Annotated in this window: 55 protein-coding genes and 1 riboswitch; of the genes, 12 read left to right on the plus strand and 43 right to left on the minus strand. The window is 72.8% G+C overall.

Annotation, left to right across the window (positions count from 1 at the left end; all coding sequences use genetic code 11):
* Window positions 1-203: 203 nt before the first annotated feature.
* Window positions 204-548 carry an RNA polymerase-binding protein RbpA gene (locus ACIPWA_RS09345; RefSeq protein ID WP_030151331.1) on the minus strand — a complete coding sequence of 115 codons (345 nt, stop codon included), beginning with the start codon at window positions 546-548 and terminating at the stop codon, window positions 204-206.
* 470 nt (window positions 549-1,018) lie between these two features.
* Here ACIPWA_RS09345 and ACIPWA_RS09350 point away from each other — a divergent pair, with 470 nt between their 5' ends.
* Both ACIPWA_RS09350 and ACIPWA_RS09355 read left to right on the plus strand, forming a co-directional pair.
* Window positions 1,019-2,104 carry a tyrosine-type recombinase/integrase gene (locus ACIPWA_RS09350; protein ID WP_056651909.1) on the plus strand — a complete coding sequence of 362 codons (1,086 nt, stop codon included), beginning with the start codon at window positions 1,019-1,021 and terminating at the stop codon, window positions 2,102-2,104.
* 417 nt (window positions 2,105-2,521) lie between these two features.
* Window positions 2,522-2,809 (plus strand): DUF1905 domain-containing protein, encoded by a 288-nt coding sequence (locus ACIPWA_RS09355; protein ID WP_400289693.1) that lies wholly within the window; start codon window positions 2,522-2,524, stop codon window positions 2,807-2,809.
* A gap of 91 nt (window positions 2,810-2,900) precedes the next feature.
* Here the strand turns inward: ACIPWA_RS09355 and ACIPWA_RS09360 are convergent, their stop codons facing one another.
* A complete protein-coding gene (locus tag ACIPWA_RS09360) occupies window positions 2,901-3,854 on the minus strand; it encodes a patatin-like phospholipase family protein (protein ID WP_400289695.1) in 954 nt (317 codons plus the stop codon).
* A gap of 490 nt (window positions 3,855-4,344) precedes the next feature.
* On the opposite strand from ACIPWA_RS09360, the gene ACIPWA_RS09365 reads away from it, so the two are divergent.
* From ACIPWA_RS09365 to ACIPWA_RS09385, 5 genes are all read left to right on the plus strand, one after another.
* Entirely contained in the window at window positions 4,345-4,794 is a 450-nt protein-coding gene (locus ACIPWA_RS09365) for an iron chaperone (RefSeq protein WP_322788304.1), read from the plus strand.
* Between the two features lie 159 nt (window positions 4,795-4,953).
* Window positions 4,954-5,280, plus strand: coding sequence for a hypothetical protein (locus ACIPWA_RS09370; RefSeq protein WP_400289697.1), 327 nt, complete (start codon window positions 4,954-4,956; stop codon window positions 5,278-5,280).
* Window positions 5,281-5,672: 392 nt separating this feature from the next.
* The gene (locus ACIPWA_RS09375; protein WP_400289699.1) at window positions 5,673-5,888 is read left to right on the plus strand and encodes a hypothetical protein; all 216 of its coding nucleotides are present in this window, start codon (window positions 5,673-5,675) and stop codon (window positions 5,886-5,888) included.
* Between the two features lie 200 nt (window positions 5,889-6,088).
* On the plus strand, window positions 6,089-7,237 hold the full coding sequence (locus tag ACIPWA_RS09380; RefSeq protein WP_400289701.1) for a tyrosine-type recombinase/integrase: 1,149 nt from the start codon (window positions 6,089-6,091) through the stop codon (window positions 7,235-7,237).
* A 127-nt stretch (window positions 7,238-7,364) separates the two neighbouring features.
* On the plus strand, window positions 7,365-8,573 hold the full coding sequence (locus tag ACIPWA_RS09385; protein WP_056763853.1) for a phospholipase D-like domain-containing protein: 1,209 nt from the start codon (window positions 7,365-7,367) through the stop codon (window positions 8,571-8,573).
* 16 nt (window positions 8,574-8,589) lie between these two features.
* Here ACIPWA_RS09385 and ACIPWA_RS09390 read toward each other — a convergent pair whose 3' ends face one another.
* The 11 genes from ACIPWA_RS09390 to ACIPWA_RS09440 all read right to left on the minus strand — a co-directional run bounded on the left by ACIPWA_RS09390 (window position 8,590) and on the right by ACIPWA_RS09440 (window position 19,447).
* Window positions 8,590-8,742, minus strand: a complete 153-nt coding sequence (locus ACIPWA_RS09390) for a hypothetical protein (protein ID WP_157257649.1) — start codon at window positions 8,740-8,742, stop codon at window positions 8,590-8,592.
* The gene (locus tag ACIPWA_RS09395) at window positions 8,739-9,419 is read right to left on the minus strand and encodes an MBL fold metallo-hydrolase (protein ID WP_068626567.1); all 681 of its coding nucleotides are present in this window, start codon (window positions 9,417-9,419) and stop codon (window positions 8,739-8,741) included. The genes ACIPWA_RS09390 and ACIPWA_RS09395 overlap by 4 nt, the downstream gene beginning before the upstream one ends.
* Window positions 9,420-9,626: 207 nt before the next feature.
* On the minus strand, window positions 9,627-13,025 hold the full coding sequence (locus tag ACIPWA_RS09400; protein WP_400289702.1) for a pyruvate carboxylase: 3,399 nt from the start codon (window positions 13,023-13,025) through the stop codon (window positions 9,627-9,629).
* 265 nt (window positions 13,026-13,290) lie between these two features.
* Window positions 13,291-13,884: a MerR family transcriptional regulator gene (locus ACIPWA_RS09405; protein WP_056651927.1), complete on the minus strand. Its 594-nt coding sequence runs from the start codon at window positions 13,882-13,884 to the stop codon at window positions 13,291-13,293.
* 207 nt (window positions 13,885-14,091) lie between these two features.
* A complete protein-coding gene (locus ACIPWA_RS09410) occupies window positions 14,092-14,604 on the minus strand; it encodes a bifunctional nuclease family protein (protein WP_068626599.1) in 513 nt (170 codons plus the stop codon).
* 131 nt (window positions 14,605-14,735) lie between these two features.
* Window positions 14,736-15,404 carry a transcriptional regulator FtsR gene (gene ftsR, locus ACIPWA_RS09415; protein ID WP_400289705.1) on the minus strand — a complete coding sequence of 223 codons (669 nt, stop codon included), beginning with the start codon at window positions 15,402-15,404 and terminating at the stop codon, window positions 14,736-14,738.
* A 137-nt stretch (window positions 15,405-15,541) separates the two neighbouring features.
* Window positions 15,542-16,033 (minus strand): FHA domain-containing protein, encoded by a 492-nt coding sequence (locus tag ACIPWA_RS09420; protein WP_400289708.1) that lies wholly within the window; start codon window positions 16,031-16,033, stop codon window positions 15,542-15,544.
* A 183-nt stretch (window positions 16,034-16,216) separates the two neighbouring features.
* Entirely contained in the window at window positions 16,217-17,575 is a 1,359-nt protein-coding gene (locus ACIPWA_RS09425; protein ID WP_400289710.1) for a DUF881 domain-containing protein, read from the minus strand.
* A gap of 8 nt (window positions 17,576-17,583) precedes the next feature.
* On the minus strand, window positions 17,584-17,916 hold the full coding sequence (locus ACIPWA_RS09430; protein WP_056651935.1) for a small basic family protein: 333 nt from the start codon (window positions 17,914-17,916) through the stop codon (window positions 17,584-17,586).
* Entirely contained in the window at window positions 17,913-18,845 is a 933-nt protein-coding gene (locus ACIPWA_RS09435) for a DUF881 domain-containing protein (RefSeq protein WP_400289713.1), read from the minus strand. The genes ACIPWA_RS09430 and ACIPWA_RS09435 overlap by 4 nt, the downstream gene beginning before the upstream one ends.
* The gene (locus tag ACIPWA_RS09440) at window positions 18,842-19,447 is read right to left on the minus strand and encodes a cardiolipin synthase ClsA (RefSeq protein ID WP_068626560.1); all 606 of its coding nucleotides are present in this window, start codon (window positions 19,445-19,447) and stop codon (window positions 18,842-18,844) included. The genes ACIPWA_RS09435 and ACIPWA_RS09440 overlap by 4 nt, the downstream gene beginning before the upstream one ends.
* A 472-nt stretch (window positions 19,448-19,919) precedes the next feature.
* On the opposite strand from ACIPWA_RS09440, the gene ACIPWA_RS09445 reads away from it, so the two are divergent.
* The gene (locus ACIPWA_RS09445) at window positions 19,920-21,830 is read left to right on the plus strand and encodes a DEAD/DEAH box helicase (protein ID WP_400289715.1); all 1,911 of its coding nucleotides are present in this window, start codon (window positions 19,920-19,922) and stop codon (window positions 21,828-21,830) included.
* 152 nt (window positions 21,831-21,982) lie between these two features.
* On the opposite strand, the gene ACIPWA_RS09450 is transcribed toward ACIPWA_RS09445, so the two are convergent.
* Window positions 21,983-22,462, minus strand: a complete 480-nt coding sequence (locus ACIPWA_RS09450) for a PH domain-containing protein (RefSeq protein WP_400289717.1) — start codon at window positions 22,460-22,462, stop codon at window positions 21,983-21,985.
* Between the two features lie 109 nt (window positions 22,463-22,571).
* Between ACIPWA_RS09450 and ACIPWA_RS09455 the strand changes: the two genes are divergently transcribed.
* On the plus strand, window positions 22,572-23,105 hold the full coding sequence (locus ACIPWA_RS09455; protein ID WP_400289718.1) for a GNAT family N-acetyltransferase: 534 nt from the start codon (window positions 22,572-22,574) through the stop codon (window positions 23,103-23,105).
* A gap of 169 nt (window positions 23,106-23,274) precedes the next feature.
* On the opposite strand, the gene hisG is transcribed toward ACIPWA_RS09455, so the two are convergent.
* From hisG to ACIPWA_RS09600, 29 genes are all read right to left on the minus strand, one after another.
* A complete protein-coding gene (hisG, locus tag ACIPWA_RS09460) occupies window positions 23,275-24,129 on the minus strand; it encodes an ATP phosphoribosyltransferase (RefSeq protein WP_068626554.1) in 855 nt (284 codons plus the stop codon).
* Between the two features lie 193 nt (window positions 24,130-24,322).
* Entirely contained in the window at window positions 24,323-24,586 is a 264-nt protein-coding gene (locus ACIPWA_RS09465; RefSeq protein WP_056651951.1) for a phosphoribosyl-ATP diphosphatase, read from the minus strand.
* A gap of 154 nt (window positions 24,587-24,740) precedes the next feature.
* Window positions 24,741-25,208: a 6,7-dimethyl-8-ribityllumazine synthase gene (gene ribH, locus ACIPWA_RS09470; protein WP_068626553.1), complete on the minus strand. Its 468-nt coding sequence runs from the start codon at window positions 25,206-25,208 to the stop codon at window positions 24,741-24,743.
* Window positions 25,205-26,650, minus strand: a complete 1,446-nt coding sequence (ribB, locus tag ACIPWA_RS09475) for a 3,4-dihydroxy-2-butanone-4-phosphate synthase (protein WP_400289720.1) — start codon at window positions 26,648-26,650, stop codon at window positions 25,205-25,207. Before ribB ends, ribH begins: the two co-directional genes overlap by 4 nt.
* Window positions 26,647-27,342 carry a riboflavin synthase gene (locus tag ACIPWA_RS09480; RefSeq protein WP_400289721.1) on the minus strand — a complete coding sequence of 232 codons (696 nt, stop codon included), beginning with the start codon at window positions 27,340-27,342 and terminating at the stop codon, window positions 26,647-26,649. Before ACIPWA_RS09480 ends, ribB begins: the two co-directional genes overlap by 4 nt.
* Window positions 27,342-28,619, minus strand: a complete 1,278-nt coding sequence (gene ribD, locus ACIPWA_RS09485) for a bifunctional diaminohydroxyphosphoribosylaminopyrimidine deaminase/5-amino-6-(5-phosphoribosylamino)uracil reductase RibD (protein ID WP_400289723.1) — start codon at window positions 28,617-28,619, stop codon at window positions 27,342-27,344. The genes ACIPWA_RS09480 and ribD overlap by 1 nt, the downstream gene beginning before the upstream one ends.
* A gap of 112 nt (window positions 28,620-28,731) precedes the next feature.
* A riboswitch (FMN riboswitch) is annotated at window positions 28,732-28,857 on the minus strand.
* Between the two features lie 152 nt (window positions 28,858-29,009).
* Window positions 29,010-29,672, minus strand: coding sequence for a ribulose-phosphate 3-epimerase (gene rpe / locus ACIPWA_RS09490; protein ID WP_400289725.1), 663 nt, complete (start codon window positions 29,670-29,672; stop codon window positions 29,010-29,012).
* A 97-nt stretch (window positions 29,673-29,769) separates the two neighbouring features.
* Window positions 29,770-31,389, minus strand: coding sequence for an RsmB/NOP family class I SAM-dependent RNA methyltransferase (locus tag ACIPWA_RS09495; protein WP_400289726.1), 1,620 nt, complete (start codon window positions 31,387-31,389; stop codon window positions 29,770-29,772).
* Window positions 31,386-32,339: a methionyl-tRNA formyltransferase gene (fmt, locus tag ACIPWA_RS09500; protein WP_400289728.1), complete on the minus strand. Its 954-nt coding sequence runs from the start codon at window positions 32,337-32,339 to the stop codon at window positions 31,386-31,388. Before fmt ends, ACIPWA_RS09495 begins: the two co-directional genes overlap by 4 nt.
* Before the next feature lie 121 nt (window positions 32,340-32,460).
* Window positions 32,461-33,132: an HAD family hydrolase gene (locus tag ACIPWA_RS09505; RefSeq protein WP_400289729.1), complete on the minus strand. Its 672-nt coding sequence runs from the start codon at window positions 33,130-33,132 to the stop codon at window positions 32,461-32,463.
* Complete coding sequence (locus tag ACIPWA_RS09510; RefSeq protein ID WP_400289731.1) at window positions 33,129-35,477, minus strand: primosomal protein N'; 2,349 nt, start codon at window positions 35,475-35,477, stop codon at window positions 33,129-33,131. Before ACIPWA_RS09510 ends, ACIPWA_RS09505 begins: the two co-directional genes overlap by 4 nt.
* A 51-nt stretch (window positions 35,478-35,528) precedes the next feature.
* Window positions 35,529-36,737: a methionine adenosyltransferase gene (gene metK / locus ACIPWA_RS09515; RefSeq protein ID WP_400289733.1), complete on the minus strand. Its 1,209-nt coding sequence runs from the start codon at window positions 36,735-36,737 to the stop codon at window positions 35,529-35,531.
* Window positions 36,738-36,802: 65 nt separating this feature from the next.
* Window positions 36,803-38,038, minus strand: a complete 1,236-nt coding sequence (coaBC, locus tag ACIPWA_RS09520; RefSeq protein ID WP_400289736.1) for a bifunctional phosphopantothenoylcysteine decarboxylase/phosphopantothenate--cysteine ligase CoaBC — start codon at window positions 38,036-38,038, stop codon at window positions 36,803-36,805.
* A gap of 67 nt (window positions 38,039-38,105) precedes the next feature.
* Window positions 38,106-38,378, minus strand: coding sequence for a DNA-directed RNA polymerase subunit omega (gene rpoZ / locus ACIPWA_RS09525; RefSeq protein ID WP_056651983.1), 273 nt, complete (start codon window positions 38,376-38,378; stop codon window positions 38,106-38,108).
* 228 nt (window positions 38,379-38,606) lie between these two features.
* Complete coding sequence (gene gmk, locus ACIPWA_RS09530; RefSeq protein WP_139107725.1) at window positions 38,607-39,221, minus strand: guanylate kinase; 615 nt, start codon at window positions 39,219-39,221, stop codon at window positions 38,607-38,609.
* 1 nt (window position 39,222) lies between these two features.
* Window positions 39,223-39,534, minus strand: a complete 312-nt coding sequence (gene mihF, locus ACIPWA_RS09535; protein ID WP_056651986.1) for an integration host factor, actinobacterial type — start codon at window positions 39,532-39,534, stop codon at window positions 39,223-39,225.
* A gap of 127 nt (window positions 39,535-39,661) precedes the next feature.
* The gene (locus tag ACIPWA_RS09540; protein ID WP_400289739.1) at window positions 39,662-40,540 is read right to left on the minus strand and encodes a tyrosine-protein phosphatase; all 879 of its coding nucleotides are present in this window, start codon (window positions 40,538-40,540) and stop codon (window positions 39,662-39,664) included.
* Window positions 40,541-40,645: 105 nt separating this feature from the next.
* Window positions 40,646-41,533 carry an orotidine-5'-phosphate decarboxylase gene (pyrF, locus tag ACIPWA_RS09545; RefSeq protein ID WP_400289741.1) on the minus strand — a complete coding sequence of 296 codons (888 nt, stop codon included), beginning with the start codon at window positions 41,531-41,533 and terminating at the stop codon, window positions 40,646-40,648.
* Complete coding sequence (gene carB, locus ACIPWA_RS09550; RefSeq protein WP_068625193.1) at window positions 41,530-44,877, minus strand: carbamoyl-phosphate synthase large subunit; 3,348 nt, start codon at window positions 44,875-44,877, stop codon at window positions 41,530-41,532. Before carB ends, pyrF begins: the two co-directional genes overlap by 4 nt.
* A 3-nt stretch (window positions 44,878-44,880) precedes the next feature.
* Window positions 44,881-46,140: a glutamine-hydrolyzing carbamoyl-phosphate synthase small subunit gene (gene carA / locus ACIPWA_RS09555; protein WP_056651997.1), complete on the minus strand. Its 1,260-nt coding sequence runs from the start codon at window positions 46,138-46,140 to the stop codon at window positions 44,881-44,883.
* Window positions 46,137-46,700, minus strand: coding sequence for a PH-like domain-containing protein (locus ACIPWA_RS09560; protein WP_231907732.1), 564 nt, complete (start codon window positions 46,698-46,700; stop codon window positions 46,137-46,139). Before ACIPWA_RS09560 ends, carA begins: the two co-directional genes overlap by 4 nt.
* The gene (locus ACIPWA_RS09565; protein WP_400289744.1) at window positions 46,697-48,043 is read right to left on the minus strand and encodes a dihydroorotase; all 1,347 of its coding nucleotides are present in this window, start codon (window positions 48,041-48,043) and stop codon (window positions 46,697-46,699) included. Before ACIPWA_RS09565 ends, ACIPWA_RS09560 begins: the two co-directional genes overlap by 4 nt.
* Entirely contained in the window at window positions 48,040-49,053 is a 1,014-nt protein-coding gene (locus tag ACIPWA_RS09570) for an aspartate carbamoyltransferase catalytic subunit (protein ID WP_068625191.1), read from the minus strand. Before ACIPWA_RS09570 ends, ACIPWA_RS09565 begins: the two co-directional genes overlap by 4 nt.
* Entirely contained in the window at window positions 49,050-49,712 is a 663-nt protein-coding gene (gene pyrR, locus ACIPWA_RS09575) for a bifunctional pyr operon transcriptional regulator/uracil phosphoribosyltransferase PyrR (RefSeq protein WP_068625190.1), read from the minus strand. The genes ACIPWA_RS09570 and pyrR overlap by 4 nt, the downstream gene beginning before the upstream one ends.
* 292 nt (window positions 49,713-50,004) lie before the next feature.
* Window positions 50,005-50,421, minus strand: a complete 417-nt coding sequence (gene nusB, locus ACIPWA_RS09580; RefSeq protein ID WP_056652009.1) for a transcription antitermination factor NusB — start codon at window positions 50,419-50,421, stop codon at window positions 50,005-50,007.
* A gap of 1 nt (window position 50,422) precedes the next feature.
* A complete protein-coding gene (efp, locus tag ACIPWA_RS09585; RefSeq protein ID WP_056652011.1) occupies window positions 50,423-50,986 on the minus strand; it encodes an elongation factor P in 564 nt (187 codons plus the stop codon).
* 196 nt (window positions 50,987-51,182) lie between these two features.
* A complete protein-coding gene (locus ACIPWA_RS09590; RefSeq protein WP_400289747.1) occupies window positions 51,183-51,791 on the minus strand; it encodes a hypothetical protein in 609 nt (202 codons plus the stop codon).
* Complete coding sequence (locus ACIPWA_RS09595; RefSeq protein ID WP_400289749.1) at window positions 51,788-52,402, minus strand: hypothetical protein; 615 nt, start codon at window positions 52,400-52,402, stop codon at window positions 51,788-51,790. The genes ACIPWA_RS09590 and ACIPWA_RS09595 overlap by 4 nt, the downstream gene beginning before the upstream one ends.
* An 88-nt stretch (window positions 52,403-52,490) precedes the next feature.
* Window positions 52,491-52,937: a type II 3-dehydroquinate dehydratase gene (locus ACIPWA_RS09600; protein WP_056652020.1), complete on the minus strand. Its 447-nt coding sequence runs from the start codon at window positions 52,935-52,937 to the stop codon at window positions 52,491-52,493.
* A gap of 102 nt (window positions 52,938-53,039) precedes the next feature.
* On the opposite strand from ACIPWA_RS09600, the gene ACIPWA_RS09605 reads away from it, so the two are divergent.
* From ACIPWA_RS09605 to ACIPWA_RS09615, 3 genes are read left to right on the plus strand one after another with little or no spacing between them, the layout of a single operon-like run.
* A complete protein-coding gene (locus ACIPWA_RS09605) occupies window positions 53,040-54,503 on the plus strand; it encodes an MFS transporter (protein ID WP_400289751.1) in 1,464 nt (487 codons plus the stop codon).
* Window positions 54,504-54,530: 27 nt separating this feature from the next.
* Window positions 54,531-55,736, plus strand: a complete 1,206-nt coding sequence (locus tag ACIPWA_RS09610) for an alpha/beta hydrolase (protein WP_400289752.1) — start codon at window positions 54,531-54,533, stop codon at window positions 55,734-55,736.
* The gene (locus ACIPWA_RS09615) at window positions 55,733-56,557 is read left to right on the plus strand and encodes a glycerophosphodiester phosphodiesterase family protein (RefSeq protein WP_400289754.1); all 825 of its coding nucleotides are present in this window, start codon (window positions 55,733-55,735) and stop codon (window positions 56,555-56,557) included. The genes ACIPWA_RS09610 and ACIPWA_RS09615 overlap by 4 nt, the downstream gene beginning before the upstream one ends.
* The last annotated feature ends 40 nt before the right edge of the window (window positions 56,558-56,597 follow it).

Consider the following 56,597-nt stretch of genomic DNA (forward strand, 5'->3'; position numbering starts at 1 on the left):
CGCGCGCGGGGAGCCGGTGGGGGGGGGGCCCGGGGCCGCCCCGGCTTGGTCCCGGCCCCCCCCCCCGGGGAAACCCCCCCTTTTTTCACTGGGGGGCCCGGGGCCCCCCCCGGGCCCACCTCTGACAACACGGCGCACGCCGGACGATGGAACGACGAAGGGCCCGGAACTCCTCGGAGTTCCGGGCCCTTCGAGGCAGTCGATCAGGCGCTGCGACGCAGCTTGCCGGCACGCAGGAGGCCGAGGCGCTCGTCGAGCAGTTCCTCGAGCTCCTTGATGGTGCGACGCTCCAGCAGCATGTCCCAGTGGGTGCGGGCAGGCTTGCCGGCCTTGGGCTCGGGGCGCTCTGCGTCACGCAGGAGGGCCTCCTCGCCACAACGACACTCCCAGACCGCCGGCACCTCGGCCTCGGTCGAGAACGGCAGGATGATCGTGTGCCCGTTGGGGCAGTCGTAGTGAGCCTGGAAGCGGGGGGCGAAGTCGACGCCCGCGTCGGACTCCATGCTCTTCGCGCCGATGCTCATTCCACGTAGGGACCGGTCGGCCATGGTGTCCTCCAAGGGGTAGCGGCAGGGTTGTCTATGGGGGTCAACGTCCGGCCGGCTGCGAGTGTTCCGGTCGGACGTGAAGGTCCGGTGAAGCAGGAGGCGCGCCGAACCCACCCGTCGAGGCTGCCCAGCAGACCGTGCGCATCGGGTGGGACACGCACTCCCGCGAGACCACCGACCAGGTTTCCGGTTTTCGAGGGCGGGCGCAACTTCAAGCGCCGAATCGGGGTGTGACGTTGCTCCGGCGAGGCCACGCCCAGGACGGCTCACAGGTGCGCGACACCTTGCCCTGGCTGAGAGATGGGCGAGGGATCCTCCTCGACGCCAGGCCTTGACCGGTGCGCCGAGGTGATGCGGGCGCGCCACCCGGGGATCACGGCTGGCCTGTCCGGATAGTCGTCAATGCCACGATCGCGGTACGGTTCGTCGTGTGAGGCACCAGGGAGACGGCGAGCGGCGGGCGGTCGATCATGGCGACCGTTGAGGCCTACGAGACGACCGCCGGACGGCGGTACATGGTTCGCTACCGCACCCCCGAACGTAAGCAGACCAAGAAGCGGGGCTTCAAGACCAAGCGGAGCGCCGAGGCCTTCGCGTCCTCGCTCGAGGTCTCGATGCTGCGCGGCGAGTTCATCGACCCCGCGGCGGCCCGGTCGACGGTCCTCGAGCTCGGGGGAGCGTGGCTCCAGCGCCAGACGCACCTCAAGCCGTCGACCGCCCGAGCGATCGAGAGCTCGTGGCGCCTCCACGTCACGCCCCGGTGGGGGAGCGTCCCGGTCGCCGAGATCCGGCGCACCGCTGTCCAGGCGTGGGTCTCCGAGCTGAGCGCTGCCTACAGCCCCACGACGGTCGCGCGCGCCCACGGCGCCCTGGCGTCCTTGCTCGACGACGCGGTCGACGACCGCAGGATCCTGACGAACCCCGCCCGCGGCGTGAACCTGCCGCGCAAGGTCCGGCGCGAGCACACCTACCTCGACCACCAGCAGGTCGCGGCGCTGGCCGCGGCCGCCGGACGGCACGAGACCCTGGTCCTGGTCTTCGCGTACTGCGGGCTGCGCTGGGGCGAGGCCGCGGGCCTGCGCGTCAGGGACCTCGACATGCTCCGGCACCGGCTGCGCGTCAACCAGAACGCGGTCGAGGTCGGCTCGGACATCGTGATCGGCACCCCCAAGACGCACGAGCGACGCTCGGTCCCGTTCCCGGCGTTCCTGTCCATGCGCCTCGCCGCGGCGTGCGAGGGCAAGGGGCGCGACGACGTCGTCTTCCACGGCGACCGCGGCGACTACCTCAAGCGCTCGAAGTCCGGCACCGGATGGTTCTGGCGCGCGGCTCGCGACGCGGGCATCGACGACCACCTGACCCCGCACGACCTGCGCCACACCGCGGCGAGCCTCGCCGTGTCGGCCGGGGCGAACGTCAAGGCGGTCCAGCGCATGCTTGGACACGCCTCCGCGAGCATGACGCTCGACGTCTATGCGGACCTCTTCGACAACGATCTCGACGGCGTCGCGGTCGCCCTGGAGTCCGCGAGACTGCGCGCAGTCTCGCCTGGCTAGTGCCCGTGGTGTGCCCACGGGGCGCGCGACACTCTGCGGGTGGCCCGTAGAAAGGGCGGAATATCAACGATTCTGCCGGGAAGAGCGTCCCGCGCCCCGTGGGTATAGAACTCACGGGGTATGCGCATCCAGGGGCAAAACGGGCATCGCTCTTCGAACGGCGAACTGCGCAGATCACACCGGAGGCAGATCTGGCGCCGACGCTCTCAGGGCTTCCTGACGAAGTCTGTCGACATCAAGATATCTCGGTGGTTCTTCGCTGCAGCAGCACGCGGGTCGGGGCGGCCGGCGTGCAGGCGGTGCAGTCCGCGGCGACCTGCGGCGTGTGCCGAGCAGCCCGTCCTTGCCGCTCGATAGTGTCGAGCATCAGGGCGCTGCTGGAGGAGCGGTGCTGACGATCGACGAAGGAGTCACCCGGTGAGCAGCTCTCCAGGTCCGATGGACGTCTCGTTCTCCGCTCCGATCGGGGTGACCGTGCGGGGCGACGTGTGGTCGTGCGTCGAGGTTCCCGACTCGGTCGAGCTGTTGGCAACCGGCAAGGCCGTGAGAGTGGTCGCGACGGTGGACGGCCACGACCTGACGGCCGGGCTGATGCCGACCGGGTCAGGTGGCCACATGCTCTCGATCAGCGCCAAGCTGCGCAAGAAGCTCGGGAAAGACATCGGAGATACCGTCACCGTTCACCTGACCGAACGATTGACGTGAGCCTCGGAGTGTTTCTCCCTTTTCCCGTCGGTCGCGCGGCGCGGTTGCATGCCACGCGACCGACGGGAAAAGGGCAAGAGCCCTCGGGGATTCAGCGCCAGAAGGCGATCAGCGCGTCGGCCAGAACCATTCCTTGGGCATGTCCGGCTCGAGCGGCCAGGGGGCGCAGAGACACGTCCATCGCGTTCGCGCCGAACAGGTGCTCGGAAGCGCTGTCCGGGAAGATCGTCTCCACCTCGCTGCCCAGCGCCCGGAGCTCGTCCACCTGTGCGGCGAGCTGCAGACCCCAAGCCGGCGGCGTGAACGACCGCCCGCCGAACGGTGAGAGCACCAGCACCCGCGTGTACCCGGCGGCAAGGTCGGCGTTCTCGTTGCGCCGATAGCCGCCGTCGATGTAGCGACGGTCGCCGATCCTGTAGGGCAGACCGCTCGAACAGCTCGCGGCCACGGCGTCCGCCAGGTCGACCCCGCTGAGGTGGTCGAACACGACCGGCTCACCGGACTCGGCGTCGACGGCCGTGAGGAGCACCTTTCGCTGCGGCCAGTACTGACTCGGGAGCCGAGAAGCGACGGTGGCGCGCCACTGAGCGCGCCAGGACCCGTCCGACGCGGCTTCTCGGTCGAGCGCTGCGGTGCCCACCATTCTTCGCAGGTCAGCAGCGTCGCCGGCGGAGGCGATGAGAGCTTTCATCCGCTCAAGGTGTTCCCCGACCGCGCGGTTCGCGGCACGTCCTCGGTCTCCACCGGGGGCGCCGTTCGGACGCGGGGGAGCAGCCGCAATGATCGCGGCGAGCAGCTCGGTCGGGGACGCGCCGGCCAGCTGGGCGGCGGCGGTCGAGCCGGCCGACGTCCCGACGGTGAGGTCCGCTGCGGTCACGTCCAGGCCGGCGTCGGACAGGCCGGCCAGGACGCCGATCAGCCAGGCGTTACCTGTGGACCCGCCGCCGCCGAGGACGAGTGCCCGTTCGCCGACAGGGAACGGCGGCACGCTCTGATCGCTGTTCGAGGAGTCGGGTGCTGGGGAGGAATCAGGTGAGATGTTCATGGGAGTCGCCTTTCGCGAAGTGCCTGGCGAGCGCTCCCGATGGCGACTAGCTCAGTCGCGCGATCGTGGGCTGCGGGGGAGCGCCCGGTACGGATACTGCGTTCACGGGTCTCACCTCCTTCTGACGGATCACGATCACCGTGACGCTAGCACGTCGAACGCGCGGTCGACCACGGCAATGTGCCGAGGAATGCTGCACAACGAAAGGTGCAAAGACCTCCAGTGAATCCCGGCATGGCCCGACAGGGGCGCCGACAAATCCGGTGCGGACCTCAGCCGACATTGTCAGGAGTCTTCGTGCCGCACCCGATGGAATTCTCCGAGCGATCCTCGGCTCGAGGATCGCTCGGAGAATTCCGACGACACGGTGACATTCTCTGGGAGTTGATCAGGCTCGCCGGCTGTCGGGATCGAGCAGTTCTGGAGAAGCGTCTCGCGCACGCCCTCAGTAACGTCGTTCCTGACGACAGGCCCACCGAGAAGGGGAACCATGATGACCGGCACCGCGAAGACCGCCAAGAGCAGCAAGGCCTACGAGGGGTTCTCGGCCGAGGAACGTGCGGCGATGAAGGAGCGCGCCAAGGAGCTCAAGGCGTCCGCGAACCGGGCCGAGGCGGAGAAGGCCCAGCTCGAGAAGATCGCGGAGCTGTCCGAACCGGATCGCTCCATGGCTTCTCGGCTCCACGAGCTCGTCGCGGAGCACGCGCCCTCGCTCGCACCGAAGACCTGGTACGGGATGCCCGGGTGGGCCAAGGACGGCAAGATCCTGTGCTTCTTCCAGCCTGCGGAGAAGTTCGGCGCACGCTACCCGACCTTCGGATTCAACGACGTGGCCCAGCTCGACGACGGCACGCTGTGGCCCGTCGCGTACGCCCTCACGGAGCTGACGAAGGAGAACGAGGCGACGATCGCTGAGCTCGTGAAGCGGGCGGTCGGCTGACCGACGGCAGGAGACGCTACTTGGTCGCCTCGCAGGTCAGAGTCCCATAAATGGCCTCTGACCTGCGAGGATGCTGGTTCCCGGCGTGAAACCCGGGGGAGTGGCGGGGCGGGGATCTCCTGGCCGCGGCGCCCGGAGCCGTCTGGCGGGATGCTCACCATGCCCCTCGACATCCTGCTGGTCGCCGTCTCGCAGCGAGGCACGAGCTCTCGTCGTCGCACACTGAGGACCTTGGCGGCCACCTGCGACACCGAGGGCGAGCTCGTCCGGCGTGCCGCAGCGAGCGGGCGGCCGTTGCTGGCGAAGATCGACCCGTACGGAGATCTCGTGCTGACGTCGTCGGAGGTGGATCAGCTCGTCGCCGAGCTGCGATCCGTCGACGGCGCGGCATCCGGGGCCGCTGCACGCATCGTCGACGAGGTCGTCGGCCTGGCCGAGCAGTGCGCCGTCGACGCGACCACGGAGCTGCACCTGATCGGTGACTAACGATCCGGTCCGCAGATCGTCGGAACGACGCTCCTTCTACCCCTTCTCGACCGCCACCGCGCAACGCCGATAATGTACATTATGTCATTATGGTCGAACGAGACCACCCCTCTCGGGCGCACGGGCGGGCATCGAGGGCCTCTGTGCGCCCCAGAACGCGCGTCCGGTTCGGCCGATCGAGCCCGCCGGCCGCGTCGGGTGCATCAGGAGCGCGCACCACTGGCTCTCTCCTTCGCAGGGGCGTCGAGCAGCGGCGCCAGCAGCCTCTGGAGTCGACGATGAGCTCAGGACCGTTCGTGGCGACGCAACACGATGGGCCGAGCATCACTGAGCTGTCGACCTCGTCCAGAACCCCGCTGGCGCCGATCGGCCGACGGGTCGCGGTCCAGTGCGTGCGCACGTTACTCGTGGCGATGCTCCTGGTGGCGACGCTCGCCGTGGCAGCCCTGACGGCCGCACTCAGCGCGATCGTCGCCGCCCCCTGGTGGATCTATCGGTTGTGGCTCAGCCCCGCACGCCACCGGTCCCCCTCAGGCGCGGGCGTCCTGCTGGGCGCCCGACCCAGGCGAGACGACGACGCGGCCGTCGCTGCGCCGTCGGGCATCTGAGGACGAGACCGCCCGTGCCTCTTTCGCGACGACACCACCTGCGGTAGCCTTCTTCAATTGGGACATACGAGACAAACCATTGTGTTTGTCACAACACCATGCTCTGAGGGTCGAACGTGAGCACCGGTCCCCTCGAGGGTGTCAGTGGCGCCCCCTATGCTCCGGATGTCCGATGTCATCCCGTTCCCAGGAGCCGCACGGTGGTCGCACCTCCCCGCCTACGTCGCGTCACCGTCGCCGAGGCCGTCGCCACGTACCTCTCGTCGGTGTCCGCCGAGACGGTCAGAGGGGTCCTCTCCCCCACGACCCAACGCAACTACGAGCGCGACCTGCGTGAGCTCGCCTCCCTCGCCGGGCCCGAGACGATCCTCGACGACATCACGGGCGACGACATCGACGACTTCCTCCTGCGCTACCAGATCACCCCTGACGGCCGGTACGCAGACCCCCGGACCAAGCCCGACGGGCCCGGGCGGTCGGCCGCGACCGTGAACCGCTTCCGGCAGTCGATCTCCCGCTTCTTCACGCACGCCGCGCGCGACGGGTGGGTCCAGGCCGACCCCATGCAGTGGGCCTCTCCCCCGGCCAGGCTCCGCGGCGGCCTGCGCGTCGCGCGGACGGCGCTCTCGGCGACGGCGGCCCAGGCGCTCCTGGTCACCGCGAGCACCAAGCCCCGCGGGCCGGGTCCCTCGGCGGCTCAGGGCCCGGCGGCCGCATCTCCTCCGCCGCGCGCCGACCACGACCTCGCGTTGCGCGACCGCCTCATCATCGCGCTCCTGCTCATCCTCGGGCCGCGCGTCTCGGAGGTCGCGCGCGCGGACGTCGACGACTTCGTGCGCGAGCCCGACCAGACCCGCTGGCGCATCAAGGGCAAGGGAGGCGCCGTCCGCACCGTCAGCCTGTCAGAACCGTTGTCGCGAGCCCTCGAGGAGTACCTCGTCGGCCTGCGTCCCCAGCTGCTCGCCCGGCGACCCGGCGACCACGACGCGTCCCGGGCCCTCCTGCTCACCTGGCGCGGCCGCCGCATCGACGCCCAGGCGATCCGCGCGCTGCTCAACCGGTGCATCGCCCGCATGCCCGACGAGTACCGGCGCGCCGCGACGCCCCACGCCCTGCGGCACACGACCGCGACTCTCCTCGTCGCCCAGGGATGGGACGTCAAGGTCATCGCCGAGCTGCTGGGCCACGCCTCGATCGCGACCACGGGCGTCTACCTCGACCGGATCGAGGGCGAGCTCGCCGCGGCGATCCGGTCCCACCCGCTCTCGGCCGGCCTGCCCGCGGAGATGGGGAGCGAGCCCTCGCCGGAGCATGACAGAACGGGTGAAATCGACACGGTGCGTCCCTGATATCGCAGCGGTCGCGGTCGGTCCGACCAACGTCACCAGTTTTCTCCGGGTGCTCTCGGCGTCCTGCGGCTACGGTGAGCAGGTGCGCCCCTCGAAGACGTCTCCCGTCCAGCTCGCCCGAACGGTGATGGCCCGCGCAGCGGTTCTCGCGGTCGCCGTCCCCATGACCGTGGCCACGGGTCTCGTGATCGCCGACGCCATCCGCAAGCGGCGCGTCACGGACCCCAGCCGCTTCCCCCGCTCGGCCCCGGCCGAGGGGAGGATCGGCGAGACGGAGACCACGATCTTCACGTACGGCGACGACCTCTACCGCGAGATGCTCGCCGCCATCCGCGGGGCCCGGCGTCGCATAATGCTCGAGACGTACATCTGGAAGGGGGACGAGCTCGGGCAGGAGTTCAAGGACGCCCTGATCGAGGCCAGCGAACGCGGCGTCGAGGTCTTCGTGATCTACGACGGCTTCGCGAACCTCGTGGTGCACCGCGAGTTCCTGACGTTCCCCTCCCCCATCCACGTCATCCGGTACCCCGTCTTCCGCCCCGGCGTCCTGGTGCTCAACGTCCGCAAGTCCGGGCGTGACCACCGCAAGATCCTAGTGGTCGACGACGAGATCGGGTTCGTGGGCGGGTACAACATCGGCTCGATGTACGCGACCCAGTGGCGCGACACCCACATCCGGCTCGAAGGGCCGTCCGCCTGGGAGCTGCGCAACGCCTTCGTGGACTTCTGGAACTCGAACCGGAAGTCGGACCAGCCTCCCCTCGAGGACCCCGGTTCACGTCTGTGGCTCCCTGAGCTCCGCGCGGCACGCAACGCGCCTGCGCACCTCGTCTTCCCGATCCGCGGCATCTACCTCGACGCGATCGACCGGGCCTCGGACCACATCTACATCACGCAGGCCTACTTCATCCCCGACCGCGAGATCCTCGACGCCCTCCTCATGGCGGCACAACGAGGAGTGGACGTCCGGGTCCTCGTGCCCGAGCGTTCCAACCACGTCGTCGCCGACTGGCTCTCCCGCGGCCTCTACACCACGCTCCTGCGGGGCGGCGTCACGATCTGGCTCTACAAGGACGCCATGGTCCACGCCAAGACCGCGACGATCGACGGGCGCTGGACCACGATCGGCACCGCGAACATCGACCGCCTCAGCCTGACCGGCAACTACGAGGTCAACCTCGAGATCGTCGACGCCGGCATCGCCAGCCAGATGGAGAAGGTCTTCGAGGTCGACCTCAGCAACTGCCGCGAGCTCACGCTGACGGAGTGGTCGAGCAGGTCGATCGCCGCCAAGCTCGGCGAGGTCGCGCTGACCCCGCTGCGCCCGCTGCTGTAGGGGCTGCGGAGGGGAATCACTCCCTCACCGCGTCCGCGATCTCCTCCTCCGGGCGCGGCGGGACGGTCTCGTCGATCTCGATGACGGGCACCTCGTCGAACTCCGGGTGCTCGCGCAGGAGCTCCTGCGCGACCGCCTCAGGATCACGGTGCGACTGCTGCTCGGTCATGGTCGGCTCCTCGGGGTGATGTCGAGGCGCTGGCCCACCTCGAGCGGACGGTAGTCGTAGGTCCCGCCGGTGCGGCCCACCCCGAACAAGCGATGGACCAGACCGAGGCCGGCGGTCGAGAGGATCGCGTCGTGGATCGGCACCACGGCCCACGGGTCCAGGTCGCGGACGAAGTCGATGCCCTCCGCGACCTTCATCCACGGCGCCGCCACCGGAGCGAGCAGCACGTCCAGACGCCGGTCCGTCAGGGGCGGGCTGAGCGAGTCGCCCGGGTGATAGACGCTCGCGCCGTCGGCCGAGAACAGGTAGGTGACGTTCGCGACCCGGGGGATGTCGGGATGGATCACCGCGTGCTGACCGCCTCCGACCAGCACGGCGAACGGCCCCAGCGTGAGCACGTCGCCCGGCTCGACGACCCGGTACCTCTCGCCGTCGGGAGCCTCGCCCAGCAGGTCGAACGCCGCCTGCGGGCCGATCATCGCCAGCCCCTGGCGCTCGTCCAGCGCCTTGCGGACCGCCGCGACGTCGAGGTGGTCCGGGTGCGCGTGCGTCACGAGGAGCGTCCCGGGATCCGCCAGCGCGGACGACGTGTCGGCGAAGGTCCCGGGGTCGACCGTGAGCGTGGTCCCGTCGTGATCGAGTGCGACGCAGGAGTGTCCGTGGAACGTGAGGTGCATGAGCCTTCCTTGGGCCGGGGTGTCTTCCTGCTTCCAGTGTGCCGTGAGCGGCCGCGGTCGTCGCGAGGTGGCTTCGACGTGCCCGGCCGCGCCCCCGCACCCGCGGGAGCTCCGTCGTCGGGCATCCGCCTCTTCCCCGACGACGACGCGGGCCGGGTCAGCAGCCTGTCGCTGCCGACCCGGCCCGCGGGCAGTGGATCACGGGTGTCAGACGACGACCAGGACCAGGTCCCCGCCCTCGAGCTGCTGGACCGCGCCGATCGCGACGCGCTGCACCGTGCCCCCGACGGGCGTCGTGATCGCGGCCTCCATCTTCATGGCCTCGACCGTCGCGACGGTCTGGCCTGCCTCGACCACCTCGCCCTCGTGGACCACGGGAGTCACCGCCCCCGCGAACGGCGCCGCGATCTGCCCCGGCGCTCCGGGGTCGGCCTTCTCGGCGAGCGACGAGTCGACCTCGATCGACCGGTCGCGCACCTGGAGCGGACGCAGCTGGCCGTTGAGGGTGAACATGACCGTCCGGCGCCCGCGCTCGTCGGGCTCACCGACGGCCTCGAGCCCCACCAGGAGCTTGACGCCACGGCCGAGAGAGACCTCGACCTCCTCGCCGGGCGTCAGGCCGTACAGGTACGCCTGTGTGCCCAGCACCGACACGTCACCGAACGCGGCACGCGACGCCTCGTACTCCTTGGTCGGGCCGGCGAAGAGCAGGTGGTTGAGCCGGTTGCGGCGCGCGTCCGAGTCGCCGTCGAGGTCCGCCTGGTCCTCGACCGTCAGAGGTGTGACGGCGTTGCGCACGACCCGGCCCGCGAGGGCCTTGGAGCGGAACGGCTCGGGCCACCCACCGGGCGGGTCGCCCAGCTCGCCGCCCAGGAACGCGATGACCGAGTCCGGGATGTCGAAGTCCTGCGGGTTCTCGGCGAAGTCGACCGGGTCGGCGCCGCGCGCCACGAGCTGCAGCGCCAGGTCACCCACGACCTTCGAGGACGGCGTCACCTTGACGAGCCGGCCGAGGATGCGGTCGGCCGCGGCGTAGGTCGCCTCGATCTGCTCGAACCGGTCCCCCAGGCCGAGCGCGATGGCCTGCTGGCGCAGGTTCGAGAGCTGCCCGCCCGGGATCTCGTGCTCGTACACGCGCCCGGTCGGGCTCGACAGCCCCGACTCGAACGGCGCGTAGAGGCGGCGCACGGCCTCCCAGTAGGGCTCGAGGTCGCACACCGCGCGCAGCGAGAGGCCCGTGTCCCGGTCGGTGTGCTCGAGCCCTGCGACCAGGGCGGACATCGAGGGCTGGCTCGTGGTGCCGGCCATCGCGGCGCTCGCGACGTCGACCGCGTCGACCCCCGCGGCGACCGCGGCCATGAGGGTCGCCATCTGCCCGCCCGAGGTGTCGTGCGTGTGCAGGTGCACGGGCAGGTCGAAGCGCTCGCGCAGGGCCGTCACGAGCCGGGCCGCGGCCGCAGGACGCAGCAGGCCGGCCATGTCCTTGATCGCCAGGACGTGCGCCCCGGCGTCGACGATGCGGTCGGCGAGCTCGAGGTAGTAGTCCAGCGTGTACAGGGACTCGGCCGGGTCGAGCAGGTTGCCCGTGTAGCACAGCGCGACCTCGGCGACCGCGGTCCCCGTCGCCCGCACCGCGTCGATAGCGGGCCGCATCTGCTCGACGTCGTTGAGCGCGTCGAAGATGCGGAAGATGTCGACGCCCGTGGCCGCGGCCTCGCGGACGAACGCCTCGGTCACCTCGGTGGGGTACGGCGTGTAGCCCACCGTGTTGCGGCCGCGCAGGAGCATCTGCAGCGCGACGTTGGGCATGGCCTCGCGCAGCGCCGCGAGCCGGGCCCACGGGTCCTCGCCGAGGAAGCGCAGCGCGACGTCGTACGTCGCCCCGCCCCACGCCTCGACCGACAGGAGCTGCGGCGTCATGCGGGCCACGTAGGGGGCCACCGTGACCAGGTCGTGCGTGCGGACGCGCGTCGCGAGCAGCGACTGGTGCGCGTCACGGAACGTCGTGTCGGTGACCTTGACCGCGGTCTCGGCGCGCAGCGCGCGGGCGAAGCCCTCGGGGCCCAGCTCCAGGAGCTGCTGACGGCTTCCCGGCACGGGAGCGATCGACAGGTCGATCTCGGGGAGCTTGGCGGCGGGGTCGATCCCGCCAGGACCCGTCCCGTGCGGACGGTTGACGGTCACGTCACCCAGGTAGCTCAGGAGCTTGGTCCCGCGGTCCGCGCTCTCGCGCGCCGCGAGCAGCTCGGGGCGCTCGTCGATGAACGACGTCGACAGGTTGCCCGCGATGAACTCGGCGTCCGACAGGACGGCCTGCAGGAACGGGATGTTGGTGCGGATGCCGCGGATGCGGAACTCCGCGAGGGCGCGTCGTGCGCGCCGGACGGCCGTCGGGTAGTCGCGCCCGCGGCACGTGAGCTTGACCAGCATCGAGTCGAAGTGGCCCGAGATCTCCGACCCCGCGGTCGCCGTCGCGCCGTCGAGCCGTACGCCGGCGCCGCCCGGCGAGCGGTAGGCCACGATCCGGCCCGTGTCGGGACGGAACCCGTTCGCGGGGTCCTCGGTCGTGATGCGCGACTGGAGGGCCGCGCCGTTGACGTGGACGTCCTCCTGACGGATGCCGAGGTCCTCGAGCGACTCCCCCGCGGCGATGCGCATCTGCGAGGAGACCAGGTCGATGTCCGTGACCTCCTCGGTCACGGTGTGCTCGACCTGGATGCGGGGGTTCATCTCGATGAAGACGTGCTGCCCCGCACGCTCCCCCACGGTGTCGAGCAGGAACTCGACCGTCCCGGCGTTCTGATACCCGATCGACCGCGCGAACTTCACGGCGTCGGCGCAGAGCGCCTCGCGGACCGCGGGGTCCAGGTTGGGTGCGGGCGCGATCTCGATGACCTTCTGGTGGCGCCGCTGGACCGAGCAGTCACGCTCGCACAGGTGCACGACGTTGCCCTGGCCGTCGGCCAGGATCTGCACCTCGATGTGACGCGGGCGCAGGACGGCCTGCTCGAGGAACATCGTCGGGTCGCCGAACGCGCCGTCGGCCTCACGCATCGCGGCGGCCAGCGCCTCGGGCAGATCCTCGCGGCGGTCGACGCGGCGCATGCCGCGCCCGCCGCCACCCGCGACGGCCTTGGCGAAGATGGGGAAGCCGATCTCGTCGGCGGCCGCGATGAGCTCGTCGATGTCCGACGAGGGCTCGCTCGACGCCAGGACCGGGATCCCGGCCTCACGGGCAGCCTTGAGCGCGCGGACCTTGTTGCCCGCGAGCTCGAGGACCTCGGCGGGCGGTCCCACGAACGCGATGCCCGCGTCCTTGCAGGCGCGTGCCAGGTCGGGGTTCTCCGAGAGGAACCCGTATCCGGGGTAGATCGCGTCGGCGCCCGCGTCCTTGGCGACGCGCACGATCTCCTCGATGTCGAGGTAGGCCCGGACAGGGTGGCCCTCCTCACCGATCCGGTACGCCTCGTCGGCCTTCAGCCGGTGCTCGGAGTTCCGGTCCTCGTAGGGGAAGACGGCCACCGTCCGGGAGCCGAGCTCGTACGCTGCGCGAAACGCCCGGACCGCGATCTCCGCGCGGTTGGCGACCAGAACTTTCGAGAACACCAAGTACCCCATCCGTCATCGTGGGTCGGGTCCGGGACCGTCGCGAGAAGAGGTCCACGCACCCGCTCGTCACGGGCGTCGCTCCGGCACGAGCCGGGACGCCCACAGGCGATCTTCGCACGGGTTCTTCACGGTTCGGGCAACAGAACCTCGCGAGCGGCCGCGAATGTGGCCTGCGACACGCGCCGAGCCCCGCCCTGCGGAGGCAGGGCGGGGCTCGGCGGAGGCAGGGCGGGGCTCGGCGGAAGGTGTGCGGGAGCGGGGTTCAGCCCGCGGTCCGTGCCCGACGGCGCAGCGCCAGCTCGTCCTGCGTGGGGCCGCTGGGCGCGTCGTCTGTGTCCGCGAGCGACTCGGTGGGCATCTCGCTGAGCGTGCCCTCGACCTCGCGCCAGACCCGGCCGACAGCGATGCCGAAGACGCCCTGCCCGCCCTGGACGAGGTCGACGACCTCGTCCGGGGACGTGCACTCGTAGACGCTCGCCCCGTCGCTCATGAGCGTGATCTGCGCGAGGTCCTCGACGCCGCGCTCGCGCAGGTGGTCGACGGCCGTGCGGATCTGCTGCAGGGAGACCCCGGTGTCGAGGAGTCGCTTGACGATCTTGAGGACGAGGATGTCGCGGAAGCCGTAGAGGCGGTGCGTCCCCGAACCGCTGGCGGGGCGGACGGTCGGCTCGACAAGTCCCGTGCGCGCCCAGTAGTCGAGCTGTCGATAGGTGATGCCGGCGACCCGGCAGGCCGTGGGCCCGCGGTACCCCGTGTTCGTGTCGTGCTCGGTGATGTCCTCACCGAACAGCAGGCCCTGTGCCGCATGGGGAACGGGAGCACCCGGCTCCGCGCTGGCTCCACCGCTGCTGTTCACTGTGCCTCCAAGGGTGATGTGGACTCCACGCTAGGCCCGTGACCGTGGGCCGTCAACGACTGACCCTCTGAAGCCGGGGCGTGTCGCGGGTGACCTCGAGGCCTCGAGGGCTCCCCCGCGCTGGGGCCACTTCCCCCGACCTCAGGTCACGATTGAGTGTCCAAAATGTATAACTGTGCCGCTATTGTCTCAGGTAGAGCCTGAAAGTTACACGTCCCTTTCAGGGCTTTCAGGGGTTTCTCCCTCCTCGGGAGGGCCGAAGTCCTCGGGCGTCACGTGATCCAGGAAATCTCGGAACCGCTCCATCTCCCGCTGCTGCTCGCCGTCGACGAGCTCGACACCGGCCAGTGCCACGATCTCTGCCGAGCACAGGACGGGACTCCCCGTCCGCACCGCGACGGCGATCGCGTCCGACGCCCGCGCGTCGACGCGCACCCCGGTCCCCAGCACCATCTCGGCGTAGAAGATCCCGTCGTCGAGCGCCACGATCTCGACGCGCGTGAGCTCGACGCGCAGCGCGTCCAGGACGTTCCTCAGGAGGTCGTGGGTCATGGGCCGCGGCGCGGTGAGGTGCGCCTGAGCCATCGCGATCGCGCTCGCCTCTCGCGGCCCGATGATGATCGGCACCACGAGCTCGGCCGCGGGGTCGAGGAGGAGGACGACGATCTCCTGCCCTGCGCCCTGCTGCTGGCGCACGCCGAGGACCTCCACGGGGACCATCGGCACCTTGTCGCTCACGTCTCCACCGTACGACGCGCGGCCCGCTCCGTCAGGAGCAGGACCGCTGAGTCCGTGGACGCACTGCGCCCCCGGTACGTGAGGACGTACCGGGGGCGCAGGTGAACGGTGGATCAGTTCGTGAGGTCGCCCACTCCCTGGCGGACCCAGACGGTGTGCAGCTTGGCGAAGAGCTCGCCGACCTCGCCGGCCAGGGCGCTGGCGTGCGCGCGGGCCGAGGCGCTCTGCTGGCTGCGCCACGGCGCGACGACCTGCTCGACCAGGCCGACGTGCCGATCGGCCGACGTGCGCAGGAGGCGCAGGTGGCGCGGCTCGATCCCGTACTCGGACAACGCGGCCGCGAGCTGGACGACCTCGAGCGACCACGCGTCCAGCTGCCCACCGGGCGCCTGGCGAAGCACTCCCGCGGAGATGAGCCCCTCGACGAGCGAGACGTCGACCTCTGCGGTCGAGGCCAGCGTCGCGACGGTGTACTTCTGCCGCGTCACCGCGCGCTCGGGCTCGCCCCCGCTCGTCGCCAGACGCGGCGCGGGATTCTCCACGACCTCGCCCTCGTCGAGGGCGGCCAGGTTCTCCTTGATGACCTTGAGCGGGAGGTAGCGGTCGCGCTGCTCGAGCAGCACGTACCGCAGACGCTCGACGTCGGCCGGGCTGTACTGCCGGTAGCCGGACGGGGTGCGCTCGGGATCGATCAGTCCTTGCTCCTCGAGGAAGCGCAGCTTGGAGTGGCTGACTCCCGGGAACTCCGCGCGAAGAGCTCGCAGCACGTCGGAGATGCGCATGGTCGCGCGCCGCGAGATCCCGTGAGGCCATCTCGCGGTGGAGTCCTCGACCTCGTGGTCCGCCAGGGCCCGCGCGGCGTGCGCACCGGCCCCGCCGAACCGGTCTTCGTGTCCCCAGGGGGAACGTGCCGGTTGGTTCACGGGTGCTCTGCCGCGCCTTCCGCCGGGCCCGCGGGCTCGTCCAGGACGGGGCTGGCGTAGAAGGTCAGGCGGTACTTGCCGATCTGGACCTCGTCACCGGTCACCAGGCCCACGGCGTCCACCCGGTTGCGGTTCACGTAGGTCCCGTTGAGGGAGCCGATGTCACGCACGACGAACTGTCCACCCTCGCGCACGAACTCGGCGTGCTTGCGCGAGACCGTGACGTCGTCGAGGAAGATGTCAGCGTGCTCGCTGCGGCCCGCGACGACCCGGTCGGCGTCCAGCAGGAAGCGCGAGCCGACGGCAGGTCCCCGCTGCATGACGAGCAACGCAGAATGGCGCGGCAGCGCCGAGATGGCGGTCTGTTCCTCAGCAGTGAGGCTGCCCGGCTGCAGGCCGTCGTCGATCGGAAGCTCGATTCGTCCGAACGTGACGGTCGTATCGCTGCCTCCCCGGCGCGGCTCCGCAGATTCACCTGGAGTGGTCATCTCGCCTCCTCGGGAGTTTTTACGCATTCAGAGCAAAATACCTTGGGGGGAAGTTACTACACCTACCGGTCCCCCGGGTACAGGGAACGCGGTGAGGCGGAGAATGCCCTCCAACGCGACCAACCTACCCCGACGGACGGGTCCGAGAGAAGAATCCGTGCACGTCAGGAGGCATGACGAGGGTCAGCTGCCGTCCTCGGCGGGGACCGGGGTCGCGAACCGCGGAGCCTGCGGCTCACGCGTCGCGTCGACCGTCACGAGCTCCTCCTGGGTGATCGTCGGCACTGCGCCGGCGGTCCGGACCGTGGCCATGGCCCCGCCAGGGATCTCGAGGGCCGTCTCGAGCGTCGACGGGTCACCGATCACGGTCCACCGGTAGGGCGAGGTGATCTTCTGGCCGTCGACCACGATCCCGCCGTCCCTGTCCTCGAAGTAGCTGCTCGTGACGAGGCGGACGCCGTTGACCTCGACCACCTCGGCTCCCGCGTTGCGCAGCTCCTCGAGGATGTTGAACATCTTGGGAGCCGAGAGCGGCTGGCCGGGCTCGACGATCGACAGCTCGATCCCCGGGCCCTCGGCGGGCAGCCGGCCCGAGAGGATCCCCTGGGACTCTGACTGCTTCTGCGCCAGCTCGAGGGCCGCCTGCTGCTGGCCCGATCCCGACTTGAGCTCGTCACGCGTCGACTGGAGCGTCGCGACCCGCTCCTCGAGCTCGTTCGCGCGCTGCGTGACCTCGTCGAGAAGACGCACCAGGTCGCTCTGCCGCAACGACGAGAGCTGCTGCTCCTGCGTCTGGCTCACCTGGACGGCGAGCGCGAAACCGAGCAGCGCGCACAGCAGACCTGCGAGCAGCTTGGAGCGCGTGAGCTGGGGACGCATCGCGTGCCCGAGCTTGGACCACCCTCCCGGAGCGTCCGCAGGGGGCGACGCGGCCGCCTCGTGGCGACCGTGCGCCGTCGGGCGTGGGCGCGGGGCGGGTTGCGGCTCGACCGGGGCGTCCTGCCCGACGGCGTCTCCCCCGCCCGGCGCTGCGGCCTCGGCGGGCGCACTGGTCGTCCCGGGCGGGGCGGGAACCACCTCGGTGGCACCGGTGGCCGCAAGCGCCTCCTCGGTACCGTGGTCCGTGTCGGCAGCCTGCCCTGCGGGGGCCCGTGCGCCGACCTCGGCGACCGTCCCGGGTGCCGGGGTCGTCGGCGCGGGGTCCGGCAGGTGGCCGATCGTGCCCGGGTCGTCGGTCGCGACGTCTTCGCGAGCATCGTCCTGCGGCACGTCGGACGCGCCGACGACCGCCACGGGCGACTCAGGCTCGACCACCTCGACGGGCTCGGGAGCCTCGTCCGGCACCACGACGTCGCTCGCCGGGACGTCGGGCTCGACATCCTCCGCCGCGTTCGCGTCCGCGACCGTGGCCTCGTCCGTGGCGGGCATGGGCTCGGCCGCCTCTGCCACGGTGCCGTCCTGCGGCGTCTCGTCCTGCGGGGTCTCGTCGACCGGGGAGTCCTCGGGCAGAGCTGCGTCGTCGGGCGTCGGGTGCTGAGCCATCGCGGGGCCTACGCCTTGAACAGGTGCCGGCGGATGGCAGCGGCGTTGGAGAAGATGCGGATGCCGAGGACGACGACGACGCCCGTCGAGAGCTGCGTGCCCACGCCGAGCTGGTCGCCGAGGAAGACGATGAGCGCCGCCACGACGACGTTGGACAGGAACGAGACGAGGAAGACCTTGTCGTCGAACAGTCCGTCGAGCATGGCACGCAGGCCGCCGAAGAGAGCGTCGAGCGCGGCGACCACCGCGATGGGCAGGTAGGGCTGGAGCGCTACGGGCACGGTGGGCTGGAGCACGAGCCCCGCCACGACGCCCAGGACCAGTCCGACGACTGCGATCATTCCGTGCTCTCCTGCTCTGCGGGTGAACTGTCGGTGCCCGCGGGCTCGTCGCCCCCGGTTGCGGTGGAGTCTACGGCGTGCGCGTAGTACAGGCGTTGTACCCCGTTCCCCGGGAGCGAGAGCTTGCTCTGCGCGACGCGGCTCTGCTGGATGCCCCAGGCCTGGCTGATGGTCATCAGGTAGTCCTGCGCGGCCGACCGGGCGAACGTGGTCTCGAGGGTGTCGGGATCTCCGATCGCCTCGACGCGGTACGGGCCGATCAAGGGCTGGAGGTCCACGAGGATCGCCTCGCCCGCGCTGCGCACGGCGCTGAGCGGGGTCAGACGCTGCCCGTTGATGGCGATCGCTTCCGCTCCCGAGGCCCAGAGGCCGTTGACGACGTGCTGGAGGTCCATGTCCTGGACCTTCTTCTGGAACGAGTCCTCGTCGGACGCGCCGAGCCCCGCCGGCGCGTCCTTGAGCGTCACGACGATCCCCGGTCCCGTCACGGCGATCGAACCGTTCGTCACTCCGTCGACCTTGAGCGACTCCAGGAGGGCAGGGTCGATGTCGGAGAGCGCCTGGGTCTGGAGGGCCTCGGTCTCCTCGCTGAGGGCCGTGGCGCGCGCAGTGAGATCGTCGACGGCCTCCCGTCGGTCGGTGATCTCGTCCTCGAGGACCTGTCGGGCGGTGATCGCGGACCCCTGGGGAGCCCGGAGGTCGACCGTGGCCGTCGTCGTGACGAAGCCGAGCAGGACGCCCAACGTCACGACCAGGAGCCACGCGCGGGGACCCTTCGACTGCTCCTGGCCGCTCGCGCGGCGCGCGGCGGCCTCCGCGTAGCCGGGGTCGAGCGGGCGGTCCATGACCTCGGTCAGCAAGGTCATCGAGGCGTCGACCCGTGGAGGGCGGCGGGGTGCGGGCGCGTCGTTGCGGGGAGCGTGGGTCATCCTGCGGCCGTGTCCTGGGGGTCGGGGCGGTTGCTGGGGGCGAGGAGCTGCCGGGTCTGGCGGACGTACTGGAACCCGGCGAGCCAGTAGAGACCGACCCCCCACCAGGTGAACGCCCAACCGATGATCGAGGCCGTGGCCCCCAGCGCACCGGGGCTCTCGGCGAGCAGGAGGAGAGGGAAGGCGTAGAGCAGCGCGAACGTCGCCGCCTTGCCGACGAAGCTCACGGGCAGCGGACCGTACCCGTGGCGCGTGAGCGCCGGCAGCAGAGCCAGCAGCGTGAGGTCTCTGGCCACGATGACGAGCACGAGCCACAGCGGCACGACGTCGCGCCAGGCGAGGCCGAGGAGCGTCACGAAGATGAAGAGCCGGTCGGCTGCCGGGTCGAGCACCTGCCCGAGCTTGGTGACCTGGTTCAGGCGTCGCGCGAGGACGCCGTCGAGCCAGTCCGAGGCCCCGGAGATCGCCAGGACCGCGAGCGCCCAGGCGTCGTCGCCGCGGACGATGAGGACGGCGAAGAGGGGGACGAGGGCGAGCCGGAGGAAGCTGATGGCGTTGGGGATGGTGAGGATGCGCGAGCTGACCTCTTGCCCTGCTGCCACGCCCACCGTCCGTTGCTCACTGCGTCTTGCGCATCGCTTGTCCGTCTTCATCCTACGGGTGGTCATCCTAGGGGCGTGGGGGCGGTGTGGTGGGGCATTTACGGTGTTGCTCGGGGTGTTCTTCCGGGTTTGGCATGTTTTGTGTGGGACGTGGTGTGTGTGACAACGGCAATGCGGAACTCGGCGCGGGCGCGGGGCGTTGTGCGTGTGCTGGTTTTGTCTGCGTCCGTTGGCGTTCCGGGGGCTTGTGGTGGAGGTCACCGGTGCTCGGCCCCTGCTGGGGACGGGCGTCGCGTAGACTGGCAGCACAATCTGGAGTTCGTCGCTGTTCCCGCGTGTTCGTGTGAGTGTGGCCCGCCGCTTCTTGGCGCGGGCGAGTCACCGGTGTGTGTTCGGGAGTGCGGCCAGTGGAGAGCCGACTTGGCAACCACGCGTAACTCCCACCCTCAGCGAAACGGTTGAACACATCTCTATGTCTCTTGACACCTCTGCGCCCTCGTACGCCCAGGACCAGGTCGAGGCGGCCCAGACGCCGGCTCCTGCCGAGCAGTCGGGCCCCACGTTCGCGGACCTCGGTCTGCCCACGAACATCCTCCAGGCCGTGACGGACCTGGGCTTCACCATTCCTTCCGCCATCCAGGAGCGGGCGATCCCTGCGCTGCTCTCGGGGCGTGACATCACGGGCGTCGCCCAGACCGGTACGGGCAAGACGGCCGCGTTCGGTCTGCCGATGCTGGCTGCGATCGACCCGAACCTGGGTCGTGTCCAGGGCCTGGTCCTGGCTCCGACGCGTGAGCTCGCGATGCAGGTCGCCGAGGCGATCGAGTCGTTCGCCAAGCACGTGCCGGGCATCGAGGTCGTCGCGGTCTACGGCGGCTCCCCCTACCAGCCTCAGCAGCGTGCGCTGCAGCGTGGCGCCCAGATCGTCGTCGGGACCCCTGGCCGCGTGATGGACCACCTGGAGCGTCGCAGCCTGGTGCTGGACGACATCCGTTACCTGGTGCTGGACGAGGCCGACGAGATGCTGCGCATGGGCTTCGCCGAGGACGTCGAGAAGATCTTCGGTCAGGCTCCGCGCGAGCGTCAGGTCGCCCTGTTCTCCGCGACGATGCCGGCTCCGATCCGTCGCGTGGCCGCCCAGCACCTGAACGACCCGGTCGAGATCGCGGTCACGCGTCAGTCCTCGACGGTCACGTCGGTGCGTCAGACGTACTCGGTGGTGCCGTTCCGTCACAAGACCGGTGCCCTGGTGCGTGTGCTCGCGACCTCGGACGCCGACGCGGCGATCGTGTTCACCCGTACCCGTGGTGCGGCCGAGGAGGTCGGTTCGGCTCTCGTCGAGCGCGGCATCTCGGCGGCCACGATCTCGGGTGACGTGGCGCAGAAGGACCGCGAGAAGATCGTCGAGCGCCTGCGCTCGGGCGCCCTGGACGTGCTGGTCGCGACGGACGTCGCGGCGCGCGGCCTGGACGTGGACCGCATCGGCCTGGTCGTGAACTTCGACCTGCCGGGCGAGCCCGAGGCGTACGTGCACCGCATCGGTCGCACGGGCCGTGCCGGGCGCACGGGCGAGGCCCTGAGCTTCGTGACCCCGGGCGAGCGCAACCGTCTGAAGTTCATCGAGAAGACGATCCGCGCGACGCTCGAGGAGGTCGACGTGCCCTCCCCCGCGGACGTGTCCGCGCACAAGGCGCGCCGCATCCTGGGTCAGGTCGCCGAGCGTCAGGCTGCCGGTCGCCTGTCGATGTACCGCGACCAGGTCGCGGCGTACGTCGCCGAGTCGGACGTGGACCCCATCGACCTGGCGGCCGTGCTGGTCGCCCTGTCGGTCGGCGACGACGGTCCCAAGGCCCGCGAGGAGCAGGAGCTCTTCGAGGCGCAGCGTGCCGAGGCCAAGAACGCCCGCCGTGAGCGCGAGTCGCGTCCCTACGGTGACCGTGACTCCCGCGGTCCGCGTGAGGGTGGGCGTGGCGGCGAGCGTGGCATCCGCCGCGACGCCGTGGGCACCCGGTACCGCCTGGCCGTCGGGCACACGCACGGCGCCCAGCCGTCGGGCATCGTGGGGGCCCTGACGAACGAGGGTGGCCTCAACGGCAAGGACCTCGGCAAGATCGACATCTTCCCGAGCTTCTCGCTGGTGGACATCGCGACGCCGCTCGACTCGGCCACGATCGACCGCATCTCGCGGGCGCGCGTCGCCGGCAAGTCGCTGCGCATCCAGGTCGACCAGGGCGCGCCCCAGGGCAGCCGTGCCCCGCGCGCCGGTGGCTCCGCTCCCCGTTCGGGCGGCTACTCGGGCCACGGCCCGGCCGGTCGCTACGACGAGCGTCCCGAGCGTGGCGGCGAGCGCAAGGCTCCCCGTTACCGCACGGGTGAGCGCTGATCTCTCGCTCGGCCTGACCACGGGCCGCTGAGCACGACGTGAGGGCCCCCGGAACCGTCAGGTTCCGGGGGCCCTCACGCGTTCCCGGGACCCGGGGCGGTGCGCGGGAACGGGAGCGGGGGCCGGGCTGCGGGACGCCCGACGGCGCCGCGTCAGTCCTCGGGCGCCTCGCCCAGGGCCTGGACGAGGGCCGCGAGGCGGGCGGCTTCGTCCTCGCTGCGCCGCGCCCCGTCCGCACGCTGGATGCCCATGACCGCGAGCGCCTTGCCGTCGGAGAGGTCCAGGCGCACCCAGGGGTCGCCGGGGCCGAAGCGCACGGAGAGGACCTCGGCCCATTCCAGGCGGCGGGTGAAGACGATGTTGTGGACCGTGAGATGTTCGGGGGTCACGGTGGCCCGGACCTGTCCCAGGCGCCACAGGATCAGCGCGCAGAACGCCCCGACACCGATCGTGGCGGCCTTGTTCCACCCCGAGTCGGTTCCTGGCCCGGTGGCGACCAGGGCGACGAACGTGCACCCGGCCAGGATCACGACCGCGGCCGTGTAGGCGACCGCGGTGCCCCAACGGGGCCGGAAGGGGGCGTAGGGGTCGCCGGGCAGTTCTCCGGCGGCCGGTGCGACGTGGCTGCTCACCCCTCCATCCTCCCCCGTGCGCGAGGCCGGGTCGACGCCCAGTGTGCGGGCCTGGTCCACCCCGTGACCTCGCCGCGGGACGCGGTCGCCGGGTGAGGGACCATGGGGCGTGCCCACCACCCGTGCCCTGCACCCCGACGACGCCTCGGCCCTGGCCGACCTCCTGCGCACCAACAGGGAGTTTCTCGCCCCGTTCGAGCCCGAGCGACCCGAGGAGTGGTTCACCCTCGCGGGCCAGCACGCGAGCGTCGCCGCGGCGCTCGCGCAGGAACGTGCCGGGAACGTCGCGGCCCGGGTCGTGGTGACCGAGGACGGGCGGGTCGTCGGCTGGATCATCGCCTCGGGGATCGTGCGGGGAGCCCTGCGCTCGTGCGCGCTGGGCTACTGGGTCGACGAGGCGCACAACGGACGGGGCCTGGCGACCGCGGCCGTGGGAGAGATGGTCGACCACGCGTTCGGGCCGCTGGGTCTGCACCGTGTGCAGGCCGAGACCCTCGTGCACAACACCGCCTCGCAGCGGGTGCTCGAACGCAACGGGTTCACCCGGTACGGCCTGGCCCCGGGCTACCTGCAGATCGCGGGCCGCTGGCAGGACCACGCCATGTACCAGGTGCTGGCCGGCGACGAGCGCCCGGGGCGCTGAGCGCCGCGCGGGGTGCGGACCCCGCGCTCGTGCGCAGGGCGCCCCGGGCGCTCACCAGGCCCGGCCGGGGCCGCGGGGGTATCCGGGAACGACGATGCCCGGTGACCCCGCGCGAGGACGACGCGTCGAGGCACCGGGCAACGGTCGCCGGGCAGGGCGGCCCGTGGTCTCAGAGCCGGCAGGCGTGGATCGAGGTCACGAGGATCGCGCGCGCCCCGACCTCGTAGAGGGCGTCCATGAGCTTGTTCGTCTGGTCGCGGCGCACCATGGCGCGCACGGCCGCCCAGTCGCGGTCGTGCAGCGGGGAGACCGTCGGGGACTCCAGGCCGGGCGTGAGGGCCACCGCGGCCTCGACGAGGTGCGCGGGCACGTCGTAGTCCATCAGGACGTACTGACGGGCCGTGAGGACGCCCAGCAGGCGGCGCGTGAGCGTCTCCAGGCCCGCGGAGACCGCGTCGTCGCTCACCGAGGCCGGGCGGATCAGGACGGCCTCGGACTTCAGGATCGGGTCGCCGAAGACCTCCAGGCCCGCCCCGCGCAGGGTCGTGCCCGTGGACACGACGTCCGCGACGACGTCGGCGATGCCGAGCTGGACCGCGGACTCGACCGCGCCGTCCAGGTGCACGACCGAGGCCGTGACGCCGTTGGCGCGCAGGTGGTTCTCCACCAGGACCTCGTAGGAGGTGGCCACACGCAGGCCCTCGACCTGGTCGAGGGACGTGATGGTGCCCACGGGGGCCGCGTACCGGAACGTGGAGCCCGCGAAGCCCAGCTGCATGTGCTCGACGGCCGCGGCCCCCGAGTCGAGCAGCAGGTCGCGGCCCGTGATGCCGGCGTCGACCGTGCCGGTGCCCACGTACACCGCGATGTCGCGCGGGCGCAGGAAGAAGAACTCGACGTCGTTGTCCGGGTCCGCGAGCACGAGCTCACGGGTGTCGCGGCGCTGGCGGTAGCCGGCCTCGCGGAGCATGTCGACGGCGGGCTCGGACAGGGAGCCCTTGTTGGGAACGGCGATGCGGAGCACGAGATCCTCGCGTTTCTTGGGGAGTTCGGGGAACGGGGCGGTCAGGACGACCGATCACCCGGTCGGTGCGCCGGCGACGGCCGGCGCGCAGGGACGGACGGTGGACGACTGCGGACGACGGACATGCGTGAGGGAAGCGACCCGGGTGCCTGAGCCCCCGTGCGCCTCCCCCTGGACCCGGACCTGGCCGGGCTCACAGATGCTTGTACACGTCCTGCAGGGTCAGGCCCTTGGCCAGGAGCAGCACCTGCACGTGGTACAGGAGCTGGGAGACCTCCTCGGCCGTCTTGTCGTCACCCTCGTACTCGGCCGCCATCCACACCTCGGCGGCCTCCTCGACGATCTTCTTCCCGATCGCATGGACACCGGCATCCAGCTCCGCAACCGTGCCGGAACCGGCGGGTCGGGTGGTGGCCTTCTCGGTGAGCTCGGCGAACAGCCCTTCGAACGTCTTCACCCGACCAGGGTAGTCGCCCCGTGACCGGCGGGCCCAACCGTCCCGCCCACCGGTCACCCGTCGGTCCCGCGCCCGGCCGACGGGCCCGTCGACGACAGCGTCGCCGGATGTCGCCAGGGGTCGACGACCCGCCGACGACCCGCCGGAGCAGACCTCAGAGGTCGCGCAGCGCCACGACGGTCGCGATGGCCGCCTCGACGGCCTCGGCCCCCTTGTCCTCGCGCGAGCCGGGCAGCCCCGCACGGTCCAGCGCCTGCTGCTCGTCGTCGCACGTGAGCACCCCGAAGCCCACCGGGACCCCCGTGCGCACCGAGACGTCCGTCAGGCCCGTGGTCGCGGCCGAGCACACGTACTCGAAGTGCGGGGTCCCCCCGCGGATCACGACGCCGAGCGCGATCACCGCGTCCGCGCCGCGCTCGGCCGCCCGCGCCGCGGCCACGGGCAGCTCGAACGAGCCCGGGACCCGGATCTCCTTGACGTGCGTGACGTGCGCGGCCGCGAGCGCCCGGCGGGCCCCCGCGAGGAGGCCGTCCATGACCTCGGTGTGCCAGCTGGCGGCGACCACGGTGACCCGTAGCCCGGTGCCGTCGACGGTGATCTGGGGTGCTCCTGCGCCGCTCATCGGTAGCTCTCCTCGGTGGTGGTGGGTGTGGTGGGGTCGGTCGGCACGAACCCGGGGCCGGTGGCCGGCTCGGGCGTGATCTCGAGGGTGTCCAGGAGGTGGCCCATCGCGACCTTCTTGGTCATGAGGTACCCGTGGTTGTGCTCGCCGTGCCCGACCTCGAGCCGGTGGGCGTCCACGACGTCGATGCCGTGCGCGGCCAGGCCCGTGACCTTGGCCGGGTTGTTCGTCAGCAGCGTGACGTGGTCCAGACCCAGGTCGGTGAGGATCGCGGCCGCGGCCCCGTACTCGCGCCGGTCCACGGGCCAGCCGAGCTCGAGGTTGGCCTGCACGGTGTCGAAGCCCGCGTCCTGGAGCTCGTAGGCGCCGATCTTGGCGAGCAGGCCGATCCCGCGGCCCTCGTGCCCGCGCAGGTACACCACTGCCCCGCCCTGGGCGGCCACGCGCTCCATGGAGGCCTGCAGCTGGGGGCCGCAGTCGCAGCGCAGCGACCCGAACGCGTCCCCGGTCAGGCACTCGGAGTGCACGCGCACGAGCGGTGACGCGCCCGCGGCGCCCGGCCCCGGGTCGACGGCGCCCCCTCCCCCGGCGGGCACCGCCACGGGCACCAGGGCCACGTGCTCGGCCCCCGTGCGAAGGTCACGGTATCCGTGGACGCGGAAGTGCCCGTGCGCGGTGGGCAGGTCGGCGACGCTCGTGGCCTGCACGCGGGGCGTGGCCCTCGGTGCGGCCTCGTGCTCGGGCACGACGGGGTCGTGCTCGCGGCGCCAGGCGATGAGGTCCGCGATGGTGATGAGGACCAGGCCCGCCTCCGCGGCGGCGCGCGCGGCGTCGTCGAGCCGCATCATGGTGCCGTCGTCGTTGACGAGCTCGGCGATCCCCCCGACCTCGCCCGCCCCGGCCAGGCGCACCAGGTCGACCGCGGCCTCGGTGTGCCCGGCACGGTGCAGCACCCCGCCCGGCACGGCCCGCAGGGGCAGGACGTGCCCGGGGCGGATGAGGTCGCCCGAGCCCGAGGCGGGGTCGGCCAGGACGTGCAGGGTCCGGGCCCGGTCGGCCGCGGAGATGCCCGTGGTCACGCCCGTGGCCGCGTCGACCGTGACCGTGTACGCCGTGCGCCGCGGGTCCTGGCTGTGCGGGACCATGAGCGGCAGGTCCAGGGCGTCGGCGCGCGCGGCCGGCATGGGCGCGCACAGGTAGCCCGAGGAGTGACGGATCGTCCACGCGACCCACTCGGGGGTCACGGTGCGGGCCGCGAAGATCACGTCGGCCTCGTTCTCACGGTCCGGGGAGTCGGCGACCAGGACGGGGCGCCCCGCGCGGATCGCGTCCAGGGCCTCCTCGATGGTGCCGGTACGCACGGGGTCCACGTGCGGGGCCGAGGCGGGGACGGCGCGTGCGGCGGGGTCGACGGGGTCTTCACTGCCCGGGAGGGTGCTCATCGCGGTGCCCGTTCCTGTGCTGCGCTCGTGCCGAGCAGGTCGGCGGCGGTCGAGGGGGTCCTCGCGCCCGAGGCGCCGTCCCCGTGGGGCTCGCGGGCGCCGAGCAGGCGCTCGACGTACTTCGCGATCACGTCGACCTCGAGGTTGACCCGGTCGCCCGGCACGAGCGAGCCCAGGATCGTGGCCTCGAGCGTGGTGGGGATCAGCGAGACGCCGAACGTCGTCTCGCCCACGTGCGTCACGGTCAGGGAGACGCCGCTGACCGTGATCGAGCCCTTCTCCGCGACGTAGCGGGTCAGGCCCGCGGGCGCGGACAGGACCAGGTCGTCCCACCGTTCGCCCGGCGTGCGGCTCACGAGCTCGCCGACGCCGTCGACGTGGCCCTGGACGATGTGCCCGCCCAGGCGCGTGTCGGCCCGCACGGCCCGCTCGAGGTTCACCGGCGACCCGGCGGCCAGGTCGCCGAGCGCGGTGCGGCGCAGCGACTCGGGCATCACGTCGGCCGTGAACGTGCCGTCCTGACCCACACCCGTCACTGTCAGGCACACGCCGTTGACCGCGATCGAGTCGCCCAGGTGCGCGTCCGAGGTGGCCAGGGGGCCGTGCACGGTCAGGACCGCGTCGGACTCCTGACCGCCCGGGAACGCGATCTCGCGGACCGTACCGATCTCTTCGACGATTCCGGTGAACATCAGCTCTCCTGTTCGGGGGTGGTGCTGGGGACGGTGCTCGGATGGTGTGCGGGGGCAGCGGGTGAGGCACGGGCCACGACCAGGACGTCCTCGCCCAGGCGGCGCACGTCGTGCGTGACGAAGCGGGGGGCGCCCGCGAGCGTGCTCACGCCCAGGTCGCCCACCGCACCCAAGCCCGCCCCCAGCAGCACGGGGGCGAGGTAGGCGTGGATCTCGTCGACCACCCCGGCCGCGAGGAACGCGGTCGCCAGGCCGGGCCCGCCCTCGACCAGGACGTGACGCACCTCGCGAGCGCCCAGGTCGGCCAGCACGGCCCGCACGTCGCGCGTGCGCAGGTGCAGCACGGGCCCGCCCCCGTCGGCCCTCCAGGCCCCGCCCGGCGCGAGCCGCGCGTGCGCCGGAAGGCCACGGAGCCCGACGACGACCCTCACCGGCTGATGGTCGGCAAGCCCGGGCTCGGGCCCGGCCACCCCACCAGCGACCCTCACCGGCTGATGGTCGGCAAGCCCGGGCTCCAGCCCGACCACCCGCTCGTCACCGTGCGCGGCGCTCGCGGGCGAGGCGACGGGGGTGCGCGCCGTGAGCGACGGGTCGTCGGCCACGACCGTGCCGGTGCCCACGAGGATCGCGTCGACCTGCGCGCGCACCCGGTGGGCGTGCGCGCGCGCGACCGGACCGGTGATCCACTGCGAGGTGCCGTCGGGGGCCGCCACGCGCCCGTCCAGGGTCGAGGCGAGCTTGAGGGTCACGTACGGGCTCCCGCGGCGCACCGCGACCAGCCACGGGCCGAGCAGCCGTTCGCCCTCGGCCTCGCGCAACCCCGCGGCGACGCGTACCCCGGCCGCGCGCAGGCGCTCGGCGCCCCCGGTGGCGACGGGGTTCGGGTCGCCCACGGCGTAGACGACCTCGGCCACGCCCGCGTCCAGCAGCGCCTGGGCGCAGGGCCCGGTGCGTCCGGTGTGGTTGCAGGGCTCGAGCGTCAGCACGGCCGTCGCGCCGCGCACGTCCACGCCGCGCTCGCGGGCGTCGGCCAGGGCAGCGGCCTCGGCGTGCGCGGTGCCCGCGCCCCGGTGGAAGCCCTCGGCGAGCACCGCCCGGGGTGCGTCGTCCACGGGTCCGGGAGCGGCGCCGTCGGGCAGGGAGTCCGACGGGCGGGGCACGGCCCCCAGCAGGACACAGCCCACGCGCGGGTTGGGGCCGTGCGCCGGACCGCGCGCGGCCAGCTCGAGCGCGCGCACCATCGCGGCGTCGATCGTCAGGGTGGGCCTGGCGCCCATACGTCCTCCTCCCGGTGAGCACGACGCTCCGGGGTGAGGGGTGGCGGACGCCACGGGACCCGAGGGTCCACGGACGTCACGACACCACGGCACAGGGCTCCGCCCCGCGCCGCCACGTACTTCCTCCCATCCGGACTTTCACCGTCGGTCCTGGAGTTCCACCAGGTCAACCACGCCGAGGCGTGGGTCGCGGACTGTCACCGCCGGCTCGGAATTACACCGACCCCGGAGCACGTGTGTGCGTACTGCTCATGCTGTCGAGCCCGGACCCCGCCCACCGAAGGTGCGCGCCGGGCCCGGCTTCTCGTCTCCACCCAGCATGCCACACCGGCGTTCGACGGCGGGCACGCGGACCTGCCCGTCCCGCGGGCTGGACCGATGTGAACGACGTCAGTGCGCGTGGCCCTCCGCGAGCGCCCGCAGGGCCGCGATCTCCTCGGGGATGTTCTCCGCCCCGTAGACCGCCGAGCCCGCGACGAACACGTTGGCCCCGGCCTCGGCCGCGCGCTCGATCGTGGCGCGCGAGACGCCGCCGTCGACCTGGATCCACACGTCGAGGCCGGCCTCGGACACGGCGTCGCGGATGCGGCGGATCTTGGGCAGCGTGCCCTCGATGAAGGACTGGCCGCCGAAGCCCGGCTCGACCGTCATGACCAGGAGCATGTCGAACTCGGGCAGCAGGTCCAGGAACGGCTCGACCGACGTCGCGGGGCGCAGCGCGAGGCCCGCGCGCGAGCCCAGGCGGCGCAGCTCGCGCGCCAGGCGCACGGGGGCCGTGGCGGCCTCGGCGTGGAAGGTGACGGACGCGGCGCCGGCCTCGGCGTAGCCGGGAGCCCAGCGGTCCGGGTCGGCGATCATCAGGTGCGCGTCGATCGGCACCGGGGACACCTGGGCCAGGCGCTCGAAGATCGGCAGCCCCAGGGTCAGGTTGGGCACGAAGTGGTTGTCCATCACGTCGACGTGCGCGTAGTCGGCGGTCGCGATCGCGCCCAGGTCGCGCTCGAGGTTCGCGAAGTCGGCGGACAGGATGCTGGGGGCGATGAGTGCGGACATGGGCACCAGCCTAGAGTGCACCCGCTCCGCGTGCGGAGACGCGGAACGGCCGGGCCGGGTGGCCTTCACCACCCGGCACGGCCGCGGACGGCAGCGCTCAGGCCCGACGGCGCAGCAGCGTCAGGTGCATCGCGTCGGTCCCGTGGACGTGCGGCCACAGCTGCACGTCGGTGCGGTCCGCGAGGGGGATGTCGTCCCCCGCGACCTGCCGCACGGCCGCGGCCGCGTCGAGGACCTCGACGTCGTCGCGCCCGGCCAGGACGTCCTTGACCACGAGCTGGGTCTCCGCCAGGTGCGGGGAGCACGTGACGTACCCGACGACGCCGCCGGGGCGCACGGCGTCCAGGGCCGAGCCGAGGAGCTCGCGCTGCAGCGTCGTGAGGGTCGCGATGTCGCCGGGGGTGCGGCGCCAGCGCGACTCGGGGCGCCGGCGCAGCGCCCCCAGACCGGTGCAGGGCGCGTCGACCAGGACGCGGTCGTACGCGCCGGGCTCCTCGACCCCCACCCGGCGACCGTCGCCCACCTGCACGCGCTCGACCGCGTCCGCCGGCACGGCCGCGAGCGCCTGCTCGACCAGGCGGGCCCGGTGCGGGGCGACCTCGTTCGCGACGATGCGTGCGCCCTGCTCGCCCGCGAGGGACGCCAGGAGCGCGGCCTTGCCGCCGGGGCCCGCGCACAGGTCGAGCCAGCGCTCGTCGGGGTTGGCTGCGCCGGGCAGGTCGCCCGCCGTACCACCGGTGCCGGCGCCTGCAGTGGGCAGCGTGGGCACCGCGGCGAACGCGAGCGTCACGAGCTGGCTGCCCTCGTCCTGGACGCCCGCGGCCCCGTGGCGGACCGCGGGGATCGCGGCCGGGTCCGAGCCGGACAGGACCAGGGCCGTGGGCGCCCAGCGCCCGGGGGCCGTGGTGGCGTCCCCGCGCACGTCGTGCGTGACCTCGCCCGCGAGGCGCTCGCGGCTGACCAGGCCGGGGCGCGCGACGAGGGTCACCCGGGGTGCGGTGTTGTCGGCCTCGAGGAGCTCGGCCAGGTCGTCGGCCGAGCGTCCCGTGCCGACCAGTGCCTCGCGCATGGCGCGGGCGATCCACACGGGGTGGGACTGGGTGATCGCGAGGCGCGTGACGTCGTCGGGCGCGTCGGCGGAGATGACCTCGAGCCACTCCTCGAGGGTCGAGCGCGAGATCTTGCGCAGGACCGCGTTGACGAACTGGGCGCTGCCCGCCCCGGCGCGGGCGCGGGCCAGGCCCACGGTCTCCGAGACGGCCGCGTGCTGGGCCACGCGCATGCCCAGGAGCTGGTGGGCGCCCAGGCGCAGCAGGTCGAGCACGTTCGGGTCGACCTGGTCGAGCGGTCGGTCCACGCACCGGGAGACGATCGCGTCGTAGCGCCCGCGCAGGCGCAGGGTGCCGTAGGCGAGCTCGGTCGCGAAGGCCGCGTCGCGCCCGCGGATGCCGCGCACGCGCAGCAGGGGCGGCAGGACGAGGTTCGCGTAGGCGTCGGAGGACGCGACCTCCTGCAGGACGTCGAACGCGACGTTGCGCGCGGGGTCGGTCACCTTGGCCCGCTGGGAGGGCGCCGACTCCGACCGCTGGCCCGCGCCCCGGGCGCGGGCCGCGCCGCGCTCGCGGCCCTGGGCGTCGCGGCGGTCGCCGCCGGGCCGGTCGGGTCCGGTGCCCCCGCCGCGCTGGGGGCTTCCGGGGGTGCGTGCCTCGCCGCTCATGCGTGGTCCTTCGTGTCGTCGGGGATCCCCAGGACGACGTGGTCGCCCAGGCGGGCGCCGCGGGCCCAGTCGGTCGCGGCCATGTGCTTCTTGCCCACGGGGGCGACCTCGCCGAGCGCGACCGCGTGCGTGCCGGTGCCCACGAGGACCTCGCGCTTGCCGGCGCGCAGCTCGCCGGGGGCCAGGTCCTGCACGTCGGGGCGCGGCGCGACGGGTCCCAGGCCCAGGCGGGCGCCGTCGGGCAGCGTGGTCCAGGCCCCGGGTGCGGGCGTGCAGCCGCGCACCTGACGGTCGATCGCGAGAGCCGGGTGGGCCCAGTGCACGCGCGCGTCCTCCGGGAGGAGCTTGGCGGCGGTGCTGACGCCCTCGGCGGGCTGGGCGACCGGGGAGGCCACGCCGTCCTCGATCGCGTCGAGCGTGGCCACGAGCAGGCCGGCCCCCGAGGTCGCAAGGCGTCCCAGGAGGTCGCCCGCGGTGTCGCGGGGGCGGATGGTCTCGGTCGCGGTGCCCAGCACGGGGCCGGTGTCCAGGCCCTCCTCGAGGAGGAAGGTCGTGGCGCCGGTGACCTCGTCGCCCGCGATGATCGCGCGCTGCACGGGGGCCGCGCCGCGCCAGGCAGGCAGCACCGAGAAGTGCAGGTTGACCCAGCCGTAGCGGGGCACGTCGAGCACCTCGCGGCGCAGGATCTGCCCGTACGCCACGACGGGTGCGCAGTCGATCTCGAGGGCCTCGAGCCGGGCGACGAACTCCGCGCCGCGGGGCCGGTCGGTGATGACCGGGATCCCGGCCTCCTCGGCCCGGACCCGCACGGGGCTCGGGGTCAGCTTGCGGCCGCGGCCCGAGGGCGCGTCGGCGCGGGTGAGGACGGCGACCACCTCGTGCCGGGAGTCGATCAGGGCATCGAGGGCCGGGACGGCCGCTTCCGGGGTTCCGGCGAAGAGCACACGCATGGGGCGAGTCTAGGCGGTGCACCCCTACGGGCAGGGACGGCGATGCCCCGCGGGCGGCCCGGACCGGGCGGTGCGCGGGGCCCGGTGCGGCGTGAGCGCCCGGGCCGGGTCAGGGCGCGGATCAGGCCGTGGCGACCTGGACGCCGAGCTCCCGCAGCCTCGCTCGCAGCCCCTCGACGTGCTCGAAGCGCAGCGTCCGGAACCCCAGCGCCCGGGCGGCCGTGACGTTCGCCACGGAGTCGTCGACGAAGAGCGTGCGCGCGGGGTCCAGGGCGAAGCGCTCGGCCGCCACCTCGAAGATGCGCGGGTCCGGCTTGACGAGCCCCACACGCCCCGAGACCAGGACGTCCTCCATGAGCCCGATCGCCGGGGCGGCTGGCTCGGCCTCGTGGAACATCTCCGCGGACCAGTTCGTCAGCCCGTACAGCCGGACGCCGAGCGCGCGCAGCTCGCGCACGACCTCCTCGGTCCCGGGCACGGGCCCCACGAGGCTCGCCGCGAAGTTCTCGGTGTACACGTCGAGCGTGCTCACGTGCTCGGGGTGGTGCTCGGCGAGCTCGCGGCGGGCGTCGGCCCAGGACCGGCCCGCGTCCTGACGCGCGTTGAACGTGGGGAAGTCGACGGCCTCGAAGAAGGCCTCGACGTCGGCACGGGCCATGCGTCCCTCGTAGGCCGCGTACGGGTCCCACGTCACCAGGACGTTGCCGAAGTCGAAGAGCACGGTGTCGATCTCGGGGGCGGGCGCGCTCCCCCCGGGGTCGGCGCTCGGGGACGGGGGCGTGGTGGGGTTCACAACATCTCCTTGGGGTCGAGCTGGACGCGGACGGTCCCACCTTCTCGCTTCGCCGAGCGCACCGCGAGGGAGGCCGAGAGCTCGCGCGCGAGCCGGCGCCCCTCGCGCAGCGGCACACGCACGATCGTGCGCACGGGCGGCTGCAGAGACGGGTCGCGCGCCGGGCCGCCGCGCGCGGGTCGCCCCGCGGCCTCGGCGACCTCCACGGGCCCGAGCGTCGTCGAGGCGTCCGCGAGGCCCACCCGGGCCACGACCGCGTCCACGGCCTGCCGGTCGCCCGTGACGGCGGCGACCCGCACCGCGGGCGGCAGGTCGAGCTCGCGGCGCTCGGCCAGCTCGCGGTCCGCGAACCCCGCCGGGTCCCAGCGCACCAGGGCGTTGGTGGGCCCCGGGGCCGCGTCGCCCACGAGCAGCACCTGGCCGCCCTCGCGCGCCGAGCGCACCAGGCCCGCGGCCGCGAGCCAGCGGTGCAGGGCGTCCTGGGCGACCGCGAGCCCCACGTGCGCGGTGCTCAGCGCCGCGTCGAGCAGCAGCGCGGCCGCGTAGCCGCCCTCGGCCACGGGCTCGGCACCCGGGGTCGCTACGACCACGGCGGGGCGCGGCCCGACGGCGGCGATCACCCCGCCGGGGGCGCTCGCCCCCGAGACGCGCACCGCCACGCCCGGGAAGGCACGGCCGAGCTCCTCGGCCGTGCGACCCGACCCGACGCGCACCGAGCGCAGGCCCGTCCAGTGGCACTCGTCGCACGACCACGCCCCGGCCAGGGCCCCGCACCACGCGCACTGCGGCGGGGCCCCGGGCCCGGGCAGCATGAGCGGCCCGTGGCACGTGCCGCAGTGCGCGGCCGTGCGGCAGCGGGCGCACGCCACCACGGGCATGTACCCGGCGCGCGGGACCTGGACCAGCACCGGCCCGGCGCCCAGCGCGTCCCGCACGGCACGCCACGCCGCGCTCGGCAGGCGCGCGGCGGCCCCAGCCCCCTCCGACGCGAGCTCGACCGACGTCAGCGCCCGCACCCGCGGGGCCCGCGCACGCAGCACCTCGCGCGGCGCCGCGACCTCCCGGGCCCAGCCCGACTCGAGCAGCGCCTGGGCCTGCACCGTGCGGCTGACCGAGCCGAGCAGGAACGCGGCCCCCTCCAGCTCGCTGCGCAGCGCGAGGACCTCACGCGCGTGCGGGTAGGGCGAGCGGGGCTCGGCGAGGGTCTCCTCGCCGTCGTTCCAGCACGCCACGAGGCCGAGGTCCTGGACGGGCGCGAACGCCGCGGCCCGCGTGCCGATCACGATCGGCACCTCGCCCCGCAGCGCCGCGAGGAAGCTGCGGTAGCGCGGCGAGGGGCCCTCGTCCGCGGTGAGCCGCACGAACTGCCCGTCCTGGCGCGCCGTGCGGGCCGTGTAGCCGGCGAGCTCGAGCGCGCGCGCCATCTGGTCGACGTCCCGCGCGTCCGGCAGCACGACGAGCGCCCCGCGCCCGCCCGTCACGGTCGCGCGCACGGCCTCGGCCAGGGCCAGTGCCCAGTGCTGGACGGCCTGCGCCGGGTCCTCGTCGCCCGCCCCGCGCCCGCCCGCGGCCCGGGCGCCCTGGACGGGCACGCCGTCGGCCACGCGGCCCGGCAGGGCCGTCCAGACCGCGCGCGGGCCCGACCCGCCGACCAGGTGGTTCAGGAACGCGGCACCGCCGCGGTAGGGGGCCCACTCGGAGGGGCGCGCCGGGCCCGCAGGCGCGTCCACTGCCTCCGCGGGCGCCGCGAGGTCACGTGCACCCGCACGGGCGCCGGGCCCTGCGGGCTCCGGGGCGCTCGCAGGGCCCGGGGCGTCGGCGCTCGGGTCCGCCGGGGCGTCCGGGGCGACGGGCTCGCCGCCCGACGGCGCCGCTTCCGCCCGCGCGTGACGCGGCGGGATCGCGAGGCGCAGGACGTCCGAGAGCGTGCCCGCGTAGTGGTCGGCGACCGTGCGGCACAGCTGCGCGACCTGCGGGGTGAGGACCTGCTCGGGAGAGACGAGGCGCTTGAGCGGCACGAGACGGCCGTCGTGGTCGCTGTGCTCGGCCCGGGCCAGGACGAACCCGTCCACCTCCTGCGGCCCGAACCGCGCCTTGACGCGGACCCCGGGCTGGACGCCTGCGGCCATCGCGGCCGGGACCAGGTAGTCGAACGTGCGGTCCAGGTGGTGAGGCGACAGGTCGAGGACCACGCGGGCCACGGGCAGGTCGCTCGAGATCTCGAGCGCCCCCACCGGGCGTGCACCCTTGCCCGGGGACCGCGCAGCACGCGCGGCCGCCTCGGGAGCGGGGAGCAGCGTGAGCTGCTCGCCCGCGTCCTCGCTGGCGGTGTCCTGGCTGGTCATCGCCCTATCTCAGCACGCGCCACCCACACCGGGCGAACCGCCCGCCGCGGCTCAGACCGCGGCCTGGAGCGCGGCGACGCGGTCCGTGCGCTCCCACGTGAAGTCGGGCAGCTCGCGACCGAAGTGCCCGTAGGCCGCGGTCTGGGAGTAGATGGGGCGCAGCAGGTCCAGGTCCGCGATGATCGCGGCCGGGCGCAGGTCGAAGACCTGGTCGATCGCGGCACGGATGCGCTCGACCGGGACCGTCTCGGTGCCGAACGTCTCGACGTACAGACCCACGGGGTGCGCCTTGCCGATCGCGTACGCGACCTGGACCTCGCACCGGCGCGCGAGCCCGGCCGCGACGACGTTCTTGGCGACCCAGCGCGTGGCGTAGGCGGCCGAACGGTCGACCTTCGACGGGTCCTTGCCCGAGAACGCGCCACCGCCGTGACGGGCCATGCCGCCGTAGGTGTCGACGATGATCTTGCGGCCCGTGAGCCCCGCATCACCCTGGGGGCCGCCGATCACGAACTTGCCGGTCGGGTTCACGAGCAGGCGGAAGTCGGCGACGTCCAGGTCGAGCCCTTCGAGGACCGGGGCCACGACGAGCTCGGCGACCTGTGCGCGCAGCGTCTCCTGCAGGACGTCCTCGTCGTGCTGGGTCGAGAGCACCACGGTGTCGAGGCGGACCGCGCGGTCGCCGTCGTAGCCGATGGTCACCTGCGTCTTGCCGTCGGGGCGCAGTCCCGGCAGCGACCCGTCCTTGCGGACGAGGGCGAGACGCTCGGCCAGGCGGTGCGCGAGGAAGATCGGCAACGGCAGGAGCGTGGGGGTCTCGTCGCTCGCGTAGCCGAACATCAGGCCCTGGTCGCCGGCGCCCTGGGCGTCGAGCGGGTCACGCGAGATGCTCGGGCCCGAGGAGTCGTCTCGCTCCTCCAGGCTCTTGTCGACGCCCTGGGCGATGTCCGGGGACTGCTGGCCGATCGAGACCGAGACGCCGCACGAGTCGCCGTCGAAGCCGATCGCTGACGACGTGTAGCCGATCCCCCGGACGACGTCGCGGATGATCTGCGGGATCTCGACGTACGCGTTGGTGGTCACCTCGCCCGCGACGTGGACCAGACCCGTGGTCACCATGGTCTCGACCGCGACCCGCGAGGTGGGGTCCTGCTCGAGGAGCGCATCGAGGATCGCGTCGGAGATCTGATCACAGACCTTGTCCGGGTGGCCTTCCGTCACGGACTCGGACGTGAACAGGCGCAGGTCGTCAGAACTCATGGGATCCAGCGTACTGTCCCGCTAGGTGATACGCGGCATCCGACCACTGAGACGTGAAGGAGATCTCAGTCCGTGGTCGCTGCGAGCGGCGGCGAGAGCTTGAGGACCGCGTCCCACACCGCGTCCGCGACCTCGCGCTTGGACCCGGCGGCCTGGGCGACGGTCTCGCCCTGCGCGTCGACGATCGTGACCTCGTTGCTGTCCGTGCCGAACCCTCGGCCGCCACCGACCGGGTTGATCACCAGCAGGTCGGCGCCCTTGCGGCGCGCCTTGGCGCGGCCGTGGTGCAGGACGTCCCCGGTCTCGTCGCCCGTCTCGGCCGCGAACCCGACCACGACCTGCCCGGGTCGCAGGCGCTCGCGCGCCAGCTCGGCCAGGATGTCCGGGTTCTCGACGAGCTCGATGGGCGCGGGCCCCTGGCCCGGCACCTTCTTGATCTTGGCGCCCGGGGTGCGTGCGGGGCGGAAGTCCGCGACCGCGGCCGTCATGACCACCACGTCGGCGCTCGGCGCGGCCGCGCGGACCGCGTCCCGCAGCTCGGCGGTCGACCCGACGCGCACGACGTCCTCGATCCCGTCGAGGGGCTCGGTGAGGTTCGCCCCGACGAGGGTCACGCGTGCGCCCCGGTCCTGGGCCGCGCGGGCGAGCGCGACGCCCTGGCGCCCGCTCGACAGGTTCCCGATGAAGCGCACCGGGTCGATGGGTTCGCGCGTGCCTCCGGCCGAGACGACCACGTGCAGGCCGGCCAGGTCCTGGGGAGCCCCGCGGGCTCCTGCCCGGCCGGCGACCTCGAGCGCGAGACGAGCGATGTCCTCGGGCTCGGGCAGGCGCCCGGGGCCCGTGTCCTTGCCCGTGAGCCGGCCGCTGGCCGGCTCGATCACGTGGACGCCGCGCGAGCGCAGCGTCGCGACGTTGGCCACGGTCGCCGGGTGCTGCCACATCTCGGTGTGCATGGCCGGGGCCATGACCACGGGGCAGCGCACCGTCAGGAGGGTCGAGGTCAGCAGGTCGTCCGCGCGGCCGGCGGCCGCGCGCGCGAGGAGGTCCGCCGTGGCGGGGGCGACGATCACCAGGTCCGCGCCCTGGCCGAGCGCGACGTGCGCGACCTGCGGGACGTCGTCGAACACCTCGGTGGTGACCTTCTCGCCCGAGAGCGCCTCGAACGTGGGCGCGCCCACGAAGCGCAGCGCGGAGGCGGTGGGGACGACTCGCACCCGGTGCCCCTGCTCACGCAGGAGACGCAGCAGGAGGACGGCCTTGTAGGCCGCCACTCCCCCGCTGACACCCAGCAGGATCCTCATCGGTACGAGCCCTCCCTCGCGCCCACGCCTCGCACGGAACGTCCGCCCGCCCGGAGGCGGTCGACGATCAGGGAGCCGGGACGTCCACGGTCTCGATGGTGAGCAGGCCTTGGTTGATCTCGCGCATCGCGATCGACAGCGGCTTCTCCTGGTTGCGGGTCTCGACGAGCGGGCCCACGTTCTCCAGCAGGCCCTCGTTGAGCTGCGAGTAGTACGCGTTGATCTGGCGCGCGCGCTTGGCGGCGTAGATCACGAGCGCGTACTTGGAGTCGGCGCGCTCCAGCAGCTTGTCGATGGGCGGGTCGGTGATGCCCTCGGGGGCGGCGATGGTTCCGGACACAGTCTCACTCCGTGAGTCAGGGGGACCTGCGACGGCCTGTCAGAGCCGGTGCAGGATGGATGGTTCAGGTACGACGTGCGGATCGGGTACAGCCTGGTGGATCACGAGGTTGCGCGCGCTCAGCACGCACGCGCCTGACGACCAGTCTACTGGGCACGCACAAATCCTCGGGAGGACCGGTCCGTCCTGCTCGACGGCCCTCCCCGTGCACGGTTCTGCGGCACCCTCTCAGGCGACGGGCGTCAGCCCCATGGCCTCGACGAGCGCGTCGGTCGCGCGGTGCACCTCGTCGTTGACGATCACGACGTCGAACTCCGGCTCGGCGGCCAGCTCGACGCGCGCGGTCGCCAGGCGGCGCTCACGCTCCTCAGGTCCCTCCGTGCCGCGCCCCACGAGGCGCCGCTCGAGCTCCTCCCAGCTGGGCGGGGCGAGGAACACGAACCGCGCCTCCGGCATCGAGGCGCGGACCTGACGTGCCCCCTGCAGGTCGATCTCCAGCAGCGCGGGCACGCCCGCCGCGAGCTTCTCCTCGACCGGGCGACGCGGGGTGCCGTACCGGTTGCGTCCGTGCACCACGGCCCACTCGAGCATCTCGCCCTGGGCGACCATGCGGTCGAACTCCTCGGTCGAGATGAAGTGGTAGTGGACGCCGTCCACCTCGCCGGGGCGTGCCTCACGGGTCGTCGCGGACACGGACAGCCACACCTGCGGGTAGCGGGCGCGGATGTCCGCGGACACGGTCCCCTTCCCGACGGCGGTCGGGCCCGCCAGGACGGTCAGGCGGGCAGGGTGCTGTGGTGCGGCGGGTGACGAGGCAACCGGCGCAGCGGGTGAAGCGGAAATGTCAGCCAAACCTCTCGATGAGCGCCGCGGACTGGTGGGGTCCCAGCCCGCGGACGCGACGCGTCTCGGCGATCCCGATCTCTTCCATGATCGCCCGGGCCTTCACCTTACCTACGCCGGGGAGCGACTCCAGCAGCGCGACGACGCGCAGCTTGCCGATCACGTCGTCGGTGCGGCCCTGCTCGATCACCTCGGCGAGAGAGCCCTGGGAGTACTTCAGCCGGTTCTTGACCTCGGCGCGAGCTCGACGCGCCTCGGCCGCCTTCTCGAGATTGGCCGCGCGCTGCTCGGGGGTCAGGGATGGTAGTGCCACGCAAGTCACCTACTTGTCCTCAGACGGATGGGCCCACACGTGCACCGGGGCCGCCGACCGGATCACGAGCCCCGGTGGCGACCTCGACACCTTCGAAACTAGTCACACCTGGCAGGTCAGGCAACGTTCACACGCCCTGAGCAGCGAACTTCCTGACGATCTTCTCCCTGGTCGCAGGCTCGACGCCGCACGCGTCGAGGTATCCGTCGATGCTCCCGAACTCCTGCTCGGCGAGCGTCCACGCTCCCTGCAGGTACTCGGGCTCGACGCCCAGCAGCGGCGTCAGCGCCTCCTTGTCGAGCCCGGGGATCGGGGGGATCACGGCGGCCATGCCCTCGACCGCGGCGGCGCTCGCGAGGTACTCGGCGAGCCGGTCCTCGTCGCTCACGCCGCAGACGTGCTGGACCAGGGCGACGATCCACCCCGTGCGGTCCTTGCCCGCCGAGCAGTGCACGACGACCGCGCCGTCGGCGTCTGCGACGTCCCGCAGCGCCGCTCCGACCGTCCTGCGGATCCCCGGGTCCGTGACGAACGTCGCATAGACGCCGTGCATCATGGCACGGGCCAGCGCCTGCGGATCCTTCGAACCGATCAGCTGACCGATCATCGCGGCGGTGTCGGCCGACCGTTCCTCGGAGTCCTCGGGGTCGTCGCTGCCTGCCCCGTCGCTCGAGGCGCGCAGCGCGTGCCCGACGCCGGCGCCCGGGTCCATCCGCCGGGGCACCACCCGCGTGGTCGCCGGGACGACGTCCTGCCCGTCGCGCTCGACCTCGTCCTCGCCACGCAGGTCGAGGTCGACGGTCACGCCGAGGGCCTCGAGCGCGGCCACGCCCTCGGGCGTCAGCCGGGACAGGCCGGCGGTGCGCAGCAGGACCCCGGTACGCAACGGCTCGGTGGCACCGACCGGCACGGCGCGGCCACCCACGTCGCGAGCGTTCCAGGTCCCGGGGATGTCGAGGGCGCCGGGGTCGTTCGTCCGGGCGTGAGCAGCGAGGGAGGAGGTCATGGGGCGAGTCTGTCAGGTCGCGTCAAGAGCCGCCGCACGTCCGAGGGGGCGCCCACCGGAATCGGTGGGCGCCCCCTCGGACGTCTGCGAGCGTGCTGCTGGTTCTCAGCCGCGCAGCGCGTCGGCCGCCTCGCGCGAGGCCGCTCGTGCCGCCTCGAGGAGCGAGGCCGCGTCGGGCCCGGCCGCGAGCACACCGCGCGAGGACGACGCAAGCACCTGGCGACGAGCGTCGCCGAACACCGCGGCAAGCTCGGCCGCGCCAGCGCCCTGCGCACCGACCCCGGGAGCCAGGAGCGGGCCGTTGACGGCCGGCAGGTCCACCCCGGTGTTGCGCGCCGCGTCACCGATGGTCGCGCCCACGACCAGGCCGATCGACCCGAGCGGGTCCGCGCCCTCGTTGAGGGCCGCGGCCTCCGCCGCGATGCGCGCGGCGACCGAGCGGACGTCGGCCCCGGCGCCCGTGCGGGCGTGCTGGACCGAAGCGCCCTCCGGGTTGGACGTCAGGCACAGCACGAACAGCCCGCGCCCCGTCTCGAGCGCGGCCTCCACGGCCGGGGTCAGCGACCCGAAGCCCAGGTACGGCGAGACCGTCAGCGCGTCACCCGCGAGCGGCGAGCCGTCGCGCAGGTAGGCGTCCGCGTACCCCGCCATGGTCGACCCGATGTCGCCGCGCTTGGCGTCGACGATCGTCAGCGTCCCGGACGGCCCCGCGGCCGCCGCAGCGGCCAGGACCTCCTCGAGCGCCGCGACCCCGCGCGAGCCGTGGCGCTCGAACAGCGCCGACTGCGGCTTGAGCGCAGCGACGTGCCCACCCACGGCCTCCACGACCCGCAGGCCGAACTCACGGACCCCCGTGGCGTCGTCGGGCAGGCCCCACGCCGCGAGCAGGCCCGGGTGCGGGTCGATGCCCACGCACAGCGGCCCGAGGGAGTCCATGGCCGCGGCGAGCCGCTCCCCGAAGGGGCGACGGGCCGGGGTCACCGCGGCGCTCACGCGTCCGCCGCGGCGTGACGCGCGGCCGTGGCCGTCATGTGCTCCTGCAGGCTCCACACGTCGAACGGACCCGCGAGCACCGCCTCGATGCCCTGGACGGCGGCAGCGAGCTGCTGGGTCGTCGTGACGATCGGCTTGTCCGCGGCGGTCGTGGCCGCGCGGATCTCGTAGCCGTCGGCGCGTGCGCCCTGGCCCGACGGCGTGTTGATGACCATGTCGACCTTGCCCTCGGTGATGAGGTCGACGATCGTCGGCTCACCGTCCGCGCCGCGGCCCGAGGAGAACTTGCGCACGATCGTGGCCGGGATGCCGTTGCGGCGCAGGACGCCCGCGGTGCCCTGGGTCGCGAGGATCTCGAAGCCCAGCTCCGTGAGGCGCTTGATCGGGAAGACGATCGAACGCTTGTCGCGGTCCGCGACCGACACGAAGACCGAGCCCGTGGTCGGCAGGCCGCCGAAGGCCGCCGCCTGGGACTTGGCGAACGCGCGCGGGAAGTCGCGGTCGAAGCCCATGACCTCGCCCGTCGAGCGCATCTCCGGGCCCAGGACCGTGTCGACCACGATGCCGTCGGTCGTGCGGAACCGCTTGAACGGCAGCACTGCCTCCTTGACCGCGATGGGGGCGTCGAGGTCGAGCGTGCCACCGTCGCCCTCGGCGGGCAGGATGCCGCTCGCGCGCAGGTCGGCGATCGACTCGCCCACCATGACGCGGGCAGCGGCCTTGGCCAGCGAGACTCCCGTGGCCTTGGAGACGAACGGGACCGTGCGCGAGGCGCGCGGGTTGGCCTCCAGGACGTACAGGACGTCCGAGACCAGCGCGTACTGCACGTTGAGCAGGCCGCGCACGCCCACGCCCTTGGCGATGGCCTCGGTCGAGCGGCGGATGCGCTCGATCTCGGCCTCGCTCAGCGAGACGGGGGGCAGCACGCAGGCCGAGTCGCCCGAGTGGATGCCGGCCTCCTCGATGTGCTCCATAACGCCGCCGAGGTACATCTCGGTGCCGTCGTAGAGCGCGTCGACGTCGATCTCCATCGCGTCGTCGAGGAAGCGGTCGATGAGCAGCGGCGCGGGCAGCGAGCCCGTCGTGGTGCGGTCGTCGGTCGCGGCGGCGTGCAGCGCACGCTCGACGTAGCCCGTGAGCTGCTCGGCCGAGTAGACGATCTCCATGCCGCGCCCACCGAGCACGTAGGAGGGACGCACGAGCACCGGGTAGCCGATGCCCTCGGCGATCTCCTGGGCCTCGGCCAGGGACGTCGCCGTGCCGAACGCCGGGGCGGGCAGGCCCGCCTCGGCCAGGACGCGACCGAACACGCCACGGTCCTCGGCCGCGTCGATGGCCTCGGGCGAGGTGCCGAGGATGGGCAGGCCCGCGTCGGCCAGGCGCTGCGCGAGGCTCAGCGGGGTCTGGCCGCCGAGCTGCACGATGATGCCCGCGACGGGTCCCGCGGCGAGCTCGGCCTGGTAGACCTCGAGGACGTCCTCGAACGTGAGCGGCTCGAAGTAGAGGCGGTCCGAGGTGTCGTAGTCCGTCGAGACGGTCTCCGGGTTGCAGTTGACCATGACGGTCTCGTACTCGTCCTTGAGCGCGAGGGTCGCGTGCACGCACGAGTAGTCGAACTCGATGCCCTGACCGATGCGGTTGGGGCCCGAGCCCAGGATCAGGACTGCGGGACGCTCGCGCGGTGCGACCTCGGACTCGAGGTCGTACGACGAGTAGTGGTACGGCGTCTTGGCGGCGAACTCGGCCGCGCACGTGTCGACCGTCTTGTAGACCGGGCGCACGTCGAGCGCGTAGCGGACCTCTCGGACCGTGGACTCCCCCGCCGCACCCATGCCGCGCAGCTTCGCGATCTGCGGGTCCGACAGGCCGTGGCGCTTGGCCTCGAGCAGCACGTCGCGCGTGAGCGCGTCGGCCGAGGCGACCGACTCGGCGACCTCGTTGATGAGCTGGATCTGGTCCAGGAACCACGGGTCGATCTTGGTGGCCTCGAAGACCTGCTCGAGGCTCGCGCCGGCGCGCAGCGCCTGCTGGGTCGCGACCAGGCGGCCCTCGGTCGGGCGGGCGATCTCCGCCAGGAGCTCGTCGAGCGCCTCGCCCGAGACGGGCTCGCCGTCCCAGTGGAAGACCGAGCCGGCCTTGTCGATCGACCGCATGGCCTTGCCGAGCGCCTCGGTGAAGTTGCGGCCCATGGCCATGGCCTCGCCGACCGACTTCATGGTCGTCGAGAGCGTCGGGTCCGCGGCCGGGAACTTCTCGAACGCGAAGCGCGGGACCTTGACCACGACGTAGTCGAGCGTGGGCTCGAACGACGCGGGCGTGACCTGCGTGATGTCGTTGGGGATCTCGTCGAGCGTGTAGCCCACCGCGAGCTTCGCGGCGATCTTCGCGATCGGGAACCCCGTGGCCTTGGACGCCAGCGCCGAGGAGCGCGAGACGCGCGGGTTCATCTCGATGACGATGATGCGGCCCGTGTCGGGGTGCACCGCGTACTGGATGTTGCAGCCACCCGTGTCGACGCCGACCTCGCGGATGACCGCGATGCCGATGTCGCGCAGCTTCTGGAACTCGCGGTCCGTGAGCGTGAGCGCCGGGGCGACCGTGACCGAGTCGCCCGTGTGCACGCCGACCGGGTCCACGTTCTCGATCGAGCACACGACGACCACGTTGTCCGCGGTGTCGCGCATGAGCTCGAGCTCGTACTCCTTCCAGCCGAGGATCGACTCCTCGAGGAGCACCTCGGTCGTGGGCGAGTAGTGCAGGCCCTGGCCCACGATGCGGCGCAGGTCCTGCTCGTCGTAGGCGATGCCCGAGCCGAGACCGCCCATGGTGAAGGAGGGGCGCACGACCATCGGGTAGCCGAGCGAGTCGGCGGCCGCGATGGCCTCGTCGATCGTGTGGATGATCTCCGAGCGGGCGCTCTCGCCGCCGCACTTCTCGACGACCTCCTTGAACTGCTGGCGGTCCTCGCCCTTCTCGATCGCGGCGATGTTCGCCCCGATGAGCTCGACGTCGTACTGCGCGAGGACGCCGGCCTCGTCGAGCGCGATCGCGGCGTTGAGGGCCGTCTGGCCGCCGAGGGTCGCGAGCAGCGCGTCGGGGCGCTCCTTGGCGATGATGGTCGTCAGGACCTCGGTCGTGATGGGCTCGACGTAGGTCGCGTCGGCGAACTCGGGGTCCGTCATGATCGTGGCGGGGTTCGAGTTGACGAGGATGACCCGCAGGCCCTCCTCCTTCAGGACGCGGCAGGCCTGCGTGCCCGAGTAGTCGAACTCGCACGCCTGGCCGATGACGATCGGCCCGGAGCCGATCACCAGGACGCTGGAGATGTCAGTTCTGCGAGGCACGGCTCAGATCTCACTTTCGGAGGACGGGGTGACCGGGGCGGCGTTCGTCGCGGAGCCGGAGGCCCCTGCGGAGTCGCGCATCAGGTCGAGGAAGCGGTCGAAGAGGTAGGCGGCGTCGTGCGGGCCCGCTGCGGCCTCGGGGTGGTACTGCACCGAGAAGGCCGGGCGGTCGAGGCACGCGAGCCCCTCGACGACCTGGTCGTTGAGACCGATGTGCGAGACGACGACGCGGCCGTAGCGCCCGCCGTCGTGCGGGGCGACCGACTCCCCGTCGCGCGGGGCGTCGACGGCGAAGCCGTGGTTGTGCGCGGTGACCTCGACCTTGCCCGTGGTGCGGTCGAGCACCGGCTGGTTGATGCCGCGGTGGCCGTAGCCGAGCTTGTAGGTGCCGTACCCGAGCGCGCGGCCCAGGATCTGGTTGCCGAAGCAGATGCCGAAGTACGGGATGCCGCGGTCGAGGACCGCGCGCAGCAGCTCGACCTCGGTCGTCGCCGCGCCCGGGTCGCCGGGGCCGTTGGAGAAGAACACGCCGTCGGGCGCGAGCGCGACGATCTGGTCGATCGTGGTCGTGCTCGGCACGACGTGCACCCGCACGCCGCGCTCGGCGAGGCGCTGGGGCGTCATGGCCTTGATGCCCAGGTCGACCGCGACGACCGTCGCGACCGGCTCCTGGCCGGCGTGCTCGCCCGAGGGCTCCACGACGTACGCCTCGGGCGTGCTGACCTCGCGGGCCAGGTCCGCGCCCGTCATGGCCGGGGCCGAGCGGACGAGCTCGACGAGCTCCTCCGTGGGGCGCGGGTAGCCGCCACGACGCAGGTCCTCGCCCGAGAAGATGCCCGCACGCATGGTGCCGAGCTCGCGCAGGTGGCGCGTGAGGGCACGCGTGTCGATCGAGCTGATGCCCACGACGCCCTGCGCCGCGAGGTCCTCGTCGAGCGAGCGCGTCGCGCGCCAGTTCGAGGCGCGGCGCGCAGGGTCGCGCACCACGTAGCCGCTGACCCAGATGCGGGTCGACTCGGCGTCCTCGTCGTTGACTCCCGTGTTCCCGATGTGGGGGGCCGTCATGACGACGATCTGCCGGTGGTAGGACGGGTCGGTCAGCGTCTCCTGGTAGCCGGTCATGCCGGTGTTGAAGACGATCTCGCCGAACGTCGTGCCACGGGCCCCGTAGGCCAGGCCCGTCAGGGTCGTGCCGTCCTCGAGGACCAGGACCGCGGTCCGGTCGTCGGCCTGGGCGTCCGTGCTGGGGGTCGAGATGCTCACTGCTGCGGCTCCTTCGAGTCGTCGTTCGGTGCGCCGTCGGCGGCGGGAAGAAGCTCGCGCACGGCGTTCAGGAGGGTGGCACGGTCGGCGGTCTGCTGGGTCCGCAGTCCAGTATCCAGGCGTGTGGCGGGCGCGTCCCCGGCCGCGGGGACGGTCCAGGTCAGCACGACCAGGCCGTCCTTGCCCACGTACTTGCCCGCCATCCCGGGGGCCAGCGAGACGGCCTCGAGGGCGCTCGCGGCCAGGAAGAGGTCGGGTGCGCCCTGGCGGGAGACCAGGACTCCGGTGCGGTGCACGGTCACGGTCGCGTTCGACCGGAAGCCGAGACGGTGCGCCCCGACGCGGGCGAGCCAGTCCCCCGCGAGCGTGCTGGAGACGTAGACCGCGGTCACGGGGCCGGCCAGGACCTCGCCCAGGTCGCCCTCGGGGACGGCCGGCGGGGCGGGGACGGTCTGGGCCGTGCGGGTCGTCAGGCGCTTGAGGCCCACGAAGACGACCGTGAGCAGGACCAGGCCGATGACGACCCAGATGCCGACCGCGACGGGCAGGGGGAGGTTCACGAGCGGACCCCCGCGACCTGCTCGGCCGGGGCGCCGTCCAGGACGGTCGCGCGCCCGCGCAGGAACGTCGCGACGACCCGTCCCGGGAGCTCGTAGCCCTGGAAGGGCGTGTTGGTGCTCGCCGTGGCCTGCGCCGAGCCGTCGACCACGCGCCGGGCCGCCGGGTCCACGAGGACCACGTTGGCGGGCTCGCCGACCTCGAGGGGGCGACCCTGCGCCGTCGGGCCCTCGTCGATGCGGCCGATGCGCGCGGGCGCGGCCGACAGGACGCGCGCCACGTCCGCCCAGGTCATGCGGCCCGAGTCGACCATGGTCTCCTGCACGACGCTCAGGGCCGTCTCCAGGCCCGTCATGCCGAACGCGGCCGCGGCCCACTCGCAGTCCTTGTCCTCGCGCGTGTGCGGGGCGTGGTCGGTCGCGACGATGTCGATCGTGCCGTCGGCCAGGCCCTGGCGCACGGCCTCGACGTCCGCCGCGGTACGCAGCGGAGGGTTGACCTTGAACGTCGGGTCGTAGTCGCGCGCGAGCTCGTCGGTGAGGATGAGGTGGTGCGGGGTGACCTCGGCCGTCACGTCGATCCCGCGGCCCTTGGCCCAGCGGATGATCTCGACCGAGCCGGCCGTGGACAGGTGGCACACGTGCAGGCGCGAGCCCACGTGCTCGGCGAGCAGCACGTCGCGCGCGATGATCGCCTCCTCGGCGACCGCGGGCCAGCCCGCGAGGCCGAGCTCGGCCGAGACGACGCCCTCGTTCATCTGGGCGCCCTCCGTGAGGCGGGGCTCCTGCGCGTGCTGGGCCACGACGCCGTCGAACGCCTTGACGTACTCCAGGGCGCGGCGCATCAGGATGGGGTCCCAGACGCACTTGCCGTCGTCCGAGAACACGCGCACGCGTGCGGCCGAGTCGGCCATGGCGCCGATCTCGGCGAGGTGGTGGCCCTCGAGGCCCACGCTGACCGCGCCGACCGGGTGGACGTCGACCCAGCCCGCGTCGCGCCCGATCCGCCAGACCTGCTCGACGACGCCCGCGGTGTCCGCGACCGGGGTCGTGTTGGCCATGGCGTGCACGGCGGTGAAGCCGCCCACGGCTGCGGCGCGCGTGCCCGAGACGATGGTCTCGGCGTCCTCGCGCCCCGGCTCGCGCAGGTGCGTGTGCAGGTCGACGAGGCCGGGCAGGGCGACCAGGCCGGCCGCGTCGACGACGGTCTCGCCGTCCGCGACGGGGCTGTTCGCCGCGCGGACCTCGGTGATGACGCCGCCCGCGAGGACCAGGTCGACCGGGTCGGCGCCCAGCGGGGCCGCGCCCTGCAGGACGTAGGTGGGGTTCGTGGTCTGCTCGCTCATTCGAGTCCAGCCCTTTCCGTGGAAGCGTCGCCCGCGAGGAGCAGGTAGAGGACGGCCATGCGCACCGCGACCCCGTTGGCGACCTGCTCGACGATCACCGCGCGCGGTGAGTCGGCGGCCTCCGCCGAGATCTCCAGGCCACGGTTCATGGGGCCTGGGTGCATGACGATGGTGTGGTCGGGCAGGAGCGCCAGGCGGCGCCCGTCGAGCCCGAAGTTGCGCGTGTACTCGAGCGGGTTGGGGAAGAACGCTCCCCCGCCTGCTCCCGAGCCGCTCATGCGCTCGCGCTGGACGCGGAGCATCATCACGGCGTCCGGTGCGGTCTCCGCGAGGACCTCGTCGAGGTGGTACGAGACGTCGCACGGCCAGGTCTCGACGCCCACGGGCACGAGCGTGGGCGGGGCCACCAGGGTGACCTTCGCGCCGAGCGTGTGCAGCAGGTGGACGTTGGAACGGGCCACGCGCGAGTGCAGCACGTCGCCGACGATCGCGACCCGCAGGCCCGCGAGGTCCTGGCCGGTGGGGTCACCGGTGATCGAGGCGCCCGCGGCGCCGCGCCCGACCAGGTGGCGGCGCATGGTGAACGCGTCGAGCAGCGCCTGCGTGGGGTGCTGGTGCATCCCGTCGCCCGCGTTGACGACCGCCGAGTCGACCCAGCCGGCGTGCGCGAGCGTGTGCGGGGCACCCGAGGCCTGGTGGCGGATCACGACCGCGTCGGCGCCCATGGCCTGCAGGGTCAGGGCCGTGTCCTTGAGCGACTCGCCCTTGGAGACGCTCGACCCCTTGGCCGAGAAGTTGATGACGTCGGCCGACAACCGCTTGGCCGCGGTCTCGAACGAGATCCGGGTACGCGTCGAGTCCTCGAAGAACAGGTTGACGACCGTGCGACCGCGCAGCGTCGGGAGCTTCTTGATCTCGCGCGACTGCGTCGCGGCCATCTGGGCGGCCGTGTCGAGGATGCGGATCGCGTCGGTGCGCGAGAGGTCCGCGGTGGACAGCAGGTGCTTCATCGGGTGCCCTCGCTGGACGTGGTGGGCCGCTGGCTGATGAGGACCGCGTCGACCACGGGCTCACCCGTGGCGGCGCCGTCGACAGGCCCGTCGGTCTCGACGAGGCGCACGCTCACGCGCTCGGAGAGGGAGGTGGGCAGGTTCTTGCCCACGTAGTCGGGGCGGATCGGCAGCTCGCGGTGCCCGCGGTCGACCAGCGCGGCGAGCTGGACCGCGCGGGGGCGGCCGACGTCGCTGATCGCGTCGAGCGCCGCGCGGATGGTGCGACCGGAGAACAGCACGTCGTCGACCAGGACGACGACCTTGCCGTCGATCCCGGAGGCCGGCAGGCGGGTCGCGCCGATGGTGCGGACCGGGTGCTTGTGCAGGTCGTCGCGGTACATGGTGACGTCGAGCTCGCCCACGATGCTCGCGGTGTCGAGACCCGGCTCGATCGTCGCGAGGCGCTCGGCGAGCCGCACGGCCAGGGGGACGCCTCGGGTGGGGATGCCCAGGAGGACCACGTCGTGCGCGCCCTTGTTGCGCTCGACGATCTCGTGGGCGATGCGGGTCAGTGCCCGCGCGATCTCGGTCTCGCCGAGAACGGTGGTCACGCCGGCCGAGGTGTCCTCGGGGGTGACGGGTGGAACGGAAGATGGTACGGCAGGCCCAGAACTCATTCTGGCGACCCCCTTCCCCGCCTCACTGGACGGGCCTTAAAGGAAATCTGACTCCTTCACCCTACCGCCCGGCCGGGGCGGGCCCCGGCGCTTCTCACGGGGTGGGCAGGCGTCGTTGGTCACAGTGCGACCAGCGGGGCAGGCAGTCGCACCGCCGGGCGGCCGGTCGCTCGGTGCAGACCCGACCGCAGCCCCGGACGCACGGACGCCGGCCTCGCCACGAGGGCGGGACCGGCGTCCGGAGGCACGTCGTGCCACCGAGGTGGCGTGAGGCACTGCCGGCCGACCTGGCTCAGGCCAGGATCGTCGGCTTCATCTCCTCGATGCGGGCCAGCAGGCCGTTGACGAAGCTCGGCGAGTCGTCCGTCGAGAGCTCACGGGCGAGGTCGACGGCCTCGTCGATCGCGACGGCGTCGGGGACGTCGTCGTTGTAGAGGATCTCCCAGCTGCCGATGCGCAGGAGCGCGCGGTCGACCGCGGGCATGCGCTCGAGGGTCCACCCGTGCGAGTAGGTCTCGAGCAGCTCGTCGATCCGCTCGCGGTGCGCCAGGACCCCCTCGACGAGGTCCACGGTGTACTGCGGCAGGGGCGTCTGGCTGCCCGAGTCGACGATCCGGTCGGCAAGAAGGGTCTGCGGGTCCAGCTGGCGCTGCTCGGCCTCGAAGAGGACGTCGAGCGCGCGCTTGCGTGCCTTGGTTCGAGCACCCACGTCAGTCGTTCACGCGCCCCAGGTAGGAACCGTCGCGGGTGTCGACCTTGACCTTGGTGCCCTGCTCGAGGAACAGCGGGACCTGGATCTGCGCGCCGGTCTCGAGCGTCGCGGGCTTGGTGCCGCCCGTGGAGCGGTCGCCCTGCAGGCCCGGCTCGGTGTAGGTGATCTCGAGGACGACCGACGGGGGCAGCTCGACGTAGAGCGGCACGCCCTCGTTCGTCGCGACGAGCGCGCTCTGGCTCTCGAGCATGTAGTCCGCGGCGTCGCCGACGGTCGCGGCCGGGACCGTGATCTGGTCGTACGTGGACGTGTCCATGAAGACGAAGTCCTCGCCGTCCTTGTACAGGTACTGCATGTCGCGCTTGTCGACGTTCGCGGTCTCGATCTTGAGGCCGGCGTTGAAGGTCTTGTCGACGGTCTTGCCGGACAGGACGTTCTTCATCTTGGTGCGAACGAAGGCGCCACCCTTGCCGGGCTTGACGTGCTGGAACTCGATGATCGTCCACAGCTGGCCGTCGAGCTTGAGCACGGTGCCGTTCTTGATGTCGTTGGTCGTCGCCACGTTCGGTCTTCCTGTCGCGTTGTCATGGGGCTGCCGTCGGGGTGTCTCGCGGTGGGAGCCACGTGCGATCCACTGATGCGCACACGTTCGGGTGCGCGCCCTGGCGGTAGCGGGCCCTTCCTGGCGGGCTCCCCGCGCCGACAGCAGCGTTCGAGCGCTGCGGCGTTCCCGGGGGCCGCGAAAGGCCCGGTCCAGTCTACCGGAGGAGACCAAGGATCGCTGCGCCGAGGATTCCGGTCGCTCCGGCCCAGATCATCGAGGCCAGGGTGCCGATCATGAAGCGCTCGGCCGCGACGGGGTGGTCGCGCAGCTCGGGGTAGCGCCCCAGGCCCTTGATCGCGACCACGAACGCGACCCCCGCGGGGTACCCGGCGAGCAGGCAGCCTGTGATCGCGAGGCGCTCGAGGATCCCGATCCACGTGCCGCCGCGCAGGGTCTGGACGGCCTCGTCGCCGAGGGGCCCGCCAGGGTCCGACGGCGCCGCTCCCGCCGCCGGGTCGGGTGCGGCGGGCGGGACGGCCGGGGCCGACAGGGACGACGCGCGTGGCCCGGCAGGCACGCCGACGGCCGGCGGCGGAGGGACGGGAGCGCTCGGCGCCGTGGTCGCCCCTGCGGCCGGGACGACGTGTCCGGGCGGCGGAGGGACGGGGCCCGGGTCCCTGGCCGGAGGGACCTCCCCCTCGATCTCGGAGCGGCGCGCCGCGGCCCGCAGGACCCACGGCGTGACGAGCATGCCGCCCAGCACGCTGAGCAGGAGGGTCGCGACCACGACCCCTGCCACGGCCATCCCTGATGCGAAGCTCACGCGTCTGCCTCCTGCAGGAGTCTCGTCACGACCGGCCGGACGGCCGCTTCCTCGGACCACAGGCTCGCGCGCAGGCGTTGGCTCACGGCCTGCTCGCTGATCCCGAGGTCCCGGGCCACATCCTTCTGGGTGCCACCCACACGCGCGAGCGCGTCGACGACCTCCCAGCCCGCCGGGGTGCGCCGGGCGCCCACCGCGAGCAGGAGCCGCAGGAGCGCCTCGACCTCGCCGGCCGCCGCCGGGTCGGGTCCTTCGACTGCCGACGGGACGGGGCTGCCGCGGGTCTTGGCCCGCTCGACCGCGGCGCGGGCGTGGACGAACGCCGACCCGGACGCCTCGCGCGAAGCCTGGGGCAGACGCCCGTCGGGCCCGGGAAGCACCTGACCGATGCCGAGACCCGTGCTCCAGCCTCCCCACCTGCCCAGGGCGAGGACGAGCTCCACGACGAGCGCGGCGTCGTCGAGCACGGCCTGCACCTCGTCGCCGACGGTCCGGTCGAAGGGGATGACGACCCCCGCGCGGTCCTCGTAGGGCGCGAGGCGGCCGAGCAGGTCCGGCACGAGGTCCCCCCGGCGGGTGCTGGCTCTCTGGTCCACTGTCAGGACGAACATCCCTCCACGGTAGACCCTTGATCCACCATCCTCAAGGGGTAGAACTTGATTCTCTCCGCTCAAGCCTCAGGGCTTGATATGGCAGGATCTAGGCCGCTAGCCGCGACACGATCGCCAGGACCGCCAGGCGGTACGAGTCGAACCCGAACCCGGCCACGGTGCCCGTCGCCACCCCGCCGATGACCGAGTTGTGGCGGAACTCCTCGCGTGCCGCGGGGTTGCTCAGGTGTACCTCGACGAGCAGCAGGCCTGCCTTGGTCACCTGCGCCGCCGCGTCCCGCAGAGCGTACGAATAGTGCGTGAACGCCGCGGGGTTGAGCACCACGTGCGCGCCGTCGTCGACCGCGCCGTGCAACCAGCCGACCAGCTCCGACTCGTCGTCCGTCTGGCGGACCTGGACCTCGAGGTCGTTCTCCGCTCCCCAGCGCTCGCCCGCCGCGACCAGGTCGGCGTAGGACGCCGCCCCGTAGACGTCGGGCTCGCGGACGCCCAGGCGACCGAGGTTGGGACCGTTGAGGATGAGGACACGAGTCATGCGCAGAGCCTAGCGGGGCCGAGGCCTCCCCCGTCGTGACCGTCCCACGACCCAGCCCCCGCCGTTCACCCTCACGCCCGCCGGACGGTCTACGATGCGCGCGTGCCAGATCACCAGAACGTGACCCCCGCCACACCCGGCCGAGGGCCCGCAGCCCCCGCCGCGGACGCCGTCTCGCCCTCCCCCGTCGTCGGCAGACGCCAGGTCCTCGCCTGGTCCCTGTGGGACTGGGGCTCGGCCGCGTTCAACGCCGTCGTCACGACGTTCGTCTTCACGCGCTGGATCACGAGCGACGCGTTCGTCGAGGCGGGAGCTGCCGACCCCGACGCGGTCATGGCCGACCACACGGCCTGGCTCGGGTGGGGCCTGACCATCGCCGGCGCGCTCATCGCCCTGCTCGCCCCCGCGCTCGGGGCGCTCGCGGACGCCTCGGGCCGGCGCAAGGTGTGGCTCGGCGTCAACACCGCGGCGACCGTCGCGGCCATGGTCGCCATGTTCTTCGTGCAGCCCGTCCCCGGTTCGCTGTCCGACGCCGTGATCCTGGGCGTCGTGCTGCTCTCGGCGGGCAACGTCTTCTTCGAGCTGGCCTCCGTGGCGTACAACGCCCTGCTGCTCGACATCTCGACGCCTCGCACGATCGGGCGCATCAGCGGCATCGGCTGGGGTGCGGGCTACGTCGGCGGGATCGTGCTGCTGCTGGTGCTGTTCGTCGGTTTCATCAACCCCGAGGTCGGCTGGTTCGGCGTCACGGGCACGGACGGCATGGACATCCGGGTGAGCGTCCTGCTCTCGGCCCTGTGGTTCGCGGTGTTCGCGATCCCGGTGCTCCTGGCCGTCCCGGAGACGCCGCGCCCGGGAGGGTCCGCGCCGATCGGTGTCGTGGGCGCGTACCGCAAGCTCGGCCGAGACCTCGTCCACCTGTGGCGCACGCGTCGTTCGACGCTCGGCTACCTCGTCGCGAGCGCGGTCTACCGCGACGGCCTGGCGGGCGTCTTCACGTTCGGGGCGGTGATCGCCTCGGGCACGTTCGGGTTCAGCGCGAGCGAGGTCATCATGTTCGCGATCGCCGCGAACGTCGTCGCCGGGCTCTCGACGATCGCGGCCGGCTGGCTCGACGACAAGATCGGCCCGCGCCGCGTGATCCTGGGCTCGCTCGTGGGTCTGGTGATCTCCGGCACGGCCGTCTTCGTCCAGCACGACGGCGGCGCGAACGTCTTCTGGGTCTGGGGCCTGCTGCTGTGCGCGTTCGTCGGCCCGGCCCAGTCCGCGAGCCGTGCCCTGCTGGGCCGCATCAGCGACGAGGGGCGTGAGGCCGAGGCGTTCGGCCTGTACGCGACCACGGGCCGCGCCGCGAGCTTCCTCGCGCCGATGGCGTTCGCGACCATGGTCGCCGTGTCGGGCGAGCAGTTCTGGGGCATCCTGGGGATCGTCGCCGTGATCCTCGTCGGGCTCGTGCTCATGCTGTTCGTGCGCTTCCCGGCCGGGGACGGCGTCGACGGCGGCAAGGACCTCGTGACCGTGCCCGCGGGCGATGCGGGGACGGCAAGCACGGAGGACCGGCGATGACAGAGGACCAGCGATGAAGGACCAGGCGTGACGGAGCCCCTCAGGACGACCGACGAGCGGGCCCCCGGAGATGCCTCGGAGCCGCGCGCAGGGCTCGCCTGGCGACCCGACCACCTGCTCGCCGGCTTCGAGGCCGCGACGCTCGCCACGGGCGGCCCTCCTCCCGGGGTGCGCGCGGGACTCCTGTCGCTCGTCCCGCCCCTTCCTGGCCGGGCCGCGAGCGCCCGCGAGGCCGTGGGGCGGTCCACGGTGCACGACGCCGACGCGGGTCCGGGGCTCGCTCCCGAGCCCGGTCCGCCTCCCGTCGCGACGCTCGTGCGCCGCACGCCCGGGGTGACGGGGGACGCCGGACGGCGCAGGGGCGTGGTCCTGCACGTCCACGGCTACAACGACTACTTCTTCCAGGACCACCTGGCCCGTGCGGTCGAGGACGCGGGCTACGCGTTCTTCGCCGTGGATCTTCGGGCCGCGGGGCGCTCGCTGCGGCCTGGGCAGGTCCCGCACTTCGTCGAGGACCTGAGGGAGCCCGCCACGGACCTGTCGGTCGCGGTCGCGGCCGTCCGCGGCCTGCACCCCGGTCTGCCCCTGGCGGTCCACGCGCACTCGACGGGGGGCCTGGTGGCACCGTTGTGGGCGCACGCGCACCGTCGGCAGCATCTGGTCGACGCGCTCGTGCTGGACTCGCCGTTCCTCGACCTCAACTCGAGCTGGCTGAACCGGACGATCGCGACCAGGGTGCTCGACGCCGTCGGGCCGTGGTCTCCCCTGGCGGTGCTCAGCGCCGCGCCCTCGGCGTACGCGACGCACCTGCTCGCGGCGAACGGGGGCCGATGGGACTTCGACCCGGAGCTCAAGCGTCCCGACGGTGTCCCGGTCCGGGCCGGTTGGCTGCGGGCCGTGCGCCAGGGGCAGGCGCGGCTCGCGCGCGGGCTCGACGTCGCGTGCCCCGTGCTCGTGGCCCACTCGGCGAGCTCGGGGCCCGACGACCTGACCAACCCCCTGCTCGACGAGCAGGACACGGTCCTGGACGTCGAGCAGATCGCGCGGCTCGCCCCGCGCGTGGGACCGGACGTGACGATCCGTTCGATCGAGGGCGGGGTGCACGACCTGACGCTGTCCGCGGACGGACCGCGAGAGGCCTACCTGACCTCGATGCTGACCTGGCTCGACGCCCGGCTGGCACATCCGGAGCGTCTGGGGCACGGCGGGCGTGCCGTAGGCCCGACTCGATGAGCCGCACGCACCTGCGCGGCGGTCGCCCCGGGGCCTGGCGGCACCCCTACCTGGAATCCCCCACGGGGTTCGTGGCGCTCGCTCACCGCGGGTTCTCGCTCGACGGGCTCGAGAACTCGCTCGCGGCGTTCGCCGCGGCCCGCGCGCTCGGGTTCGGGTACGTCGAGACGGACGCGCACGCGACGTCCGACGGCGTCGCGGTGGCCCTGCACGACGCGAGCCTGGACCGCACGACGGACGGCACGGGGATGGTCGCGGACCTGCCCTGGGCTCGGGTGCGCGACGCGCGGATCGGGGGCGTCGAGCCGGTCCCTCTGCTGGAGGACGTCCTGGGGACCTGGCCGGACCTGCGGGTCAACGTCGACGTGAAGGCGGACTCGGCCGTCGGGCCGGTCGCTGCGGCGATCGAGCGCACGCGGGCGCACGAGCGCGTGTGCGTCGCCTCGTTCTCCCCGGCGCGCAGGCGACGGACGGTCGAGCGCCTGACCCGGCCCGTGGCGACCTCGACGGGCACGAGCGAGGTGGCGGCGTTCCTGCTCGCGGCCCGGGCCGGGGCACCGCGGGCCCCGTTCGGCGCGCTCGCGTCCTGGGCGCTGCGCGGCGCCGACTGCCTGCAGGTCCCCGAGAGGCAGGGCCCGTTGACGGTCGTGGACGCCCGGACGGTCGCGGCCGCGCACGCCGCGGGCCGCCAGGTGCACGTGTGGACGATCAACGACCCCCTCGAGATGGGTCGGCTGGTCGACCTGGGGGTCGACGGGATCGTGACGGACCGCGCCGACCTGCTGCGCGAGGTCCTCCTCGCGCGGGGGCGCTGGGCCTGAGGCCCGCCCCGCGCGGACCGCGACCGAGACGGCGAACGGC

It is taken from the genome of Oerskovia enterophila (genome assembly GCF_044748475.1).
Classification (GTDB): Bacteria; Actinomycetota; Actinomycetes; order Actinomycetales; family Cellulomonadaceae; genus Oerskovia; species Oerskovia enterophila.

Coding starts and splice junctions, on each gene's coding strand:
- ACIPWA_RS09365 (WP_322788304.1), top strand. CDS start 4,345: ATGATGACCGGCACCGCGAAGACCGCCAAGAGCAGCAAGGCCTACGAG.
- pyrR (WP_068625190.1), bottom strand. CDS start 49,712: ATGAGTTCTGGGCCTGCCGTACCATCTTCCGTTCCACCCGTCACCCCC.
- ACIPWA_RS09570 (WP_068625191.1), bottom strand. CDS start 49,053: ATGAAGCACCTGCTGTCCACCGCGGACCTCTCGCGCACCGACGCGATC.
- ACIPWA_RS09595 (WP_400289749.1), bottom strand. CDS start 52,402: ATGTTCGTCCTGACAGTGGACCAGAGAGCCAGCACCCGCCGGGGGGAC.
- ACIPWA_RS09540 (WP_400289739.1), bottom strand. CDS start 40,540: ATGACCTCCTCCCTCGCTGCTCACGCCCGGACGAACGACCCCGGCGCC.
- ACIPWA_RS09385 (WP_056763853.1), top strand. CDS start 7,365: ATGGCCCGCGCAGCGGTTCTCGCGGTCGCCGTCCCCATGACCGTGGCC.
- ACIPWA_RS09360 (WP_400289695.1), bottom strand. CDS start 3,854: ATGAACATCTCACCTGATTCCTCCCCAGCACCCGACTCCTCGAACAGC.
- ACIPWA_RS09445 (WP_400289715.1), top strand. CDS start 19,920: ATGTCTCTTGACACCTCTGCGCCCTCGTACGCCCAGGACCAGGTCGAG.
- ACIPWA_RS09420 (WP_400289708.1), bottom strand. CDS start 16,033: ATGACCACTCCAGGTGAATCTGCGGAGCCGCGCCGGGGAGGCAGCGAT.
- ACIPWA_RS09345 (WP_030151331.1), bottom strand. CDS start 548: ATGGCCGACCGGTCCCTACGTGGAATGAGCATCGGCGCGAAGAGCATG.
- ribH (WP_068626553.1), bottom strand. CDS start 25,208: ATGAGCGGCGCAGGAGCACCCCAGATCACCGTCGACGGCACCGGGCTA.
- ribB (WP_400289720.1), bottom strand. CDS start 26,650: ATGAGCACCCTCCCGGGCAGTGAAGACCCCGTCGACCCCGCCGCACGC.
- ftsR (WP_400289705.1), bottom strand. CDS start 15,404: ATGCGCATCTCCGACGTGCTGCGAGCTCTTCGCGCGGAGTTCCCGGGA.
- ACIPWA_RS09390 (WP_157257649.1), bottom strand. CDS start 8,742: ATGACCGAGCAGCAGTCGCACCGTGATCCTGAGGCGGTCGCGCAGGAG.
- coaBC (WP_400289736.1), bottom strand. CDS start 38,038: ATGAGGATCCTGCTGGGTGTCAGCGGGGGAGTGGCGGCCTACAAGGCC.
- fmt (WP_400289728.1), bottom strand. CDS start 32,339: ATGCGTGTGCTCTTCGCCGGAACCCCGGAAGCGGCCGTCCCGGCCCTC.
- ACIPWA_RS09565 (WP_400289744.1), bottom strand. CDS start 48,043: ATGAGCGAGCAGACCACGAACCCCACCTACGTCCTGCAGGGCGCGGCC.
- ACIPWA_RS09495 (WP_400289726.1), bottom strand. CDS start 31,389: ATGAGCGGCGAGGCACGCACCCCCGGAAGCCCCCAGCGCGGCGGGGGC.
- metK (WP_400289733.1), bottom strand. CDS start 36,737: ATGAGTTCTGACGACCTGCGCCTGTTCACGTCCGAGTCCGTGACGGAA.
- ACIPWA_RS09480 (WP_400289721.1), bottom strand. CDS start 27,342: ATGTTCACCGGAATCGTCGAAGAGATCGGTACGGTCCGCGAGATCGCG.
- ACIPWA_RS09510 (WP_400289731.1), bottom strand. CDS start 35,477: ATGACCAGCCAGGACACCGCCAGCGAGGACGCGGGCGAGCAGCTCACG.
- ACIPWA_RS09615 (WP_400289754.1), top strand. CDS start 55,733: ATGAGCCGCACGCACCTGCGCGGCGGTCGCCCCGGGGCCTGGCGGCAC.
- ACIPWA_RS09600 (WP_056652020.1), bottom strand. CDS start 52,937: ATGACTCGTGTCCTCATCCTCAACGGTCCCAACCTCGGTCGCCTGGGC.
- rpe (WP_400289725.1), bottom strand. CDS start 29,672: ATGTCCGCACTCATCGCCCCCAGCATCCTGTCCGCCGACTTCGCGAAC.
- ACIPWA_RS09350 (WP_056651909.1), top strand. CDS start 1,019: ATGGCGACCGTTGAGGCCTACGAGACGACCGCCGGACGGCGGTACATG.
- ACIPWA_RS09410 (WP_068626599.1), bottom strand. CDS start 14,604: ATGGTCCCCGTGGAGGTCCTCGGCGTGCGCCAGCAGCAGGGCGCAGGG.
- ribD (WP_400289723.1), bottom strand. CDS start 28,619: ATGGGCGCCAGGCCCACCCTGACGATCGACGCCGCGATGGTGCGCGCG.
- ACIPWA_RS09370 (WP_400289697.1), top strand. CDS start 4,954: ATGCCCCTCGACATCCTGCTGGTCGCCGTCTCGCAGCGAGGCACGAGC.
- ACIPWA_RS09395 (WP_068626567.1), bottom strand. CDS start 9,419: ATGCACCTCACGTTCCACGGACACTCCTGCGTCGCACTCGATCACGAC.
- ACIPWA_RS09430 (WP_056651935.1), bottom strand. CDS start 17,916: ATGATCGCAGTCGTCGGACTGGTCCTGGGCGTCGTGGCGGGGCTCGTG.
- ACIPWA_RS09425 (WP_400289710.1), bottom strand. CDS start 17,575: ATGGCTCAGCACCCGACGCCCGACGACGCAGCTCTGCCCGAGGACTCC.
- ACIPWA_RS09435 (WP_400289713.1), bottom strand. CDS start 18,845: ATGACCCACGCTCCCCGCAACGACGCGCCCGCACCCCGCCGCCCTCCA.